Raw genomic sequence first — 57,671 nt, 5'->3', positions numbered from 1 at the left:
CGGACACCAGCACCGAACCCGGCCTCGCGGCCCCCGTCACCCGGGCGGCCAGGTTCACCGGGCTGCCGAACCAGTCCCCCGCCCGGCTCACTGCCATTCCGGTAGCCATTCCAACCCGCAGCTGGGGAAAACCCTGGTCGCCGTCCGTCGCGTCGACAAGCTTCAGAGCCGCCTCGAGTATCGGCACCGGTTCTGGGCTGACCAGCATCACCTCGTCGCCGATAGTCTTGATGAATCGAACAGGAGCGGCCGTGACGTCGCGGGTCAGATCAGCCAACCGCTGGGACAACTGCTCGAGATCCTCGGGAGGCACCGCCTCGCCCAGGCGGGTGAACCCGACGAGATCGGCGAACGTGATCGTCACCAGTCGCGCGCCGGGCAGGTGCTGACCTTCTGCCCGTTCGCGGGCGTTGACGGCCTCACTCTCGATCCAGTGCCGCAGCTGCAGCAGAAGCACGTCTTGGATCATCGGCCCGAGCTGCGGAGCGATCTTCGCGACCAGACCCTCAGATGCCTCGGCAATCTCCAGTTCTGTTGCGCCCGGACGCAACACAGCGGCCAACGCGGCATGACGCATCGACTCTGCTGCCCGCGAAAGACCGTCGCCGAGGAGTCGGGTGATCTGTACCAACTCATCGGGATGGATTCCCGCGTCGAGGAATTCACGAGTGAACTTGGCCGCCTCGGCATCGGCACGCAACAACACCGCGGCCTCGGGGTCCTCTACCCGCGGGAGCCCCATGGCCCGCTGAATCCGTTCGAACAGATCAAGATCGACCCCGGCTTTCCCGGCGGCTTCTCGCGCGCAGACATACTCGCCGTCATCGCCGATGATCTGCCGAGAGGCCAGCAGCATCGGTGCGGAAGTGCCTCGGATCTGGTCGATGCTGACGCCTCGCTCGATCAGCCAGGGAATCAACTCGGCTCGCTCGGCCCGCGCCCTGCCGGTGAGCCCGTCAAGCAACCCGGACGCGTCGAGATCGACATCTTCGGCCACGCTGACCAACGTATACCGAACCGCTGGCCGCCAAGCCTTTGCGGTAAACACGACCCGTGACTTCTCCGACCCTGCGGGGGTTCCCGCCGATAGTCGCCCGGGGCGCACGCATCCTGATCCTCGGCAATATGCCCAGCGTCGCGTCGCTGCATGCGCGGCAGTACTACGCGCACCCGCGAAACGCCTTCTGGCGCCTCGCCGGTGAGCTATTCGAGTTCGATCCCGCGGCCCCCTACGACAATCGCGTTGCGGCGCTCAACTCCGCCGGAGTCGCCGTGTGGGATGTTCTGCAGTCATGCCGCAGGGTGGGCAGCCTGGATTCGGACGTCGAGCGGGAAAGCATGGTGGCCAACGACTTCGGCGCGTTGTTCGCTGCCCACCCGACGATCAGGCACGTGTGCTTCAACGGTGCGGCTGCGGAGAAGAACTACCGAAGACTGGTCCAGGTAGGTCACGACCTGAGGCACTCCAGGCTCCCGTCGACCAGCCCCGCACACACCGTCGGATTCGAGGACAAGCTGGCCGCGTGGCGTCGCGCCGTGAACAGCCCGGACCCATCACCGACTAAGACACAGCGGGCCGACGCTGCCCCCACGGCCTGACCTGCTCGATCTGCGCAGCCAACGACACCAACGTCTCTTCGTCACACGGCCTGGCCACCATTTGAATCGACGTCGGAATGCCGTTGGCTCCCAGCCCCCACGGCACCACGGCGGCGGGTTGGCCAGTCAGATTGAACATCGCCTGGAACGGAACCCGGGCCGAAACCAGCGCGAGGGTGGCGATCGCGCCGCGCCGTTGATAGGCGCCGATTCGCGACGGCCCGGTCGCGGTTCCCGGCGTGATCACCACGTCGACATCGTCGAAGATCGACAAGATTCGTGCGGTGAGCTCGCCCTCGGCCGCCCGTATCGCCCGCATCCTGCGGTCGGGCACCAGTGCGCCGAGGCGCGCGAAAGAGCGAGTCCGGCGGTCCAGACGCTCAGGGCGCGGGAGCGTCGCGACGTCGTCGTGGACGCCGCGGAAGTAGCGGGGCAGGGCCTGGGCGTACACCGCCGTGGGCGGATAGTCCGGGTCGCGCTCCAACACGTGGTGGCCAAGCTCGCGCAGCAGCGCACCGGCTTCGGAAACCGCACGGCGCTGCGCTCGGCCGACCCAGCCCCGCAAAGGCGGAGGGGCATTGCAACTCAACGCTATTCGGAGGCGCCCAGGTGGTCGTCGCGCTGCACCGACGTACCCGTCCTCCGGTCCCGGCAGCGTCGTCGTCGCGTCCAGGAACATTGCCGCGTCTTCGACGGTGCGCGCCATCGGGCCGTTCACGCTGAGCCCACTCCAGGCGTCCTCGTGCGGCGCCAGTGGAACCCGATCACGTTGGGGTTTGATGCCGAACAGTCCGCACCACGTCGAGGGAATCCGGATTGATCCCATTCCGTCGGAGCCCATCGCCATCGCGGCCAGGCCCGCCGCCACCGCGGCACCGCTGCCACCGCTGCTGCCCCCAGGGGTGAAATCGGTGTTGTAGGGATTTCGGGTCGCTCCGAACGTGACGGTTTCAGTGAAGGGCCAGATCATCATTTCCGGCACGGCCGTCTTTCCGAGAATGACCGCACCCGCCGCGCGCAGACGTTGAACAACTTCAGCATCACGGGTTCGAACCGGCCCGTGTGCCGCGCTTCCATACGTGGTCACCTCGCCGGCGACATCGACATCGTCCTTGATCGCGATCGGTACACCCAGTAGCGGCAACCGCTCCCCGGCATCGAGTCGGTTCTGCGCCTCGGCCGCCTCGCGTCGCGCACTGTCGGCCATCACCACGCGATAGCAACGAAGCAGCGGATCGAGCGAAGCTATGCGGTTGAGGTAGAGGTCGACCAGGGCCGGCGCGGTAATCGCACCCTCCGCCAATTGACGTGCCTGCCGCCCTGCACCGGCAAAAGCGAGTTCTTCGGGGTTCACGTTTCTCATTCTGCGCCGGGCCGCTGCCGAACGTGGTCATTCCACTAGCGTGACGACATGCCCTGTGTGTTCTGCGCCATCGTCGCCGACAAGGCGCCTGCCATCCGGATCTACGAGGACGACGACTACCTCGCCTTTCTCGACATCCGCCCGTTTACCCGAGGCCACACCCTGGTCATCCCCAAGCGTCACACCGTCGACCTGACCGACACACCGCCGGACATCGCCGCAGGTATGACGGTCATCGGCCAGCGGATCGCCCGGGCGGCTCGCGCCTCGGGTCTGCACGCCGACGGCAACAACATCGCCATCAACGACGGCAAGGCGGCGTTTCAGTCCGTCTTCCACATTCATCTGCACGTGGTGCCACGCCGCGCCGGCGACAAATTGTCGTTCGCCAAGGGCGTTTTCCTGCGGCGAGACCCCGACCGGGAGGAATCCGGCCGGATCCTGCGCGAAGCGCTGGCGCGAACGGACAGCCCTGAACGAGACTGAGGACATGACTATCGCAGACTGGGTGGAAGAGAAGGCCGGCTTCCGGCTATTGATGCTGCACGACAAGATTTACAAAGGGACCGGTGGGCGCATCGGCCACCGCATACCACTGCCCGGGATGCCACCGAGCCTGCTCTTGCACACTGTCGGCGCCAAGACCGGCATTCAGCGGACCAACACCCTGTCCTATTTTCCCGATGGCGGCCACTACTACGTGGTCGCCTCCAAAGGAGGCGACCCTAGCGCACCCGGTTGGTATCACAACCTCAAGGCAAACCCGAATATCGAGATCAACATCGGACCAAAGAGATTGGCGGCGACGGCGACGCCGGTGCTGGCCGACGATCCCGCCTACCCACCGCTGTGGCAGATGGTGAACAGGGACAACGGCGACCGATACAACGCCTATCAGAGCAAGACCTCACGAAAGATCCCACTGGTCCGGATCACGCCGAAACCGTAGAAGGCGAATTTGGCGACGTTGGTCACCGTCAGCGTGACCAACTACGCCGAAATCGCAACGGCGGCGGCGAAGACATCGTCCATCATGGCCGGGGTGAGCCGGCCGGTGAACGTGTTCTGTTGGCTGGGGTGATAACACCCGAGCAACTGCACCGGGCCGCCCGGCGTGGTCAGCGCCGCACGGGCGCCGTGGCCGAACTTCGGCGCGGGCGTAGCCACTGACCCGCCCGTCCTCCGGATCATCGCCAGCACTACCTGCCAGGCGAACCCGCCCAGCGCGACGACCGCCTTGACATCGGCTCCGGTCAGCCGCCACTCCGCATCCAGCCACGGTGCGCAGTTGCCACGTTCCTCCGGCGTCGGCGCATTCCCCGGGGGCGCACATCGCACGGCGGCGACTACGCGAACATCGTTGAGCGCCAACCCATCCGCACTGTCGGTGCACATTGCCTGGTTCGCCAGACCGCTGCGATGCAGCGACCCGAACAGAAAATCACCCGAGCGATCGCCGGTGAACACCCGGCCGGTACGGTTGGCGCCGTGCGCGGCCGGGGCCAGCCCGACGACCAGTATCGAGGGACGGGTCGATCCGAACCCCGGTGCCGGCCTACCCCAGTACGGCTCGTCGGAATAGGACCTGCGCTTGATCGCAGCCGTCTCCTCGCGCCACTGCACCAGCCGAGGGCAGGCGCAACACACCGACACCTCGGCATCGACCTGATCGACAGTTCTGGCCAGCGCCGCCAACGTCGACACCTCCGCGGGCGTCGCCGCGACCGTGGTGCCCGACGTCGCCGGATCACCGGGCCAACCGGAGCCCGCACGAACCGGAGAATCGAACCGGCCGCCGATGCGCGGGTGGGGCCGCGGCGAGGGTGGCGGGAGGGACGGCTCATGGCGTGGCGAGCGAGGCGGCGGCACACCTCCACTCTGACCCACGGCAGCCCGCGAAGAAAACCAGTCGTGCGCCCACCAGCGACTTGCTAATGTCGCCGCGATATCCCATGACGCAAGACGGTGCGCCGACGGGCAGGCGCGGCCCGATGCTGTTGGTCCTCTTCGCGGCGCTGATGGCCGGAGCCGGCAATGGAATCTCCATCGTCGCCTTCCCCTGGCTGGTACTTCAGAAGACCGGCTCCGCGCTGGACGCGTCGATCGTGGCGATTGCCGGAACCCTGCCGCTGCTGGCCGCGACATTGATCGCCGGCGCTGCGGTCGACTTTCTCGGGCGTCGGCGGGTATCGATGATTTCCGACGGGCTTTCGGCGCTCTCGGTGGCTGCGGTGCCGGTGCTGGCACTGGTGTTCGGGGCGCACATGATCAACGTGACGGTGCTGGCCGTGTTGGCGGCGCTGGGCGCGCTGTTCGACCCGGCCGGTCTGACGGCCCGCGAGACGATGCTGCCGGAAGCGGCCACCAGGGCCGGCTGGACCCTCGACCATGCCAACAGCGTGTACGAGGCGATCTTCAACCTCGCCTACATCGTCGGGCCCGGCATCGGCGGCCTGCTGATCGCGACGCTGGGCGGGGTCAACACGATGTGGGTCACCGCCGGGGCGTTCGTGTTGTCGATCTGCGCGATCGCCGTGCTGCGCCTCGAAGGCGCCGGTACCCCCGATCCGTCGGTGCGGGCCGGCGGGGTGCGGGCCGGGATCGTCGAGGGCCTGCGGTTCGTGTGGCAGAACCGGGTGCTCCGCACGCTTGCGTTCGTCGACCTGGCGGCAACCGGGCTGTACATGCCGATGGAGAGTGTGCTGTTCCCGAAATACTTCACCGACCGGGACCAGCCGGCGCAACTGGGCTGGGTTCTGATGGCGCTCAGCATCGGCGGGCTGATCGGCGCCCTGAGCTACGCCGTGATGTCGAAGTACATGCGCAGGCGAACGGTCATGCTGATCGCGCTGCTGACGCTCGGCGTGGCCATGACCGTGATCGCGTTTCTACCGCCCCTGCCGATCATCCTCGTGTTGTGTGCGCTCGTGGGCTTCGTCTACGGGCCGATTCAACCGATCTACAACTACGTCATGCAAACCCGCGCGCCGGCGCATCTGCGTGGCCGGGTCGTCGGGGTGATGGGATCACTGGCCTACGCCGCGGGACCGCTTGGGTTGATTCTGGCCGGCCCACTTGCGGATGCAACCGGTCTGCACACCACGTTCCTGGCACTGTCGCTGCCGATGCTTCTACTGGGAGTCGTCGCACTGTTCCTTCCTGCACTGCGTGATCTCGACGAGCCCGCGGAGGTACCGGCCTAGGATTGGGGAGTGCAGTACGCCGCAGACACGCTTGAGAGCCTGATCTCCGCGTTGCCCGACGGGACAGTTGTTACCGACCCCGACATCCTCGAGTCCTACCGCCACGACCGGGCGGCGGATCCCGCTGCGGGCACGCCCTCGGCGGTGGTACGGCCGCGGTCTACCGAACAGGTCCAGGCCGTGCTGAAGTGGGCCAGCGCCCATCGGGTTCCGGTCGTCCCCCGTGGCATGGGTACCGGTTTGTCCGGCGGTGCGACGGCGCTGGACGGCGGCATCGTGCTGAGTACGGAGAAGATGCGCGATATCTCCGTCGACCCGGTGACCCGCACCGCTGTCGCGCAACCGGGCCTGCTCAACGCCGAAGTCAAGAAAGCTGTTGCCGAGTACGGAATGTGGTATCCGCCAGACCCCTCGTCGTTCGAGATCTGCAGCATCGGCGGCAACATCGCCACCAATGCGGGCGGCCTGTGTTGTGTGAAGTACGGCGTCACCACCGACTACGTGCTCGGCCTTCAAGTGGTGCTGGCCGACGGCACCGCGGTGCGCCTGGGCGGACCCCGCCTGAAAGACGTTGCAGGACTGAGCCTGACCAAGCTGTTCGTTGGCAGCGAGGGCACGCTGGGCATTGTCACCGAGGTGACGTTGAAGTTGCTGCCCACCCAGCACCGGGGATGCACGGTCGTCGCGACATTCGACTCAGTGGCAGCCGCCTGTGGCGCTGTGGCCACCGTGACCTCCAAGATCCGACCTTCGATGCTGGAATTCATGGATACCGTGGCAATCAATGCGGTCGAGGACAAGCTCAAGATGGGGCTGGACCGCGATGCCGCGGCGATGATGGTCGCCGCCTCTGACGACCGAGGACCGGCTGGCGCCGAAGACGCCGAGTACATGGCCAGGGTGTTCGCCGAGCATGGTGCAACAGAAGTGTTCTCGACGAATGACGCCGACGAGGGGGAAGCGTTCGTCGCGGCCCGCCGATTCGCGATCCCCGCCGTGGAAGCCAAGGGTTCACTGCTCCTCGAGGATGTCGGTGTTCCGCTGCCCGCGCTTGCCGACCTGGTATCGGGGGTGGAGAAGATCGCCGAGTTGCACAACCTGATGATCTCGGTGATCGCGCACGCCGGCGACGGCAACACTCATCCGCTGATCGTGTACGACCCAGGAGATGCCGCGATGACCGAGCGGGCCAATGCGGCGTTCGGCGAGATCATGGATCTGGCGGTGGGCCTGGGCGGCACGATCACCGGGGAGCACGGCGTCGGCAGGCTGAAGCGACCTTGGCTGGCCGGCTACCTGGGCCCTGAGGCGATGGAACTCAACCGTCGTATCAAGGCCGCACTAGACCCGGACAACATCCTCAACCCGGGTGCGGCGATCTGACGTGGGTTCTTGACACAGAGGCCAACGATGTCGTACTCATGAGACATGACTGCGACTCTGTCTCAGGACACACCGGTACGGTTCGAGTTGGCCAACGCTGACACCTGGGCCGACCCGTGGCCGATGTATCGGGCGCTGCGCGATCACGACCCGGTCCACCATGTGGTTCCCAACGGGAAAGCGGGCCCTACCGAACCCGGGGACGCCGAAGCTGAGGACCCCGAACCTGAGGACCCCGAGCCCGGGGACTACTACGTGCTGTCCCGGCATGCCGACATCTGGGCCGCCGCCCGCGACCATAAGACCTTCTCGTCGGCGCAGGGCCTGACCGTGAACTACGGCGAGTTGGACCTTATCGGGCTGGCCGACAATCCGCCGATGGTCATGCAGGACCCGCCCGTTCACACCGAGTTCCGCAAGCTGGTGTCCCGCGGCTTCACGCCCCGTCAGGTCGAGGCCATCGAGCCCAAGGTCCGCGAGTACGTCATCGAGCGCATCGAGCGCATCAAGGCCAACGGCGGGGGTGACATCGTCGCCGAACTGTTCAAGCCACTGCCCTCGATGGTGGTCGCGCACTACCTCGGCGTTCCCGAAGAGGATCGCGGCCAGTTCGACGGCTGGACCGACGCGATTGTGGCGGCCAGCACTGCCGAGGGCGGGATAGGCGGTGCGCTGGAGACGTTGGGCGATGCGCTCGGCGGCATGATGGCCTACTTCACCGCGCTGATCGAGCGGCGCCGTATTGAACCCGGAGACGACACGGTCTCCCACCTGGTGTCCGCCGGCGTCGGCGCCGACGGCGACATCGCCGGGGTGCTCTCGATTCTGGCGTTCACCTTCACGATGGTCACCGGCGGTAACGACACCACCACCGGCATGTTGGGAGGTACGGTGCAGCTGCTGCACCAACGGCCAGATCAACGGCGGCTGTTGGCAACTCAGCCCGACCTGATCCCCGATGCAGTCGACGAACTGCTGCGGCTGACCTCCCCGGTCCAGATGCTGGGCCGCACCGTGACCCGGGACGTCAGGATCGGCGACGTGACCATCCCCGAAGGCCGCCGGGCGATGCTCCTCTACGGCTCGGGTAACCGAGACGAACGCCAGTACGGTCCCGATGCGGCGCAGCTCGACGTCACCCGCAGGCCCCGCAACATCCTCACGTTCAGCCACGGCGCACACCATTGCCTGGGCGCCGCGGCCGCCCGAATGCAGTCGCGGGTGGCGCTCACCGAGTTGCTCGCCCGGATACCGGAGTTCGAGGTCGACGAGTCCGGAATCGTTTGGGCTGGTGGCAGTTACGTTAGACGACCGTTGTCAGTTCCCTTCGCAGTGACGACGTGATGGCAGGCGACTGGTTGGCGGCAGGCCGTAACGAACTGGCTGCCGACCGCATCCTGGACGCGGCAGGCGAGCTGTTCGGCAAGAAGGATGCAGCGACCGCCGGCATGCACGAGATCGCCTCGGCCGCAGGCTGTTCACGCGCCACCCTATATCGCTACTTCGAGAACCGCGATGCCCTGTACACCGCCTACGTGCATCGCGAGAGCCATCGGCTCTTCCGAGAGATGACCGATCAGCTCGTCTCGGTGGTGGATCCGCGGGAGAGACTGATCCAGGGCATGCTCACCTCGCTCCGAAAGGTTCGTGAAAGCCCGGCCCTGGCCTCCTGGTTTGCCACCACGCAACGTCCGATCGGTGGCGAGATCGCCGAACAATCCCAGGTGATCAGGGCGCTCACCGAGGCGTTCGTGATCTCTCTCGGCGCCGATGAGCCGGCCCTGGTCGAGCGTCGGGCGCGCTGGCTGGTCCGGGTGATGACCTCGCTGCTGGTGTTTCCAGGCAACGACGAAGCCGATGAACGCAGCATGCTCGAAGACTTCGTCGCCCCGACCACGTTGTCGCGAAGTCCAGCCAACCGATAGGTGCGCCCTGGACCTGGTCGCCGAACGTGAAGACATCTGCACGATCGGCGCTGAGCGTGATGATGGCTTCACGTTCGGCGGCTGGAGGCTAGGTCCGAACCCGGGTGAATCGGTGTAGCAACCAGGCCAGCGGGATGGTGACCACCAGTGTCCCCGAGAACAGTAGCCAGGCCGAGCCCGTGTAGATGGGATAGCGCAGAATCTCCACCATCACCAACTCCATGATGATCAGGTGAATCAGGAAGATCTCATAGGAGATCTCACCCAGGAAGACCATGGGGCGACTACCCATCATGCGTATATAAAGACCCTGCCGGTTCCCGCCCGCCGGCCCGGGCCGCTTCCCGCCCACCACCGCGGGCCCGCACAGCGCCAACGGCGCAACGAGCAACGTGGCGATGACGGTGTAGAACGCGACCTTGAACAGGGCCTCGCGTAGCTCGGCGGGCGAGGTCGTGGGCTCTCCGGCGATCGGCGTGGCCACGATCAAGTAGCTCACCATGGCCAACGGGATACAGGCCAGCGCGTAGGCGCGCAGCCCCAACGGCTGCAGCGCCGCCAGCACCATCCCGCCGACGAACCATGCCAGATATCCAGGCAACCACAACCGGCTACCGTCGGGCAGGAAGTCGGTCGTGTGCACCAGGATGAGCCAGGCCGGCGACACCATCGTGAGACCAGCCAGACCGGCGAGCAACAGCCGCGGCCGCCACTGCCGTCGGCACAGCAACACCAGCAGCAGGTATGCCAGCAGCGGCAGCACCGCATAGAACGCCACCTCGACCGCAAGGCTCCACATCTGGGTAAGCCCTTGGTGCAGATAGGAAAACAAGTAGTCGTCGGTGTAGATCTGAGTCAGAGTGAGATTGCGGAACAACCCCTCCCAAGTGTGTCCTGGGTTGGGTCCGGCGGTGCGGAAGTGGTACAGCAGGTAGGCCGCAATCACGGTGACGGCGTAGGCGGGCATGATGCGCCGCACCCGGTGCCACGCGTAGCGGCGCACCGACGGCGGAGGCCTCTCCGAGGCAACGGCTTTCACCCAGGGTGCGAACAACAGGAAGCCGGACAGCACGAAGAAGATCGGCACGCCGATCTCCATCCGCGAGTACACCAACCCGACATAGCCTTGCGGATACTTACCTGTGGTGTACGCGGCGTGGGTCAGCACCACCAACAGTGCCGCGACAGCCCGAATCCCAGTGAGCGAGTCGACCCGTCCACTCGCAGTGACCGACTCAAGGCCACCTTGGGCATCGAGTTCTCTGGGCGCTGTCATCAGGGCCGGGCGCCTCAGTATGACTTTCGGCGCGCCTTAGGCCCGCGGTCGGGTTCGAGATGAATCAGCTGACCCTGGATCCTGGTGTGCTCCAGCGCCTTCAGTGTCTTTTTTGATAGCTTGGCCGGCAATTCCACCAGTGAGTGATCCACCTTGATCGTAATGTGGCCGAAATCGCTGCGATGCAGTCCGCCCTCGTTGGCGATGGCACCCACGATCGCACCCGGAGCAACCTTGTGCCGCTTGCCGACCGCAATGCGGTACGTCGCGAGGTCGCTGCGGACATCGCGGCGCTTGCGCGGCGGCCTATCGTCGCGGCCCGGGCGGTCCGGCCGTGCGCGCCGCTTCTCCGGCGGCGGCTCCGTCATCAGGAACTCCCCCCCGTCGCGACTCTGCAGAGCCAGGGCGGCAGCGATATCGGCCGTCGGCACGTCATGGTCGCGCTCGTAACCCTCGATCAGCTTGCGGAACAACTCGATTTTCGGCGACGCCAAAGCCTCGGTGATGGAGTCGCGGAATTTCTCGACGCGTTGCGCATTGACGTCGTCAACGGACGGCAACTGCCCTTCGATGAGCTTCTGGCGGGTAACCCGCTCGATCGAGTTGAGCAGATGCCGCTCCCGCGGCGTGACGAACAGCAGCGCGGTCCCCGACCGGCCGGCGCGCCCGGTACGTCCGATCCGATGTACGTAGGACTCAGGGTCATGGGGAATGTCGTAGTTCAGCACGTGCGAGATGCGCTCGACGTCGAGCCCGCGCGCTGCCACGTCCGTGGCGATGAGGATGTCGAGCTTGCCCTCTTTGAGTGCGGTGATGGTTCGCTCGCGCACGGCCTGAGGGATGTCGCCATTGATGGCGGCCGCGGAAAAACCTCGGGCGCGCAGCTTCTCGGCGACCTCCTCGGTGGCCTGCTTGGTACGAACGAAGACGATCATCGCTTCGAACGGCTCTACCTCGAGCAGCCGGGTGAGCGCGTCCATCTTTCGTGGCCCCGACACCTGTATGTAGCGCTGCGAAATATTGTCAGCCGTCGCGGTCCTGGATTCGACCTTCACCTGTACCGGGTCGTGCAAGTACTTGGAGGTGATCTTGCGGATCGCCGGCGGCATGGTCGCCGAGAACAGCGCGACCTGCTTGTACTCCGGGGTGCCTTCGAGAATGCGTTCAACGTCCTCGGCGAACCCCATTTGCAGCATCTCGTCAGCCTCGTCGAGAACCAGGTAGTCGAGGTGCGTGAGGTCGAGGCTGCCCTTGTCGAGGTGGTCGATGACCCGGCCCGGAGTACCGACGACCACCTGGGCGCCACGCTTGAGCCCGGCCAACTGGGGACCGTAGGGGGAGCCTCCGTAGATCGGCAGCACGTTCACCCGCAGATGCGCACCGTAGCGGCTGAAAGCCTCGGCGACCTGCAATGCCAGCTCGCGCGTCGGCGCCAGCACCAGCGCTTGGGTGATCCGGCTGGAGGTATCGATCTTCGAGAGGATCGGGATCGCGAAAGCCGCGGTCTTTCCGGTTCCGGTCTGGGCGAGTCCGACAACGTCGGAACCGGCCAGCATCGCCGGAATGGTCGCCTCTTGGATCGGTGAGGGCGTCTCGTATCCGACATCGGCGACGGCCTGCAGCACCGAGTGGTGAATCTGCAGGTCAGCGAAGCTCAGGTCGCCAGCCCGCTCAACAGTGCCGGGCTCCACGTTCGAAGACGTCATCGAGGTCGCAGTCTAGTGCCAGCCGACTGGCTTTCCGCCGCGCGCCTTCCGGCAGGCCGGCAGCGGGGCCGGTACGGTGCGCACTTGTGAGCTGGACGGTGGCGATCGGGACCCGGGTGGGTGTAGTCGCGGGAGTCGCGCTACTGACCATCGCGGTACCGACCACTGTGGGCTGCAGCTCGGGCGACTCGACGGCTTCCAAGACGCCGGAGCCGACCGCAGGTTCGACACAACCGCAGTCCGCGGCGACTCCGACACCATCGACTGGCGGTGCGCCCGGCACGTCAGCGGCCAACGATCCATGCCCGACGAACCTGGCCGCACCCGAGATCGCCGATGCCGTAGCCGCGCTGCCCCGCGACCCGCGCAGCAACCAGGGCTGGAACCCCGAGCCCATCGCCGGTAACTACAACGAGTGTGCGCAGCTGTCGGTGGTGATCATCAAGGCCAATACGAACTCAGAGAACCCCAACACCCGCGCGCTGCTGTTCCACCGGGGCAAGTTCATCCCGACCGGCGTGCCCGACACCTACGGCTTCAACGGCTTGGACAGCGCGGCGACAACCGGCGACACGGTCGCGCTCCAATACTCCAGCGGCGTGGCCGGGCTGGAAAGCGTGGTGAAGTTCCGCTGGAACGGCACCGGTGTGGAACTGATCGGCAACATGGACGGCTGAGTTCGCACGGTTCCTTTTTCGCGACGTTGCATTGCCGTGCGCGGATCGCGACGCCTAGTTACCAGACGTGGAATTACCAGATGTCGGGTTACCCGGTTACGCCCGTTCGCGGCAAACAGAGATGTCGGTGAGCTGACCTACAGTGGCAGCGTGTTCGTAGCAACCGACGCGGGCGAAGAGCGCGTGATCTACAGCGCCTCCGACCTTGCCGCCGCCGCGCGCTGCGAGTATGCGCTGCTGCGCTCATTCGATGCCCGGCTCGGCTGGGGTCCTGGTGTATCAGCCGACGACGAACTTCTTTCCCGCACCGCCGAACTCGGCGATGAGCACGAACAGCGCCATCTCGCCGAGCTACGGCGGCGGCCGCAGTCCGGCGACATCATCGTCATCGGCCGCCCGGACTACACCGTGGCGGGCCTGGCCGCGGCCGCCGATCAGACCTTGCGCGCGGTCGGGCGCAACGCAGCGGTGATCTACCAGGCCGCCATGTTCGACGGCCGATTCGTCGGCTTCGCCGACTTCTTGATCCTGGAGGACTCTCCGAGCGGACCTCGCTACCGGCTGCGTGACACCAAGCTGGCCCGCTCGGTGAAGGTGGAGGCACTACTGCAGTTGGCGGCCTACGCCCAGAGCCTCACCGACGCGGGCGTTCCCGTGGCACCCGAAGTGGACCTCGTTCTGGGCGACGGCACCGCCGTGAGCTACCCCATCGACGAACTGCTTCCGGTGTACCGGCCCCGCCGTGTTGCGTTGGAACGGCTGCTCGACGGGCACCTGACCGGCGGTGCGCCCGCGGACTGGGCGGACGAGAACATCCGCGCCTGCTTTCGCTGCGCTGAATGTGAACAGCAGGTCCGCTCGAGCGATGATCTGTTGCTGGTCGCGGGCATGCGGGTCAGCCAGCGCGCCCGGCTGATCGACTCGGGAATCTCCACCGTGCACGAGTTGGCCGGTCACAGCGGCCCGGTTGCTGACCTGTCGGCCCGCTCGGTCACCGCGCTCACCGCGCAAGCTCGACTGCAGGTCGCCGACCGGGTGGACGGCAAGCCGCCGTTTGACATCGTCGATCCGCAGCCGTTGATGGTGCTGCCCGATGCCGATAAAGGCGATCTGTTCTTCGACTTCGAGGGCGATCCGCTGTGGACGTCCGACGGCCGCGAGTGGGGGCTGGAGTACCTATGGGGGGTGCTGAGCGCCAACGGCGATTTTCACCGGTTCTGGGCTCACGACCGCGCCGAGGAGAGGCAGGCGCTGATCGACTTCCTCACCATGGTGCGCAAGCGGCGCCGGCGGTTTCCCGGCATGCACATCTACCACTACGCCGCCTACGAGAAGAGCACTCTGCTGCGCCTTGCAGCTCGCTACGGCGTCGGTGAGAACGAGGTCGACACTCTGCTGCGTGAGGGCGTGCTTGTGGACCTCTATCCTCTGGTGCGCAAGAGTATTCGAGTCGGCGCCGAGAGCTACAGCATCAAGTCGCTGGAGCCCCTTTACATGGGTCAGGAGCTGCGCAGCGGCGATGTCACCACCGCGACGGCATCGATCACCGAGTACGCCCGATACTGCGGGCTGCGAGCGGCCGGGCATGTCGAGGACGCCGCACGGGTGCTGAAGGAGATCGAGGAATACAACCGCTACGACTGCCGGTCGACGCGTCGGCTGCGCGATTGGATGGTCGCACGCGCCATCGAATCCGGTGTGCCCCCAATGGGCCCCGTTCCGGTGACCGACGACGCTCAGCCAATTGCGGTCGAGGTCGACGCAGTCGAGCGCAAGCTGTGGAAGTTCGCCGGTAACGGAATCGAAGCACGCACCCCGACCCAGACTGCCGTGGCAATGTTCGCGGCGGCCAAGGGTTTTCACAAGCGGGAGGACAAGCCGTTCTGGTGGGGACATTTCGACCGCGTGAACAATCCCGTCGACGAGTGGGCCGACAGTAGCGGCGTCTTCATCTCGGAGGACCACGAGGTCGTCGCGGACTGGCATCAGCCGCCGCGGGCGCGAAAACCGCAGCGGCACGTCCGGTTGTTCGGCGAACTGGCCACTGGGGAACTGACCCGGGAGATGTACGCGCTCTATGCCCCGCCCTCGCCCGAGGGGCTGAGCGACGACCCCAACCGACGAGCATTCGCTTCGGTGACGGTAACCGAATGCGACGACCTCGATGCACCGACGCAAGCGCTGATCATCGAAAAGCAGCCCAAGGGCGGCGACACCTATGCACAGGTGCCGTTCGCCCTCACCCCCTGTCAGCCGTTCAGCACCAAGACCTTGCAGGAGTCCGTCGCCCGGGCCGCCGCCCACGTCGCCGCCGAACTGCCGAGGCTGCCCGCCGATGCTGTGACCGGAATCCTGATGCGCGAAGCGCCGCGCACGAAGAGCGGCCGCCCATTGCCCCGCAGCGAGGCCGCCGACCACGCCGCTGATGACATCACCGCAGCGCTAATGGATCTCGACTCGTCTTACCTAGCGGTGCACGGACCGCCCGGCACCGGCAAGACCTTTACCTCCGCGCAGGTTATCGCCACCCTCGTCAACGCCCACGGCTGGCGTATCGGCGTGGTCGCACAGTCCCACGCCGTCGTGGAAAACCTGTTCGGCGACATCCTCGGCGCCGGTGTCGACAGCGCCCGGGTGGCAAAGAAACTCAATACCGTCACCGCCGGCTGGACCGAGATCGCCAACTCGGACTTCGCCGACTTCATTGCCCGCAATGACGGCTGCGTGATCGGAGGCACAGCATGGGATTTCGCCAATGACAACAAGATTCCCACTGAGAGCCTCGATCTGCTGGTGATCGAGGAGGCCGGCCAATTCAGCCTGGCCAACACCATCGCAGTGTCCCGCGCGGCAAGGAATCTGCTGCTGTTGGGCGATCCACAGCAGTTGCCACAGGTCACCCAGGGCACCCACCCGGAGCCCGTCGACGTTTCCGCTCTAGGTTGGCTGGTCGAAGGGCACAAAACGTTGCCGTCCGAACGCGGGTATTTCCTGGACCGCTCCTACCGCATGCATCCCGACGTGTGCCGGGCGGTGTCGCGGTTGTCCTACGACGGCCGGCTGCGCTCCCATGAATCACTCACCGCCGCACGCCGACTCGACGGTGTCGCGGCAGGCGTCCGAATGCTGGCCGTCGAACATGATGGAAATGCGACAGCGAGCCCCGAAGAGGCCGAGGCGATCGTCGCGGAGATCGCCGCCCTGATGGGCACGATGTGGATCGACGAGCAGGGCCACCGGGCCCTCCAGCAGCACGACGTACTCGTCGTCACCCCATACAACGCTCAGGTTGTTCTCATCCGCCGAAAACTCGACGCGGCGGGGCTCACCGGCGTGCGCGCAGGCACCGTCGACAAGTTCCAGGGTCAGCAGGCGCCGGTGGTGTTCGTGTCGATGACGGCGTCGTCGATCGATGATGTCCCTCACGGAATCGCTTTCCTGCTCAACAGAAACCGGCTCAACGTCGCGGTGAGCCGGGCCCAATACCTGGCGGTGATCGTGCGTTCCAGCCAGCTGACCGACTATCTGCCCGGCACTCCGGATCGACTGGTGGAGTTGGGGGCTTTTCTGGCGCTTGGCGAGCCTGCCGCAACCCATCGAACCCGAGTTCAATCGACTCCGGTTACGACGACTCCGGATCGGCGGACATCCGGTTGAGGTTACTTCGCCACTCCTCTCGCGCTGTCTGGGATTCCACGGCCGCCTCCCGGACGAATCCCGGCATGAACAGTGCGGCGATGACACCGAACAATGCGACGAACGCCGGCAACAGCATGGCTTGCGACATGGCTGCGGCGAACGGGGTGTGCAGGAAGGCGGGCAACTCTGCGACCACTCCCTCGCCACTCGGGGCCGCGGCTACCGCAGCTGGCATCTCTGCGGACAGTCGGGTCACCATGAATGCGGCAATTCCTGCGCTGCCGAGCACCGACCCAACCTGCCGGGTGGTGTTGTAAACCCCGGAGCCCGCGCCTGCCAGCTGCGGGCGAAGGTTTCTGGTTGCGGTGGCTGCCAACGGCGACCAGATGAACGCCATGCCCACCCCGGTAGCCGTCAGCGGCAGCACCAGGCGCCAGATCGGCGTCATCGGCGTCATCTCGATCGACAACCAGGTGAGCCCTATCGCCATCACCGAAAAGCCGAATCCGACGACGGGAGTCGGCTGCGATCGGTCGACAATCCTGCCGACCCATGGCGCCAGCACGCCCGTTGCCACGGCCATCGGCGCAGTCAGCAGGGCCGCCCCGGTCGGCGAGAGGCCGCAGACCGCCTGGGCATAGAACATCAGCGGCAGAAACATCGCGGTGGCGACGAACCCGATGGTCGCGACTCCCAGGTTGGACATGGAGAAGTCACGGTCACCGAAGATGGTCAGCGGTATCAGCGGCTCGCCGGCGGTGACCGATTGCCAGTACAGAAATGCGGCCATGAGCACGGCGCCGATGAGAATGGCCGCCCAAACCCACGGTGCCCAGTCGTTGGCCTGGCCCTCCTGCAGCGCGAAGACGATCAAGAACATGCCGACGCCCGACAGCAACACACCGGGCATGTCGAACCCTTGTTTGTGCGTGGGCAGCGCCGGCACCAGCCAGACCGCAACCGCCAGACCGACGACGCCGACCGGAACATTGACGATGAAGATCCATTGCCAGCCAAGATGCGACACCAGCACCCCGCCTAGAAGCGGGCCCACCAGGGTGGCCACCCCGGCCGTGGCACCCCACGCGCTCATCGCCACACCGCGGCCATGCGCGGGGAAGGTTCTGGTGATCACCGACAGCGTCTGCGGCGTGAGAAGTGCCGCACCAACCCCCTGGACCACCCTGGCTGCGATCAGCATGCCGATGGTTTCAGACAGTCCGCACCACAGAGAGGCCGCCGTGAACACCGCGAGGCCGAGCAGATAGATGTTCTTCGGGCCGTATCTGTCCCCCAGTCGACCGGAGACGAGCAGAGGCACTGCATAGGCCAGGAGGTAGGCGCTGGTCACCCAGATCACCGCGGCGTAGTCGGCGCCCAGGCTGGCCATGATCGCCGGGTTGGCGACCGCGACGATCGTCGCGTCGACGAGGATCATGAAGAAGCCGATGAGCATCGCCCACAACGCATGCCACGGGTTGGCACCGGGAGCACGCCGTGTCACGGTCTCGATCATCGCCACGCTCTCGAACATCGCAGTGACTGCAATCCCAGTCTCGGCAATCCCAGTGTCGGCAATCTCATGTGCGAAGCAACCCGGGGCGATCCGGCCGGGTATAGCTATCGGGACGGCGGTACACCCCGCTCAGCAGCAGGGCCAGCAGCGCGATGATCACACCGGCCGCCATCACCACCGCCATCGCGAATTCGTCGTTCCCGAGCACACCGACGACAGGAGCGACAGCCGCGCCCAGCCCGAACTGGGCGGCGCCCAACAGCGCCGCCGCCGTACCCGCGGCATCGGGATGACGGGTCAGGGCCACCGCCGGAGCGTTCGGAATCACCAGACCCATCGCACCGAGCATCGCCCAGACCGGCAGGATGAAGCCGACCACACCGCCGACGTGTCCGGCCGCCAACCCCACGAACACCACGCCCGACACCGACGCGGCGGCCAGCGCCCACACCATGATCTGCTGGGGAGAGTGCCGCCGCAGCAGCAGCACGTTGGACTGGGTGGAGGCGATCAACGCGACCGCTCCCGCGCCGAACACCAGCGCGAACGCGGTCTGGTCAAGCCCGTAGCGCCCCTGCAGCACAAACGAGGCACCCGCGATGTAGGCGAACAAACCTGACATGGCCAGCGCGGCCGTGAGCACCAGGACGACGAACCGCAGGTCCCGCAACAGTTCCAGGTAGGTCGCGGTGATACCCCGCATCCTCAGCGGACGGCGGTGACTTTCGGGCAATGTCTCGGGAAGCGCGAAGACGGCCATCACCAGCAGCGCCCCAGCCAGCACGACCAGTGCCGCGAAGATCCAACGCCACGACGCCTCGAGCAGTATCGCCGCCCCGAGGGAGGGGGCGAGCACCGGTGCTACGCCGAGTACCAGCATCAGTCTCGACATCACCGTGGCGGCCACCGACTCCGCGAACAGGTCACCGACGACCGCGATGGCCACCACCATCGCCGCCGCTGCGCCGAAGCCCTGCAGGCCGCGAGCAACGCCCAGCACCGCAATGCTCGGAGCGAATGCGCACAGCAGAGAGGCAAGCATGTGCAGCACGATCCCGGCCATCAACGGCGCGCGCCGACCCAGGGAATCCGACAGCGGACCGACGACGAGCTGCCCCAGGGCCAGCCCGGCGAGGGTGCCCGTCAGAGTCAACTGGACCAGCGACGACGACACCGACAGATCCTCGGCGATCTTCGGCAGCGCGGGCAGGTACATGTCGATGGTCAGCGGGCCCAGCGCCACGAGCAGTCCGAGCACCACGATCATCCGGGTTCGACTCGGCTGCCTGACATCCACGACCACGGATACTGCCACGCAGATGGTTAGCGTCGCTTCCCAATTATTTCTTCCCCAGATCGCCGCCAGTGTCCGCGATCACGTTCGGGCACCCGATGTAGGCCTCCGTTCGTTTGACACGCGTTAACCTGAGGACGGCAGTCGCCGGCGGCGCAAGCACAGGCGGCTCAAACTGAAGGAGGGGCCACCCCATGAGTGCCCGGTCGCGTACCAAGAGCCAGTTGCCGGCGGTTAACGACGGCGACGCAAGCATCGCGGCGAAGGTGCTTTCCCAGATCATCGAACGCGGCGCACGCGTCCAAGGTCCGGCGGTCCGTGCCTACGTCGACCGCTTGCGCGAGCACTATCCGGACGCGACGCCTGCCGACATCATCGCCAAATTGGACAAGCACTACATGGCCGCCGTGATGGCCAGCGGCGCGGCTGTCGGTTCGGCGGCGGCGTTCCCCGGCGTCGGCACCCTGGTCGCGATGTCCGCGGTTGCCGGCGAGACCGTGGTGTTCCTCGAGGCGACGGCGGTGTACGTGCTTGCGGTGGCCGAGGTGCACGGCATCCCCGCCGACCATCGCGAGCGGCGTCGCGCGCTGGTGTTGGCGGTGCTCGTCGGCGACGACGGCAAGCACGCCGTGGCCGACCTCCTGGGCCCCGGCCGTACCAGCGGAGCGTGGCTGTCCGAGGGCGCCGCAACCCTGCCACTGCCCGCGGTGTCCCAATTGAACACACGCCTGGTGCGCTACTTCGCCAAGCGCTACACGCTCAAACGCGGCGCCATCGCGTTCGGAAAGCTCCTGCCGGCCGGCATCGGGGCGGTCGTCGGAGGCGTGGGCAACCGGATGATGGGCAAGAAGATCGTCGGCCATGCTCACACCGCCTTCGGCAACCCGCCAACACGGTGGCCGTCGCCGCTGGTGCTGCTGCCCGCGCCGCGACCCCAATTGCCATAAACACGTTGCATGGTCCGGCAAGCCGCAGAAGCGCTAGCCTCTAGAAGGCGGAAATGCGGAACACACCGCACGCCGCGGTTGGATTGGGTGGCCGGCTGCTAAGCGGCAGCACTGGCTCGAAGCGAAGAATTGAGGCGAATAGCAGCCGTGAATTCACCTTCACCATTCGGTCAGAACGAGTGGTTGGTCGAAGAGATGTATCGCAAGTTCCGCGACGATCCCTCCTCGGTCGACTCGAGTTGGCACGAGTTCCTGGTCGACTACTCGCCCGAACCCACCAACGACGCCGCTCCCAGTGATAACGGGAAGCCCGCCGCGAGCCAGACCACAGCCCCCGAACCGGCGGCCGCGCCGCCACCGAAATCGGCCGGCGGCAAAGGCGCCGCCAAGGCGAAGGACGCCGACTCCGGCACCGGAACGGCCAAGGCCGGCAAGCCCACTGCGACGCCCGGCAAGACCCCGCAGAAGTCCGCCCCCGAGAAGGGAGCGACCAAGACGCCTGAGGCACCCGCGAAGGGCAAACCGGCCACCCCGGTCGCTCAGGACGACGAGACCCAGGTGCTGCGCGGCGCCGCGGCGGCGGTGGTGAAGAACATGTCCGCGTCGCTGGACGTACCGACGGCGACCAGCGTGCGCGCCATTCCGGCCAAAGCGATGATCGACAACCGGATCGTCATCAACAACCACCTCAAACGCACCCGGGGCGGCAAGGTTTCGTTCACCCATCTGCTCGGCTACGCGATCGTGCAGGCGGTCAAGAAGTTCCCGAACATGAACCGCCACTTCGCCGAGGTGGAGGGCAAGCCCAACACCGTCACCCCCCCGAGCACCAACCTGGGTTTGGCGATCGACTTGCAGGGCAAGGGGGGTAAGCGGCAGCTCGTCGTCGCGGCGATCAAACACTGCGAGGCCATGCGATTCGACCAGTTCATCGCGGCATACGAGGACATCGTGCGCCGGGCTCGGGAAGGTAAACTGACCGCCGAAGACTTTGCCGGCGTGACGATCTCGTTGACCAACCCCGGCACCATCGGCACCGTGCACTCGGTACCGCGGCTGATGCAGGGACAGGGCGCGATCATCGGCGCCGGCGCCATGGAGTATCCGGCGGAATTCCAGGGCGCGAGCGACGAACGCATCGCCGAACTCGGTGTCGGCAAGCTCATCACACTGACCTCGACCTACGACCACCGCATCATCCAGGGCGCGGAGTCGGGCGACTTCCTGCGCACGATCCACCAGTTGCTGCTCGACGACGAGTTCTGGGACGAGATCTTCCGCGAACTGGGAATCCCCTACGAGCCGGTGCGCTGGCGCATCGACAACCCCGATTCCATCGAGGACAAGAACGCCCGCGTCATCGAGCTCATCGCGGCCTACCGCAGCCGCGGTCACCTGATGGCCGACATCGACCCGCTGCGACTGGACAAGACCCGGTTCCGCAGCCATCCCGATCTCGACGTGAACACCCACGGGCTGACGCTGTGGGACCTGGACCGTGAGTTCAAGGTGAACGGCTTCGGCGGCGCGACCACCAAGAAACTGCGCGACGTGCTCGGCCTGCTGCGGGACGCATACTGCCGCCACGTCGGGGTGGAGTACGCACACATCCTCGAGCCCGAGCAGCAGAAGTGGCTGCAGGATCGCGTAGAGATCAAGCACGAGAAGCCGACTGTTGCCGAGCAGAAGTACATTCTGAGCAAGCTCAACGCGGCCGAGGCCTTCGAGACCTTCCTGGCAACCAAGTACGTTGGACAGAAGCGGTTCTCGCTCGAGGGAGCCGAGACCGTCATTCCGATGATGGACGCCGGGATAGACCAGGCCGCCGAACACGGCCTCGACGAGGTCGTCGTCGGTATGCCGCACCGGGGTCGACTCAACGTGCTGGCCAACATCGTGGGCAAGCCGTATTCGCAGATCTTCACCGAGTTCGAAGGCAACCTGAACCCGTCGGAGGCGCACGGCTCGGGTGACGTCAAGTACCACCTCGGCGCCACCGGCAATTACATCCAGATGTTCGGTGAGAACGACATCACCGTGTCGCTGGTCGCCAATCCGAGCCACCTCGAGGCGGTGGACCCGGTACTCGAGGGTCTGGTTCGCGCCAAGCAGGACATGCTGGCCGGCGAAAAGGACGCCGACGGATCCGCGGTTTTTTCCGTCATGCCGATGATGCTGCACGGCGATGCAGCTTTCGCCGGGCAGGGTGTGGTCGCCGAGACACTGAACCTGGCGCTACTGCGCGGGTACCGCACCGGCGGAACCATCCACATCGTCGTCAACAACCAGATCGGTTTCACCACCTCGCCCAATGACTCCCGATCCTCGGAGTACTGCACCGACGTCGCCAAGATGATCGGAGCGCCGATCTTCCATGTCAACGGTGACGACCCCGAGGCCGCGGTATGGGTGACCCAGCTGGCCGTCGACTTCCGGCAGCAGTTCAAGAAAGACGTCGTCATCGACATGCTGTGCTACCGGCGGCGCGGCCACAACGAGGGCGACGACCCGTCGATGACACAGCCCATCATGTACGACGCCATCGACGTCAAACGTGGCGTACGAAAGACCTACACCGAGTCACTGATCGGCCGCGGCGACATCTCGATGAAAGAAGCCGAGGACGCGCTGCGCGACTATCAGGGCCAGCTTGAGCAGGTCTTCAACGAGGTTCGCGAACTCGAGAAACACGCTGCCGCGCCGAGCGAGTCGGTGGAGGCCGACCAGATGGTTCCGGCCGGAATGAGCACTGCGGTGGAAAAAACACTGCTGGGCCGTATCGGTGACGCTCACCTGGCCTATGACGAGGAATTCAACGTCCATACCCGGGTGAAACCGGTGCTGGAGCGGCGCCGGGAAATGGCCTATGAAGGCAAGGTTGACTGGGCCTTCGCCGAGTTGCTGGCGCTGGGGTCCTTCCTGGCCGAAGGCAAGACCATCCGGTTCACCGGGCAGGACGTCCGGCGCGGCACGTTCACCCAACGCCACGCGGTGATCATCGACCGCAAGACCGGTAGGGAGTTCACCCCGCTGGAACTGTTGACGGTCGACACCGATGGCAACCCGACCGGCGGGAAGTTCATGGTCTACGACTCCGCACTGTCGGAGTTCGCCGCGGTGGGATTCGAATACGGCTACTCGGTAGGGAATTCCGGCGCTCTGGTGTTGTGGGAGGCTCAGTTCGGCGATTTCGTCAACGGAGCGCAGTCCATCATCGACGAGTTCATCAGCTCGGGGGAGGCCAAGTGGGGCCAGCTCTCCGATGTGGTGCTGCTGCTGCCGCACGGCCACGAGGGGCAGGGACCCGACCACACCTCCGGTCGAATCGAGCGGTTCCTGCTGTTGTGGGCCGAGGGCTCGATGACCATCGCGGTGCCATCGACACCGGCGAACTACTTCCATCTGCTGCGCCGGCACGGACTCGACGGAATCCGGCGACCGTTGATCGTCTTCACTCCGAAGTCGATGCTGCGCAACAAGGCGGCCGTCAGCGATCTCAAGGAGTTCACCGAAGCGAAGTTCCGGTCGGTGCTCGAGGAGCCCACCTACACCGAAGGCACCGGTGACCGCGGCAAGGCCAAGCGTGTCCTGCTGACCTGCGGCAAGCTGTACTACGAGCTGGCGGGCCGGAAGAAGAAGGACGAGCGCGAGGACGTGGCAATCGTCCGCATCGAGCAGCTGGCTCCGCTGCCGCGGCGCCGGCTGGCCGAGACGCTGGCACAGTACCCCAACGCCGACGAGTACTTCTGGGTCCAGGAAGAGCCGGCGAACCAGGGGGCGTGGCCGACGCTGGGATTGACGCTGCCCGCGGTGTTGCCCGAGAAGCTCGCCCGCATCAAGCGCATCTCCCGGCGGGCGATGTCGGCGCCCTCCTCGGGGTCATCGAAGGTGCACGCCGTCGAGCAGCAGGAGATCATCGATACCGCGTTCGGGTGAGCCCCTTTTCCCCGCGAGCGCGCGTGTCGGGTGAGCCCCTTTTCCCCGCGAGCGCGCGTGTCGGTACGCCGACGCGCCGCTGAGCGCGGCATTTTGCGCGCGCTCACGGGGATCGAGGGAGCTCACGGGGATCGAGGGAGCTCCTACAGCCAATCGAAGAACGAGAACGGCCGACCGTCGGTCAGTGCGTTGACCGCCGGCGGGCATAAGATCTGAATCGCCAGATCCGTGAACATCGTCGCAGCTCCGATAGGTCGCCCGAGCTCTTCGGCGACCCGGGCGGCGACGTCGGCGGTGTTCTGCCCGGGCTCGGCCAGCATCGGGCAGACGGACTCTCCGATGCGAATAGCGGTTGCCGGATCGATGTCGCCGAGACGGTAGTGGTTCAACGCCCCCAAGAAGATGTCGGTGGTGCTGTCTGCCTGGGCCGGAGCCGCGGATATCGTCGCCGCCACCACAGCGGCCGATGCGACGAGCGCGGTGACGGCCGGGTACTTGAAACTCATGACTTGATTATCGTCGAGGATGCCCCGGCTATTACTTCCTCGGGCAACGGTTAGCCTCAACTCCAGTACACCGAGAAGAGGGAGTGGATATGCAAGGCTTCGCCGGAAAGGTGGCCGTAGTAACCGGCGCCGGCTCAGGCATCGGTCAGGCGCTGGCGATCGAGCTGGGACGCTCCGGCGCCCATCTGGCGATCAGCGACATCGACACCGAGGGCTTGGCTACCACCGAAGACCGCCTCAAGGCCATCGGAGTGCAGGTGAAGGCCGACCGCCTCGATGTCACCGAGCGCGAAACTGTCCAGCTCTATGCCGACGGTGTTGCCGAACATTTCGGCAAGATCAACCAGATCTACAACAACGCCGGCATCGCGTTCACCGGCGATATCGAGGTCGCCCAGTACAAGGACATCGAACGGGTGATGGACGTCGATTTCTGGGGCGTCGTGAACGGCACCAAATCTTTCCTCCCACACCTGATCGACTCCGGAGATGGACACGTCGTCAATGTCTCCAGTGTGTTCGGCTTGTTCGCGGTACCCGGGCAGGGCGCTTACAACGCAGCGAAATTCGCGGTCCGCGGCTTCACCGAGGCACTGCGCCAGGAGATGGCGCTGGCGGAACACCCGGTGAAGGTCACCTGTGTGCACCCCGGCGGCATAAAGACCGCGATTGCCCGCAATGCCACCGCCGCCGAGGGCGTGGACGTCGAGGATTTGGCACAGACCTTCGACAGGAAGCTGGCGCGCACCACGCCTGAGCAGGCCGCCAGGGTCATCCTCGATGGAGTGCGCAAGAACAAGGCCAGAGTGTTGGTAGGCACTGACGCAAAGATTTTCGAGATCGTCGTACGCGCCGTCGGAGCGGGCTACCAGTCTTTTCTTCCCGGATTGATGTCAAGGCTGGCTCCCCGGGCGCACTGAGGACCTTCGTCGGGGCGCGAGGGCACGCGAACACCGGCGCTAGCTACCGACGCCGATCGGGTTCGCATCCAGCCACTGCCCAGCCACCACACCGGGATCGGCACCCTCGGCGACCTGGCGGAGCATATCGGCCAGCGCTGCGGTGTCGAGCACGCCGGCAATTTCGTTGAGAGCGAGCACCTGAGACTCGGTCAGCTCGTTTCGCCGGTACAGCGCCACCGGGTTCTCAGCACGGATCAGCGCCGTCTTGTCCGACAACACAACCAACTCCGACGGGACGTCCGGCGCTGCGGTCGTCGTCCACGCCGCGTCGATCTGCGCTGACCGCAGGGAGGCGAACAACGCTGCACTGTCGGCGAATTCGCGCACCGCAGGCAGCGTGCAGGTACCGACCGACGCGGGGTGCGCGGCGCCTTTCACCGCGCCGACCGAGATTTCCTCACACCGCCGGATCATCGCCGTCACGTCGCGAGCACCCCAGTCCTGCACGGTCTCATCGGTGACTGCGATCGCGGGTTTGTCCTCCGCCGAGGTCGTGTAATCGCCTGCGGCGATGCCCTCGGGTAAAGCCGCAGCCAACGTGCGGTACACCTGCGCCGCCGACCGCGCCGGCGAATCTGGCTCGAACCGCTGCAGCAGCCGTCCAGTGAAACCGGGCGCGACGCGAACCTCCCCCGAGTCCAGTTGACCCAACGGATCCCGTTCCGTCCGAACGTGGGCCGGGTTTCCGTAGAACCGCAGGGCGGCCGCGTAAAGGTTGGCCACCAGTTCGGACTCCGGGTCAGACGTCGAACCGACCGGAATCGACGGTGCCGGCTCTTGCCCGCCACAACCCGCGGCGAGCAGCAAGGCGACCAGCAGGAACGCCCAACGCCTCCAGATCCGCGCGGGGCTCAGTCGCATTCATCCTGGGCCACCGCGGCCACCGCGGCCGCCACGGCTGGACTCACCCGCTGGTCCAGCGCGCTCGGCACGATGTGGTCGACCGCCAGGTCCTCACCCACGACAGAGAAAATAGCCTCGGCCGCGGCTACCTTCATCTTCTCGGTGATGCGCCGCGCACCGGCATCCAGCGCTCCCCGGAAAACACCGGGGAACGCCAGCACGTTGTTGATCTGGTTCGGAAAATCGCTGCGTCCGGTGGCCACCACGGCCGCGTATTTGCGCGCCACGTCGGGGTGGATTTCGGGGTCAGGGTTCGACATCGCGAACACGATGCACGCCGGCGCCATCGTCGCGATCAACTCCTCTGGCACCAGCCCAGCAGAAACCCCCATGAACACGTCGGCGCCGGCGAGCGCCTCGGCAATGCCACCGCGAAGTCCGCGCGGGTTGGTCCTGGTGGCCAGTTCGGCCTTGAACGGGTTCAGATCGTCGCGATCCGAGTGAACGATGCCCTTGCTGTCGAGCACCGTGATGTCGCCGATCCCCTTGGCCAACAGAATGTTTGCGCACGCGATCCCAGCGGCACCGGCGCCGGCGATGACGATCTTCAACACGCCCATGTCACGACCGAGCACCTCGCTGGCGCCCAGCAACGCAGCGAGCACAACGATGGCGGTGCCGTGCTGATCGTCGTGCATGACCGGGCAGTCCAGGGCCTCCACGACGCGGCGCTCGATCTCGAAGCAGCGCGGCGCCGAGATGTCTTCGAGGTTGACCGCGCCGAAAGTCGGACGCAACCGGACGATCGTCTCGACGATCTCGTCGGGGTCCTTGGTATCGAGCACGATCGGGATGGAGTCCAGTCCGCCGAACGTCTTGAAGAGCGCGCTCTTGCCCTCCATGACCGGCAGCGATGCCGCAGGCCCGATGTCACCGAGTCCCAGCACGGCGCTGCCGTCGCTGATCACTGCCACCATGCGGTTGGCCCAGGTATACCGTTTCGCCAGCGTGGCGTCGGCCGCGATCGCGCGGCTGACCTGCGCCACCCCGGGGGTGTAGGCGATCGACAGAGCTCGCTGAGTATCCAGAGGCGATTTCAGTTCCACCGAGAGCTTGCCGCCCTCATGGGCCTCGAAGATATCGCTGTCCTCAATGACAACCTGGGGCGTGCGCGCCACTGACGAGGGCTCGCGCGAGGAACCGACAACACTTTCCGACACGGCCGTCAGGGTATCGGACCGGTGCCGCCCATCGGAATGGGCTGTCCCTTGGCCAACAGATCTGGTCGACACACTCGCTCCACGTACTATCCGCATAGACCTGATCGGGTCGCCCCGTCCCAGAGGGAGGTGCGCGCGTGCCGTCATTTCGCGCGTTGCCACCGTCGCGGCTGCGCCCCGGGGTCCGCGCCCACACCGACGGCCCGGACGCCATGAACATCCACATTCCCGTGGCCCGCGCGATGGTCGACTGCGGCGTCTATTGCGATGGAACCCGACTGCCCGGCAAGTACACCCATGCCGCGGCGTTGGACAAGGTGCGCGAGATCGAGTCCCAAGGCAGCGAAGCGTTCGTCTGGGTCGGGTTGCACGAGCCCGACGAGCACCAGATGAAAGCCGTTGCCGACGTGTTCGGCCTGCACGAGCTCGCCGTCGAAGACGCCGTGCACGCTCACCAGCGCCCCAAACTCGAGCGGTATGACCAGACGCTGTTCTTGGTACTCAAGACCGTGATGTACGTCGAGCACGAATCGATGGCCAAGGCACGCCAGATCGTGGACACCGGCGAGATCATGATCTTCGTCGGACCCGACTTCGTCGTCACCGTGCGCCACGGCGAACACGGCGGATTGGCCGGCGTCCGCAAACGGCTGGAGGCCGCCCCCGCGACCCTCAAACTCGGCCCCTACTCAGTCATGCACGCGATCGCCGACAGCGTGGCGGACACCTACCTCGATGTCACCGATCTCATCGAGACCGACATCGACTCCATGGAAGAAGACATCTTCTCGCCGCTGTCGCAGACCAACATGGAGTGCATCTACCTGCTCAAACGCGAGGTCGTTGAGTTGCGCCGCGCAGTCAGCCCGCTGGCGACCGACCTCGAGCGCATCGGCACCGACCATGACGACCTCGTCAACGTCGAGATCCGCCGATACCTGGGCGATGTTCTCGACCACACGATCAAGGCCTCTGAACGGATCGCCAGCTATGACGAACTGCTCAGCTCTTTGGTGCAGGCCGCACTCGGCAAGGTCGCGATGCAGCAGAACGTCGACATGCGCAAGATCTCGGCGTGGGTGGCCATCGCGGCGGTGCCCACCGCGCTGGCCGGTATCTATGGCATGAACTTTCAGGAAATGCCCGAGTTGGATTGGGCCTGGGGCTATCACGCGGTACTGGCGCTGATGGCGCTCGTCTGCACGCTGCTGTACCGAACGTTCCGGCGCAACAACTGGCTCTGAGGTCGGCTCCGCGGCCCGCCGCTCACGCCGGACTAGCGGCCCGCCGCCGTGGATCCGTGGGATCGACCCCATCCTGCGCCCATGCCTCCCGCATGGCGCCCGCGCCCTTCAGCCGCACCCAGGCCGCCTCCGTCGCAGTGATCGGAACCGCTGACAACACCGTGACCGGCGATAAGGGCGCCGGTAACACGACGTCATCGACATCACTGCGCCCCAACAGGTATGCGGAAAAGGGTGCTCCCTGCCACAGCGGAGTTTCCAGATCGACGAGGGCGTCGGGTTCCAGGATCAATCCCTCGACGGCAGGCGCGGCGGCGACAACCGCCACCGAGCGGGCCAAACCTTTCGGCGAAGGCCCACGCAGGGCAACCGCCACTTCGGCACGGGGCCCGCGCACAGGATCGGCAAGAAGCTCGGCTGGGTCGACCATCGGGTGACGGGAACACCCAAGCGAAATATATTGTGCTGCAGGAATATCAGGGTCGTCGGGCACGCCGAACCGGATGACGTCAATAGGGTCGGCGCCCAGGAACGTCACGCTGGCCTCAACGGGTTCCGCAGCGACCCCCATCCGCGTGAAATGGTCGCGCAGGTGCGCACGGACCCGACCAAGAACGTCGCTCACCGGTCAGATCGTCAAGCGTGCCAGCAGATCCCGACCGCGCTCGGCGCTCTGCGGATCGCAGAGCACGTCATAGCGCCCGGCGACCAGTTGCATGGTCGAGCTGAAATCTCTTGTGCCCCGAGCCATCGCGTACGGGATCGCCGTCGTGATCAGCCCGAAGAAGACGCCCGCAATCAAGCCGGTGACCAGCGCACTCCAGGGGTTGGGACTGAAAAAGCCGAGGATCAGGCCGATGAAAAGGCCGAGCCAGGCGCCGGTGAGAACACCGCCGCCGAGCACCTTGGGCCAGGACAATCTCCCGGTGACCCGCTCGACCTGCATCAGATCAACGCCGACGATGGTCACCTGCTCGACGGGGAATTGCTGGTCGGACAGGTAATCCACGGCGCGCTGAGCCTCCGCGTAGGTCGGATACGAACCGATCGGCCACCCCTTGGGAGGAGTGGGCAGTCCGGCCGGACGCCGACGTCCCGGTGCGGGGACGCCGGATGCCACACCGGGGTTCTGTCCGGGCTGGAACGGACTGGTCATGGTCTGAGAACTCCTTCGGTTGCGCGACGGGCACCCCTAGTCTGCCCGTCAACGCTGCGAAACCGCCAAACGTGCCCAAGGCTCTCCCGCTCAATCTTGCGGGGGGTTGCCGCTCCTTGCACTAGTGTTGATCAGCATGACAAATCCGGACGACGAAGCAGGCCGAATCGAATCTTCTGATTCCGCCGCGGCCGGGTCTGAGCCCCCGCAGGCGGGGTACGAAGCGCCCCCGATCGAGCGGTCCTCGAGTTGGCCGGCACCGCCCGAATCCGGGGATGACACGCCGCCCACCGGCTACACGCCGCCCACCGGCTACGCGCCGCCCGCTGGCTACACCCCACCGGCCACCCCACCGGCGTCCGGTTACGACGCCCCGGCCTATACCCCGAATGCCGGCTACCCACCGCCCGGCGATTTTGCGCCGCCCGGCTATCCGCCGCCGCCGCCAGCCGGCTACCCGCCCCCATATCCTGATCCCGGTTCGCCGCCGTACCCCGACCCGGGGTACGGCGCACAGTCCTACCCGCCCCCCTATGGCGCCTATCCGGCCCCCTCCAGCGGTTACCCGGGCGCCGAGTACGGGTACGGCGCGCCTGTCCCACAGGGCACCAACACCATGGCGATCGCTTCTCTGGTCGCATCGATCGTCGGTGTGTGCTGCGGTATCGGCTCGATCATCGGCATCGTGCTCGGCATCTTGGCGCTCAACCAGATCAAGCAGACGCGTCAGGCCGGCCACGGCCTGGCTGTGGCCGGCATCGTCGTGGGCGTCGTGACGATGTTGATCAGTCTCGCGTGGACCATTTCCGCATTCGCCTCCTGACTCCGGCAGCACCAGCATGACCGCGAGCGGGCCGGAACCACACGACGGCGTCGAACCACAGCCGCTGGACTACCCGGCTGATGCCGGACTGCCGCCGCCGGTGTATCCGCCTCCGTACCCCGGTTACTACCCGCACCATCACCAGCCTCGTCAGCCATACCCGCCGGTCAAGTCCGCAGGCACCAACGGCAAGGCCATTGCCGCTCTGGTGACGTCGCTGGCCGGTCTGGCCTGCTGCGGCCTACCGTCGATCGTTGGGCTGGTCTTGGGACTCATCGCGATGGGCGAAACCAAACGCACAGGCCAGGACGGCTACGGGCTTGCCGTCGCCGCCGTCGTCATCAGCAGCCTCATCATGATCGGCTACGCCCTCTATCTGCTCCTGACAACCGTGTTCTGAACCGCCAACCGGCGGGGCCCCTCCAGAGGCCGACCGGACGGCCCATTCATGCCACCCGGGCAGGAACAGGGAAGTCCCGCGGCGTCGGTACCGGTTTTCGGCAACAAGACTCTCTACCCTTGACGACCATGGCGTCGGTCAACAGGGTCTACGCGGCCCGGCTCGCGGGGATGGTGGCGCTTGGCCCCGATGGCGAATCCATCGGGCGGGTCCGCGATGTGGTCGTCAGCATCAGCATCGTGCGGCAACAACCCCGCGTTCTTGGACTCGTCATCGAATTGCTCAGTCGCAGAAGAATCTTCGTCCCCATTCTGCGCGTCACGGCGATCGAGCCCGGCGCGGTCACCTTGTCTACCGGCAACGTATCCCTGCGACGCTTCTCCCAACGGCCCGGCGAGGTCCTCGTCCTGGGGCAGGTTCTCGAGACCCGCGTGCGTGTCGATGACCCTGACCTGTCGCAACTCGCGGGCATCGACGTGGTCGTCGTGGATCTTGCTATCGAGCAGACCCGCACCCGCGACTGGATGGTCACCAAAGTCGCGGTGCGTCCGCAGCGCCGACTGGGCCGACGCAGCAACGTGTTCGCCGTCGACTGGCAGCACGTCCACGGTCTCACCCCCTCTGGTCTGGCCATGCCCGATCAGGGTGTCGCCCAACTCCTCGAGCAGTTCCAGGGGCAGCGTCCGGTCGAGGTTGCCGACGCCATCCGCGAGTTGCCGGCCAAGCGCCGCAACGAGGTCGTCAACGCACTCGACGACGAACGACTCGCCGATGTGCTGCAGGAGTTGCCGGAAGAAGAGCAGGTGGAGCTAGTGCGGCAGTTGAAGACCGATCGCGCTGCCGATGTGCTGGAGGAGATGGACCCCGACGACGCCGCCGACCTGCTCGGGACGATGCCGCCGGCCGATGCCGAACAGTTCCTGCGACGAATGGACCCGGAGGACTCCGAGGACGTGCGGCGCCTGCTCAGCCACTCCCCCAACACCGCAGGCGGCCTGATGACCTCGGAACCGGTGGTGCTGGCTCCGGATACCACCGTTGCCGAAGCACTCGCCCAGGTGCGCGACCCGGACCTGACACCAGCGCTGGCGTCGGTGGTCTTCGTGGTGCGCCCGCCCACCGCCACCCCCACCGGCCACTATCTGGGGTGCGTTCATCTACAACGGCTGCTGCGCGAGCCGCCCGCGACGCTGGTCAGCGGCATCGTCGACACCCACCTGCCCTACCTGCGGCCCGAGGACTCGCTCGGCAAACTCACCCGCTACTTCGCCGCATACAACCTGATGTGCGGGCCGGTGGTCGACGACGAGAGCCACCTGCTGGGTGCCGTCTCGGTAGACGACGTCCTGGACCACCTGCTGCCCGAGGGCTGGCGGGAACATGAAGCCGAACCCGTGATCGTGACCGCCGAGGGGATGACGTGAGCGAATCGTCGGCCCGCCAGCGCCTCGACACTCCCCGCGTCTCCCGTTCGCTGGCCCCCCGCCTCGATGTGGAGGCGGTCGGCCGGGTCAGCGAACGAATCGCACGGTTCCTCGGTACCGGCCGCTACCTGGCGATTCAGACGGTCGCGGTGGTGGTGTGGGTCCTGCTCAACATCGGCGCCTTCGCATGGCAGTGGGATCCCTACCCATTCATCCTGCTGAACCTCGCGTTCTCCACTCAGGCCGCATATGCGGCCCCACTGATCCTCCTCGCCCAGAACAGGCAGGAGAACCGGGATCGGGTCTCGCTGGAAGAAGACCGCAGGCGTGCCGAGCAGACCAAGGCCGATACCGAATACCTGGCCCGCGAGCTGGCCGCGCTGCGTCTTGCCGTCGGCGAAGTCGCCACCCGTGATTACCTGCGCCGCGAGCTGGAGGAGATCGGCGAAATGATCGCCGACCTGCGCAGACCGGTCGGCGCGGGGTCTGGTGAGACCAGCAGCAGCGACACCGACCGGCGATCCAAGAAAAACGAGTGACATAGCTGTGGCGATTGCTGTTACGACTTCGTTGCCGAGTAGGTATGGTGGCGTGGTTCACAGGCGATCAAATAGCTAGGACGGTTTGCGTGCACATACGCGGAGGATCGACTCTCCGGGCAGCTGGCCGCCGAGCGGGCCGAGTCGCCCGTATGCCGGTTTTTGGTGTGGCCGCTGTTCTGACACCCCTGGTACTGGCAGGCGCCGTCGGAGCGGCTGCTCCGTCCACCCACGCGCCCACCCGCGATTCCGCGGTCATGCCGCTGGCCGCCGTTGAGCCCTCTCCCGGTGACGGTTCGGGTGCGTCCGTCGTGGCCATCAACAAGGCGCCCACGCCCCTTCGCATGGTCGGTGGAAGCGCGTCATCACCGCCCCCAGCGGCAGTGGTGAATTCTCCCGGGACACTGCGCATTCCGTCGATGGCATTGGCAGCCTACCGAAATGCCGAAGCCATGATGGCCACCGCGTTCCCCGGATGCGGGGTCAGCTGGAACCTGCTGGCCGGGATCGGCCGCATCGAGTCGATGCACGCCTACGGCGGCGCGACGGATGCACGCGGCACCGCCGTGCGGCCGATCTACGGACCCGCCCTGGACGGCACACTGCCCGGTAACGAGGTCATCGTGCAGAGCCGCAGCGCCGACCGGGTGACCTATGCCCGGGCATTGGGTCCGATGCAGTTCCTGCCCGGCACCTGGTCTCGCTACGCGTCTGACGGCGACAATGACGGCAAGGCCGACGTCCAGAACGTCTTCGACGCGTCACTGGCTGCGGCCCGCTACCTGTGCAGCGGCGGAATGAACTTGCGCAATCAGGCAGATGTGATGGCCGCTATCCTGCGCTACAACAACTCGATGGCCTACGCACGCAACGTGCTGAGCTGGGCCGCGTCCTATGCGACGGGGGTCGTGCCAGTCGACCTACCGCCTATCAACGGTTCCGTTCCTGCGCTCGGCAGCGCCGGCGGCAGCGGCAATGGCAATGGCAGCAGCAGCGTCAACAGTCACCTTGACCGCACCCAGGGCATCGGACCCGGGTTGCCACTGAACGCCACCGGCCTGCCCCCCAACGATCCGCTGTCGCTGATACCGCTCATGGAGCGCACCGACGCGGCCAGGCAGATCTCGACCAACGTTCCGGGATTCGTTCCTGGCCAGTCGCTGGGCCCACTCCCCGGACCCGCGCAGGCGTTGCGGGCGCCCGCGCAGCCGGCGCCTCAGCCGCCGCCGGAATGGCTGCCTCCCTGGATGCAACCGGCTGCACAACCTCAGTGCGCGGTGTTCTGTATTGAAAGCGCCGTCCCGCCTCCAGCGCCGCTGGGACTGCCCGGATTCCCGCCACCTGCAGCGCCACTGGGACCGCCCGGGTTCCCACCCCCTGCAGCGCCGCCGGGACCGCCCGGGTTCCCACCGCCTGCAGCGCCGCCGGGACTGCCGGGGTTCCCGCCACCTGCAGCGCCACTGGCCCAGCCAGTTCTCCCGCCCGGGCCGCCAATGGCCGTGCCGCCACCGCCGCCACCGCCGGGAGCGCCGCTGCCCAGCCCACTGCCGCCCGCGCTGGGTCCCGCGCCGGGCCCGGCAGCCTGAGCACAGCCGTCGCCCTCGTTCGGGCCGCCGTGAGTCCGCGGCCTAGACTTTCAAGCGATGTCCCCAACTCCGACTGACCTCGAATCCTCGGTCCGTACCGCGCTGGCCAAGGTGATCGACCCCGAGCTAAGGCGTCCGATCACCGAAGTGGGCATGGTCAAGAACGTCACCGTTGGCCCGGAAAGCCATGACGGCCAGGAAGGCTCGGTGCACGTCGAGCTCTACCTCACCATTGCCGGGTGCCCGAAGAAGACCGAGATCACCGACAGCGTCACCCAGGCGGTCAGCGACGTACCCGGCACCGGTGCGGTGAAGGTAACTCTCGACGTCATGAATGACGAGCAGCGTGCCGAACTGCGCAAGCAGCTGCGCGGCGATTCACGTGAACCGGTGATCCCATTCGCCCAGCCCGGCTCGCTGACCCGTGTCTACGCCGTCGCATCCGGGAAGGGTGGCGTCGGCAAGTCCAGCGTGACGGTGAATCTGGCCGCGGCAATGGCCGCGCGGGGACTGTCGGTCGGCCTCCTCGACGCCGACATCTACGGCCACTCCGTGCCCAGGATGATGGGCACGACCGACCGCCCCACCCAAGTCGACTCGATGATCCTCCCGCCGGTCGCCCACGACGTCCGGGTGATCTCCATCGCGATGTTCACCCAAGGCAACACGCCGGTCGTGTGGCGCGGGCCGATGCTCCACCGGGCGCTTCAGCAGTTCCTCGCCGATGTGTACTGGGGTGATCTGGACGTGCTGCTGCTGGACTTGCCGCCGGGCACCGGCGATATCGCGATCTCGGTATCTCAGCTGATCCCGGGCGCGGAAATTCTGGTCGTCACGACGCCGCAATTGGCCGCTGCCGAGGTCGCCGAGCGCGCAGGCGCCATCGCGCTGCAGACCCGGCAGCGCATCGTCGGCGTGGTGGAGAACATGTCCGGGCTGGTGCTGCCCGACGGCACGACCATGCAGATCTTCGGGGAAGGCGGTGGCCACCAGGTCGCCGAGAGCCTGTCTCGGGCCGTGGGCGCCGAGGTTCCGCTCCTGGGCCAGGTGCCGCTCGATCCCGCGCTGGTATCGGCAGGCGATTCCGGCATTCCGCTGGTGTTGTCGGCACCCGAGACCGCGGCAGGCGTGGCGCTGCGTAGCATCGCCGACGCGCTGTCGAGCCGCAGCCGTGGTCTGGCCGGCATGTCCCTGGGACTGGACCCAGCCGGTCGCTGACGCCGAAATCACCTTTCGGCAGCACCTACTGGCACCTAGCCTGGATCGGATCTCGGCTTGCTGGGTCAGGTGGCGTCGGTGTCGAAGGGGGTGGATGCTGCGGGCTGCTTGGTGTCGGGCGCGCCGGAGGCGACATCGGCGGGACCACCTGCCGACTGTGCCTTCTCCGATGGGGGTTGCGCCCCCTCCGCTGTATCGAACTTCCCGGTGAAGATCGAGTCGTCGCCGTCGAGAAGGTGCTTGGTCAGCGCCGCGCGCGGCGTCATCCCTTTGAGCCTTTGCAGCTCAGACAACGGTTCTCGCAGATCGTCGAACTCGGGGCCGAGGTCCTCTCGCAGCTGACTGGTGGCGCCGCTGACATAGTCTCGGGCCTGGCGCAGCGCTCCGGATGTCCACCTGATCGCGCCGGGCAGCCTTTCTGGCCCCAGGATCACCAATCCGGCGATCACCAGGACCATCATCTCGCCCCAACCGACGTTGGCGAACATCGGCTACGTGCTGTTGTCCGGGCGTGGAGTTACCGTGAGCGTGACGGGACGGCCGTCGCGGACGACCTCGATCGATGCCGGCTCGTCGACCTTGAGTTGCCGAACGGCGACGACGAACTCATCAGCATCGGCGACTTCGCGATCGCCCACTTTGACGACAACGTCGTTCTCCAGGATTCCGCCCCGCTCAGCGGGTCCGCCCTGTGTCACGTTGGCGATCTGTGCGCCCTTGGCGATGTCGTTGCTCACCGAACGCGCCGTCAGGCCCAGGGTCGGGTGGGCAATCTTGCCGCTCTCGATCAGCTTCTCGACGACTAGCTTGACCTCGTTGACCGGAATCGCGAACCCCAGGCCGCTGGCGCTTTCCGAAAGAGACTTGCCAGCGGTGTTGATGCCGATCACCTCGGCGTTCATGTTGATCAACGGCCCGCCCGAGTTGCCGTGGTTGATCGACGCGTCGGTCTGCACACCGTCGATGACTGTGTCGGTGTCGGAGCCATCACCTGACAGCGGTATTGGACGGTTCAACGCGCTGATTATGCCGGTGGTGACCGTGCTGCGCAGTCCCAGCGGTGCGCCCGCGGCGATCACTTCTTCGCCGACCTGGAGTTTCTCGGAATCCCCCAACCGCGCGACAATCAGGTTGTCGACGTTATCGACCTTGAGCACCGCCAAGTCGGTTTTGGGATCGCGGCCGACCAGATTGGCCGGAACCTCTGTGCCGTCGTTGAAGACCACCGCCAACTTAAATTTGGCGGGGTTGGTGGCGGCCTCGGAGATCACGTGGTTGTTGGTGACGATGTAGCCGCGTCCGTCGATGACGACTCCGGATCCCTGAGCGCCTTCGTTGTCGCTGGACGCCTCGATGGTGACCACCGAATCCGCGACCGCAGCAGCTACCTCGGTGAACCGACCCGGAGGAAGGTCCGGTCTGTCGCTGGTCTCTAGAGTCACCTTCGAGGTCGTGAATGCGTCGACGACCTCAGCGGTCTTGCGCCCCACCAAGCCACCGGTGACGCCAAGGACCAGCGCGACGATGCCGAGCACCGCCAGCGCGACGAACGACACCCTGCCGCCGAACAGCACATCGCGAACGCCCAGCTTGCCGGGATGGACTGTGGTCGGCGCCGGCGCGGTCGGCACGAACGCCGGGGTACCCAGTGTCACGGGCGAACCCGGGCTGCGCCAAGGATCGTCGACTTGGTCGGCATCCTCACCGCGGTCCGCGGCGAGCGCACCGGCGTCGGCCGGATGACGCTGCAGCGATTCGCCACCGGGATGGGTACGCCCGAACGCCTCGGCCAGCACGGGATCGGGAGGCTGATTCTTCGGGGTGAACTCCCCCTGATCGCGGCCATGATCGGTACCGGTGAAAGACCCGTCCACACCGGCGGGCCTGCCGAACGCACGCTTGGCTGCCGGATCGACAGGCGGACGCGAAAGGGGACGCGGCTCAAGACGCTCCCGGCCGGACTGGTCCAGATTGGTCACCCGTTCAACGCCCTTCTCGATATCCTCTGCCATGCCCTCAGCCGAGGCGCAGGCAATAGACAACAGAACCGCGCTGATCGGCGCCGGTTCGCTTCAGCTTCCACCCTACCGACGTTTGCGACGGGCGCGTGGCGCCCCGTCGGCCAACCGTGGCGCCTCGGCCGGCTCCGGGGCTTCGTCCGGGGCGCGGTCCGGGATCTGGGACAACAGGCCCAGCAGGGAAGTCGGCATCGCCACGGGGCAGGAATCGCGCAGCGCGGACCGCGCCTGACGCTGCGCGTCGACCTCCAGGGCACACTCGGGACACAGCGAGAGGTGGTGAGCAGCGCGCAGGTGCGCGGTCATGCGCAGCTCACCGTCGGCGAACGCAGCAACCGCCTCCGTCGACAAGTGTTCGGTGGAACCGAATTGACGTGGGCCGACCGGTGCATCGCTTTGCGAGGCAAACTGCGAGGGAAGCCAGGAGAATGCACGACGAAAAGCATGTCCGGGATCAGCCATCACCCAGTTCCTCTCGACTCGAGTCATGTCGGACTACCTCGAATGTAGCGCGACATGTCGCGGGGCAACGCGGCAACGTCAGGCAGACTTGGCCCCGTCACGAATAACTTCCGCCGTGCCTGCATCCGAATGACGCGCCAGGTGATCTCGCAGCGCTTGGCGGCCGCGGTGGATGCGGCTGCGCACAGTGCCCAACTTGACGCCGAGAGTCGCCCCGATCTCCTCGTAGGACAGACCTTCGATGTCGCACAGCACCACGGCGGCGCGGAACTCCGGCGCGAGTGAATCGAGCGCGGCCTGAAGGTCGGGGCCCAGTCGCGAGTCGTGGTAGATCTGCTCGGGGTTCGGTTCGTCCGCGGGCACCCGGTCGTAGTCCTCGGGCAGGGCTTCCATCCGGATCCGGCCGCGACGGCGAACCATATCGAGGAACAGGTTGGTCGTGATGCGGTGCAACCAGCCTTCGAAGGTGCCGGGCTGATAATTCTTCACCGATCGGAATACGCGGATGAACGTTTCCTGCGTCAGATCCTCGGCGTCATGCTGGCTACCGGACAGTCGGTAGGCCAGGCGGTACACCCGGTCGGCGTGCTGGCGGACAAGATCATCCCAACTGGGCATCGCCGCTTTGTCGCCCGTGGCGTCGAACACCGCGGTGCCGGTCATCTCGTCGGTCGGCTCAACCCACTCAGCATCGGTGTACTGCTCAAGGTGTGCCATAGAAACCGGTGACACCGGCGTGTTAGCCGGGTTGGCAGGGCCAGGCGCATGAGTGGTGTTCGTCGGATCCTCCAGGTCGTGGCGGCTACCGCCATCGGCTGACGGCGGCTCGTTATCCACAACACAGCGCAGCGTGGCTTTCTTCCCAGGGCGGTCCCCAGGGTGCCAGGCATCGCTGCGCACGCTGATCGCGCCGTCTGTCATGGGATCACCGTCCCCTGTGCTGGTGTGCCTGACATATGAGCAAACTGAGCATTTCCTGAGAAAGATCGCCAACCATTTTTCAACCAGCGAAAACAGTGGTCCCGACGCCCTGATTCACGGAACGCGGAGCGGGCGTGTCGCAGCACCCCAACCCGTGCTTCGCTCTACGCTTCGGGGCATGGCCAGCACCGACGAGCCCGAAGGTGGCTCTGGCGATTCCAGTACCAGGGTGAGTCAGGCCGAGGCGATCGTCACTCATGCCGAACACTCGATCTCCGAGGACTCCATCGTCGCCGCGGCCCGCGAGCGCGCGGTGGACATCGGCGCGGGCGCGGTCACCCCGGCAGTCGGAGCGTTGCTCTGCGTCCTGGCCAAATTGACTGGCGCGAAAGCCGTGGTCGAGGTCGGCACCGGCGCCGGCGTCAGCGGACTGTGGTTGTTGTCGGGAATGCGCGACGACGGAGTCTTGACGACGATCGACGTCGAACCGGAACATCAGCAGATCGCCAAGCAGGCGTATTCGGAGGCGGGCGCCGGACCGGGGCGCACCAGGCTGATCAGCGGTCGCGCCCAGGAAGTGCTCACCCGACTTGCCGATGAGTCCTACGACCTCGTGTTCATCGACGCCGACCCAGCCGACCAACCGCAGTTCGTCAACGAAGGCATACGGTTGCTCCGCCAGGGTGGCGCGATCATTGTGCATCGGGCTGCGCTCGGCGGGCGGGCCGGAGATGCGTCCGCCAAGGACAACGAGGTGAGCGCGGTGCGCGAGGCTGCGCGGATCATCGCCGAGGACGAGCGGCTGACACCGGTGCTCATTCCGCTCGGCGACGGCCTGCTGGCCGCCGCGCGCGACTGAACTGTTTTCCCCGCGAGGATCACCGCGGGCTCAGACCCAGACGCCCTTGCCGACAGCGACCACACCGCCGGCGCTGATAGAGAACCGTTCGCGGTCCCGGTCCAGATCGACCCCTACCGTCTCGCCGGGGGCCACCACCACGTTCTTGTCCAGGATTGCGTGGCGAACCACGGCACCGCGCCCGATGCGGACCCCGGGCATGATCACGCTGCCCTCGACGATCGCGTCGTCCTCGACGGCGACGTTGGACGACAGCACGGAATTGCGCACCGACGCAGCCGAAATGATGCTGCCGGCACCGACCACTGACTCCTGGGCTGATCCGCCGTTGACGAACTTCGCCGGTGCCAGGTTTTCCGAGCTGCCACGGATGGGCCAACGCTTGTTGTAGAGGTTGAACACCGGGTGCACCGACACCAGGTCCATGTGCGCGTCGTAGAAGGCGTCCAGCGTTCCTACGTCACGCCAGTAGCCGTGGTCGCGTTCGGTGGCACCGGGCACCTCGTTGGCCTTGAAGTCGTAGACCGATGCGATCCCCTCGGACACCAGTCGCGGAATGATGTCACCGCCCATGTCATGGTCGGAATCGTCGTCGTCGGCATCGGCGCGGATGGCGTCGATCAGCACCTTGGTGGTGAAAATGTAGTTACCCATCGAGACGAATGTCTGCTCGGGATCGTCCGGGGTGCCCGGGGGGTCGGCAGGCTTTTCGATGAACGACCGGATACAGCCGGACTCGTCGGCATCGATGCAGCCGAATGCGCTCGCCTCCGCGCGCGGCGCCCGGATCCCGGCGACTGTCGCGCCGGCACCACTGTCGATGTGGTGCGCAAGCATCTGCTCGGGATCCATCCGGTAGACGTGGTCCGCACCGAAGATCACGATGAAGTCGGGATCCTCGTCGTGGATCAAGTTCATCGACTGGTAGATCGCGTCGGCCGAACCGGTGTACCACCGCGGGCCCAGCCGCTGTTGAGCCGGAACCGGGGTGATGTACTCCCCGGCAAGCCCCGACAGCCGCCAGTTCTGCGAAATGTGACGGTCCAGCGAGTGCGACTTATATTGGGTAAGAACACAAATTCGCAGAAACCGGGCGTTGACAAGGTTTGAGAGCACGAAATCGATGAGCCGGTAAGCGCCCCCGAAGGGAACCGCGGGTTTGGCCCGGTCAGCCGTCAACGGATACAGCCGCTTGCCCTCTCCCCCGGCCAGGACGATGCCCAACACGTGCGGCGCTTCCCACATACTGCAAACCTATCGGCACGTCAGGACCGCGGCTAGCCATTCGCGCTATTGGCGGCCGTTCTCGGACTGTCCGTCAAGACAATTGGTGATGCAGCGCAACGAGTCGCGAATTTGGATACGGTCACTCCATGCGGGTGGCGATGATGACTCGGGAATACCCACCCGAGATCTACGGCGGGGCAGGCGTTCACGTCACCGAGCTCGTCGCGCAACTGCGGCATCTCTGCGACGTCGACGTGCATTGCATGGGTTCGCCGCGGCCAGGTGTCACAGTCGCCCAACCCGACCCAGCCCTGCAGGGCGCCAACCCGGCGCTGTCGACGCTGTCCGCCGACCTCAACATGGTCAATGCGGCCGCCAAAGCCACGGTCGTGCACTCGCATACCTGGTACACCGGAATGGCCGGGCACCTGGCTGCCCTGCTGTACGACGTGCCACACGTACTCACCGCACATTCACTGGAACCCCTGCGGCCATGGAAGGCCGAGCAACTCGGCGGCGGCTACCGCATTTCTTCGTGGGTGGAGCGGAGTGCGATCGAGGCCGCCGATGCCGTAATCGCCGTCAGCGCCGGAATGCGGAGCGACGTGCTGGGCGCCTACCCGAGATTGGATCCCGACCGTGTGCACGTCGTCAAGAACGGCATCGACACCGATGTGTGGCATCCGGTCCAACCGGTGGCAGGTGATTCCATCCTCGAGGAACTCGGTGTGGACCCCACACGCCCGATTGTCGCCTTCGTCGGCAGGATCACCCGACAGAAGGGCGTCTCCCATCTGGTCGCGGCGGCCCACCATTTCGCTCCCGGCGTCCAACTGGTGCTGTGTGCGGGGGCTCCGGATACCCCTGAGATCGCGGCGGAGGTCACCTCAGCAGTCCAGGAACTGTCCCGGGCGCGCACCGGGGTGTTCTGGGTACGCGAGATGCTTCCAACCCAGAAGATCAGCGAAATTCTCTCTTCGGCAACCACTTTCATCTGCCCATCGGTGTACGAGCCGCTGGGGATCGTGAACCTTGAGGCAATGGCATGCGGGACGGCGGTGGTGGCCTCCGACGTCGGCGGAATCCCCGAAGTGGTCACCGACCAGCAGACAGGCCTACTCGTTCACTACAACCCGAACGACACGGCGTCCTTCGAGCGGGAACTCGCTTACGGGGTCAACGCTCTTGTCGCCGACCCGGGAAGGGCTCGACAGTTCGGAGTGGCGGGACGACAGCGGTGTGTCGAGGAGTTCTCCTGGTCCTCCATCGCTGAACAAACGGCGGAGATCTACCGCAGCGTCTCGGCCTGAGGAGAGTGCAGCCAGCGGTCGCGGTGGCTGCAACCGTGTGTGTCGAAATCGCTAGCTTGTGACGGCCTTGAGTTCGTCGCCCAACGCGGCGGCTTCGTCGGGGGTGAGTTCGACAACGAGTCGGCCACCACCTTCCAGTGGTACCCGCATTACGATGCCTCGCCCCTCCTTCGTTGCTTCCAGTGGACCGTCTCCGGTCCGGGGCTTCATCGCCGCCATCGAGTGCTCCCTCCGCATGGGCGTGCCCGTCTGGGCCCGGTCTGTCGGTACCAGCCGGGTCTGCCCAACTCTGCGAGGAACACAGACAGCACCCGGCCTTGAACTGCTACAGGACTCCATTGTTCCCTATGCGGACCACCGCGTGTGCAAAGACCCGGCTAAGGCTCGGCTAAGGCCCACTCAGGGGGCCGCTCAGGGGCCAGTCAGCAGGCCCCTCGGGGGCCAGTCAGAAGGCCCCTCAGATAGGCCGTGCGGATCGCCGGTCTCGGCGCCACCGCCGGGGCCCGCCGACCCGCGCGGACAGAGTCTCTCTTCCACCGGCCATCTGCTCCTCGCACCTGCTCTGCTCCCCACACCGCTACTCGCAGATGCGCGGAACCCAGCAGTCGGCGACGTGGTCGTCGACCATGCCCGTGGCCTGCATCAACGCATAGGCCGTGGTAGGTCCGACGAATCGAAATCCGCGCGCCTTGAGCTCCTTGGCCATCGCCTTGGATTCCGGACTCATCGCCGCGACCTGAGAGAGGCTGGCAGGCCTGGCCCGGGTGACCCGATCCTGCGGCGCGAACGACCACAGCAGTTCCCCCAGGTCGACGCCACCGTCGGCCAAGTCGGCGACAGTTCGGGCGTTGGCGATCGTGGCGTCGATCTTGGCACGATTGCGCACGATTCCGGCGTCGGCCATCAGTCGCTCGACATCCCCCTCGGAATAGCGTGCGACGCGCTCGACATCGAACCCGTCGAAAGCGCTGCGGAAGTTGTCCCGCTTGCGCAGGACGATCAGCCACGACAGGCCGCTCTGGAAGGCTTCCAGGCTGACCCGCTCGAACAGCGCGGTCGAACCCCGCACCGGGCGACCCCACTCATTGTCGTGGTAGCCGCAGTACAGCTCGAAATCGTCCGGCGACAAACGCGATTGGTCGATCCACCCACATCGAGTCCGCCGATCAGCCGAAGCAGCCGTCACAAGTCGTCCCGCGGGCTGTCGGGCGGCAGCGCATGCTCGCCCTCCGATCCCTCGTGGACGGCGGGTTCCAGCAGTCCGTAGGCGCCGCGTAACACCGCAAGCTCACCACGGAGCAGGTCGAGTTCCTGGCCCAGCCGGTCGAGGACCCAGTCGACCTCACTGGTCTTGTAGCCGCGCAAGGTCTGGGTGAACTTCACCGAATCGACGTCGGCACCGGTCACCCCCGATGCCGGTAACGCGGTCGCCGTGGTGGCCCGCGGCAGCGCGGGCAGCACCTCGCCGCGGCCGAACAGGGCGCTGCCGACGCCGAACAACACCACACCGACCAACACGAGAACCACGAGGTACAGCAGGACTAGAGACACCCTTCGATATTGCCCGACGCGAGCGACAAACCGAAGCCGCGGCACCAGGCGACCCGTGTGGTCAGGTGTCAGCCATCAGGGGCCAGACCTCAGGACGGGCGCAGGGTGATCATCGGCGGGCGGTCCTGGAGCGAAACCGTCGAGATGCGCGGGGTGTAGTCCTCGCCGTCGGCGAAGAACTGCGTGAGTCCGACACCGGAGTCCGCGACACCGCAACGGGACAGCAGGGTGGCGATGACCTGCCTGCTCATCGAGGCGAGCTCGGTCAATGGCCGGTTGCGGTGGGTGCGCACCCCGAGGTTCACCTGGGCAAGGGCGTCGAGACCCAATCGGTCATAGGCGTCGATCAGCAGACCGATCTCGACGCCGTAGCCCGGGGCGAAGGGGACCGCAGTCAGTAGCTCCCGCGTTCCCGCGTACTCTCCGCCGAGAGGCTGGTAGATGCACATCAACTCAGGCCGCAGGGCCCCCAGCAACGGGCGGGCCACCAACTCGGTGACACGGCCGCCTCCGCTGGCGTCCTCGCTGCCGCTGATCTTGAGCGGCCGGCGGTAGAAACCCTTGACCAGGTGAACACCCGCGGTGGTCAGCAGCGGGCCCAACAGCTTCGGCACGAACATCGGATCGGGATCGATCAGGTCAGAGTCGACGAAGACGACGAAGTCGCCCGTTGTGGCGGCCAGCGACCTCCACAACACCTCGCCCTTACCGTTCTGCGGTGCGACTTCGGGCAGCGCGACTTCGCGGCTGACTACGCGGGCCCCGGCAGCGAGCGCGCGGATCTCGGTGTCGTCGGTGGAACCCGAATCGAGCACCACCAGTTCGTCGACCAGACCGCCGAGAAGTGGGGTGATCGTCTCGACGACGCCGGCGACCGTCTCCTCCTCGTTCAGCGCGGGCAGCACCACCGACACCGTGCGACCTGCCTTGGCGGCCTCGAGCTCGGCGACCGTCCAATGCGGACGGCTCCAGCTGTGGTCGGTGAGCCAGCGATGTTCGGCCACACCTTCGGGGGCCAGATCTGTCACCCGATCAGACAACACAGTCATGCCAGTCCCCTTACCGTGCGCGTTGGCGGCCGCGCGCCCTGGATCGACGCGACCATTTCGAGCACGCGTCGGGTGGATCCCACCTCATGCACCCGGAACATCGCAGCTCCGTTCGCGGCGGCCAGCGCGGTAGCCGCCAGGGTGCCTTCCAAACGTTCTTTCAGATCCACACCCAGAGTCTCCCCGACGAAATCCTTGTTGCTGAGTGCCATCAGGACCGGCCATCCAGTTTTTACAAGGTCTTCTACGTGGCGCAATAAACTAAGGCCGTGGTAAGTGTTCTTGCCGAAATCATGCGTTGGATCGACCAAGATGCCGTCCCGTCGCACGCCTAGAGCTACTGCGCGCTCCGCGGCAGCGGTCACCTCGGCGATGACGTCGTCGACCACTCCCCGCTCGGAGACCCCGTAGTTGACCCGAAACGGTCGCGTCCGCGGCACCGCGCCGCCGGTGTGCGAACACACCAACCCGGCACCGAACTCGGCAGCGACGCCCGCAAGGTCTGGATCCGCTCCGCTCCAGGTGTCATTGATCAGGTCCGCCCCGGCGGTGCAGGCCTGTTTCGCCACCTCGGCGCGCCAGGTGTCGACGCTGATCAGCTGGTCGGGAAAGGTGTCCCGGAGCCATTCGACGAAGGGCACGACGCGGGTGACCTCCTCGGCCACATCCACGGTGCTGCCAGGTCCGGCCTTCACGCCGCCCACGTCGATGATGTCTGCGCCCTCGCCGATGACCCGGTGCGCCGCCTTCTTGGCCGAATCGTCGGTGAACGTCGCGCCGCGGTCATAAAAGGAGTCCGGCGTTCGGTTCACGATCGCCATGATCAGCGCACGGTCCCCCGCCACCGGGCGCCCCAGAAACGTCGACTGCACGCCCTCAAGGCTACGGGCCTGCGATTTCGGTGTCATTTGTCACGCTGAGCGTGACCGACGACACCGAAATCCGCGGGCTACTTGGGTTTCTTGCCGGCCGCGACGTCGGCCGGGTACTCGTCGTAGAACGGCACGTAGCCTTCGCTCCTACCCGACAGCACGTAGATCGGGTCCTCGATCTTGGCGTCGTCGTCGTCGCCGCCGCTGCTGGCGCCATAACCCTGTTTGCGCAGGTCGCCCTTCTGGCTCTTGAAGGTCGAGGTGTGTGCCAGCTCTTTGACCAACCGGATGAACAGGGGTATCGCGTAACCCGGCAGCTTGTCGTATACCGACTTGGCCAGCGCCTTACCGTCGAACTCCGCGCCGTCTTTGAGCTGGATGGCCACCATGCCCGCCTTGCCGCCGGTGTGGGGCACCTCAACGCCGAACACAGTGCACTCCTCGACCTGTGGGTCTGTGGAGACGGCTGCCTCGACCTCGGTGGTCGCCACGTTCTCGCCCTTCCAGCGGAAGGTGTCGCCGAGCCGGTCGGTGAAGGCCGCATGCCCATAGCCCTGCGAGCGCATAAGGTCGCCGGTGTTGAACCAGGCGTCGCCCTCCTTGAAGGCGTCACGAACCAACTTCTTCTCCGACTCCTTCTTGTCGGTATAACCGTCGAACGGCTGGAAGTTGCTGATCTTGGACAACAGCAGACCCGGCTCGCCGTTCTTGACCTTGCGGACCCGACCGTCCTTGTCCCGCACCGGCTCGCCGGACTCGTTGTATTCGACGAACGCGACCGGGGTCGGGCAGATGCCGGTGGTCTTGTCTACGTTCAGCACGTTGACGAATGCGGTGTTGCCCTCGCTGGCAGCATAAAATTCGCAGACCCTGTCGATGCCAAATCGATTCGTGAAGTCATCCCAGATGGCTGGGCGCAGACCGTTGCCCACGATGACACGCACGCGGTGCTTGCGGTCGGTGTCCTTGGCCGGCTGGCCGAGCAGGTAGGTACAGACCTCGCCAATGTAGACGAAGGCGGTGGCGTCGTAGCGGATGATGTCGTCCCAGAATCTCGACGCCGAGAACGACTTACCCAGCGCCAGCGTGGCGCCAGAACTCAACACCGACGAGAGCGCCACCGTCAACGCGTTGTTGTGGTAGAGCGGCAGGCAGCAATACAGCGTGTCACGGCTGTTCAGTCGTAGGCCCAGACCGCCGAAGCCGGCGAGCGCCCGCAACCACCGGTAGTGGGTCATGACGCTGGCCTTGGGCATCCCGGTGGTGCCTGAGGTGAAGATGTAGAACGCCTTGTCCTTGGCCAGCACTGCCGAGGTGGTCGACGGGTTCTTCGCGGGCGCGGTCGCCGCCAGCCGGGTGAGCTCGTCGAGGGTCATCAGGCCCTCGGTGTCGGCACCGGACTCGCTGATGGCCTCCACGAACTCGGTGTCGGTGACGACCACCGTGGCCGACAACAGTCCGAGGCTGTGCTTGAGCACTGCGTCACGCTGGTTGTAGTTGAGCATTCCCGAGATCGCGCCGCACTTGACTGCTGCCAGCATGACCAGGATGGCTTCGGGTGAGTTGCGCAGCATGATGCCGACGACATCACCGTGGCCGACGCCGCGGGTGGCCAGCACTGCGGCGTAGCGGTTGACGGTTTCGTTGGCTTCGCCGTAGGTGATCTCGCGGTCCTCGAACTTCAGGAACACCTTGTCGGCATAGCGGGCGGCGCGGTCCTGGAAGACCTTGCCGATGGACGTCTTGGCCGACGGACGGGCGAGGAACCCGGTGGCCACCCCGCGCAGGATCGTCGGCGCATCCATCAGCAAACCCGGCACCTGACCCGCGATGTCGAACCACCCGACGCTGCTGCGAGTTCCGGATTTCTCCGTCATTTCGGCTCTCCCCCCACCTTTCGGGTGTGTGCAATCCCCACCCGCAAGCGATCGTCGGTCATATGACGTCGTTCCTCCGCTGTATCGGCTTGTCGGTCACCCTAGTTGCTGGTGACATCGGTCAATGCGGCGGTGCGCAAGCGGACAGAGCGGCCTCGACGTCGCCGACGACGACGAGCCTCCCCAACGCGTCTTCGGCGACGTAGCCACTGTCGACCAGTTCGCCCAGCCAATCCAGCAAGCCCCGGTAGTGCCCGAACGGGTCGAGCATCACGACCGGCTTGGAGTGCATACCCAGATAACCGGCGGTCCAGGCTTCGAAGAACTCCTCGAGCGTGCCGATCCCACCGGGCAGCGCAATGAATGCGTCGGCGCGGTCTTCCATCACCTGCTTGCGTTCCCGCATCGTGTCGGTGACGACGAGCTCGTCAGCCTCAGTGTCGGCGACCTCTCGATGGACAAGCGCCTTGGGAATAACACCAACGGTGTATCCACCGCCGGCGCGGGCCGCACCGGCCAGGGCACCCATCGCCGAGACATTGCCGCCACCGGAGACCAGCGTCCAGCCCCTGAGGGCAATCGCCTGCCCAATCTGGCGTGCGAGGTCCAATAATTCCGGGTGCCTGGGCCCAGCGGCGCAGTAGACGCAGACAGCCCATTGACGTTCGGGTTCTTGGGACACGCGCTCAAAGGTAGCCATAGTCCCTATTAGGCTTGGCCCGTGCCTGTGCCCCCGCCCGTGCCAGCGCCTGTGCCGGCGCCTGTCAACTGGGTGACCGCAGCCCACGACCCCGCGTTCAACCAGCTCGAACTGGGTGTACGCACACTTTCGGGCGCGGTGCTGATCGGTCCGGCGGGAGTGGGCAAGACAACGCTGGCGCGGGAAGCGGCCGAGCGGCTGGGCCCGGCCTTCCCGAGCGTCGACTGGGTGCGCGCAACGGCGTCAGGAGCGGCGATCCCGTTCGCGGCCTTCGAGCCGCTGCTGGAAGTGCCCGACACCGGCAAGACCGCCGCAGTGCTCCGGTTCGCACGCGAAGCGCTCGGCGACGGTCGGCTGCTGGTCGTCGACGACGCTCACCTACTGGATTCGCTGTCGGCCGCGCTGGTCTATCAACTGGCGGTCAGCGGCAGGGTCCGAATGCTGGTCACCGCCACGGTCGGCAGAGCGGGGGTACCCCCCGAAATTTCAGCGTTGTGGCAGGACGCCCTGGTGACTCGGATCGACCTCGAACCACCGGGCCACGACGACAGCCGGCTGATGACGCAGGTCGACGAGTTCGTCGAGGCACTGCCCGCGGCAGCGCACCGGGTGCTGGAGTTCCTGGCTGTCACCGACCCGTTGCCCAGTGTCGACGCATCGGCGCTGGCCGGCCCCGACGCCGTCGACGAGGCCGCGCGCTGCGGGGCGGTCGTCGCGACCGAGGACGGACTGCGCCCGGCGCATCCGCTGTTCGTCGACGCGGTTCGCTGCGCTCTCGGTGGACCGGACCTGCGGCGGCTCCGTACGGCGCTGGTCGGACGCCTCCAAGCATCCGGCGATGATGGTGTGGTGGGGCGGCTGCGCCTGGCTGTCTTGGCAAGTGGCAGTGACGTTCCCCAGCCGGTGCCCGATGTCTGCGCTGCCGCCCAAGAAGCGCTGCGGCTGGGTGATTTGGAGCTCAGCGAACGGCTCGGGCAGGCCGCGCTCGCGCGGGAACCGGATCTGGACGCCCGCCTCATCGTCGGCTACGCATTGGCCTGGCAAGGTCGCGGACGGGAGGCCGACGCGGTACTGGCGGAGATCGATCCGACAACGCTGACCGAAGACCAACTGATGGCCTGGGCACTGCTCACGGCAGCCAATCAGTTCTGGATGTTGTCACAGCCGGAGCGGGCCACGGCGTTCCTGCGGTCCACGCGCGGCAAGGTGTCCTCCCCCGCGGCGCTGACCACGCTGGACGCGCTGTCAGCAACCTTCGCGATGAACGCCGGGAACCTCAGCCGGGCGAAGGAGATCGCAGACGAGGTCCTGGGATCGTCGAGCGCCGACGACACCGCAATCGGCTGGGCCGCATCGGCTGCCGCGCTGAGTTCGGCGCGGATGGGTCACTTCAATGACGTGGACGCCCTGGCCGAACACGCACTGTCCGCCGGACACCCGGGTTTGCTGCGTTTCACCAGTGGGTTCGGTCAGACGACAGCCTTGGTGATGACGGGCCAACCTGAGCAGGCACTCGCGCTGGCACGGCGGCTCACCGATTTCGCGCAGCGACAGCAACCAGGTCGCTCGATCGGCGAGGTGCTGGTGGCGGACGTGTTGATCTCCCAGGGTGATTTGCACGGTGCCGTCACACTGCTGCGACGCGTTGCGACGACGCTGTCGCCCACCGGCTATTCGTGGGGTCCGTTGGCGTGGATGCTGCTTGCGCAGGCACTGGGCCGACTCGGCGAGCCGGTCGAGGCGGGAAGAGCGCTGGGCCGCGCGGAATCCCGGCACGGGTTGAAATCGATGCTGTTCGCCCCGGAATTGGCGCTTGCCCGAGCGTGGACGATGGCGTCGCGATCCGACACGCACGGCGCCATCGCCGCGGCCCGAGACGCGATCAGGGCCGCCGAACGTGGCGCCCAGAGCGCCATCGCGCTGCGGGCCGCGGCCGACGCAGTTCAACTGGGAGATCCGCGGGGAACCGAGACCTTGGCCCGGCTATCGGGTGAAGTCGACTGTGCATTCGGCCGGTCGGCACTGTCGGCTGCGCGTGGCGGAGCCTGAACTGGCCAGCGAAGCCTGAACTGGCCGACAGAGCGGCGAATACGGTACGAGATGTTGCCGCGCAAGCCCACTGAACTGCGGCGTTAAAATCGATCGAAACACATTGTGGAGGCACTGGATGGCCGAACCGCTCGCAGTCAACACCGATGGCGTGCGCACCCTCGGCGACATCCACACACGGGTGGCCGCCGGGCTGGGACACCTCACTTCCGGCGCACCCGCGTCCGCCGAGGTCGCCATGTCGCACGGGACCATCGCCTCGGGTGTCAATGCCGCGTTGACCGCCGCGCTCGGCTCCCGCTCCGGGTCCATCAATGTCACCCAGCGCAGGGCTGAGACCCTCGCAGAACTCCTCCACCAGGCGGCCCTGGCCTACGAACGCGGTGACCGGCGCGGCACGGAATCCATCGAGACCGCCGCCGAAGCATTAGGGGACAGACTCCGTCGCTCGGCGGGCCCGCTCGGAGGCGAATAACCCCGACGCGTGTGCGCCGGCCCAGTAGCGGGATTTTTCCCGAACAGACGGGTTTTTACCGCTGAGGCGGGATAGTGAGCTGTTGCGGTGTGAGGTGAACACCGACTGCAGCGGATGTGCGCTGCTGCTGCCGAGATGAGGGAGCGCAAACTGACATCTCCATCGCTGGCCATTCGTAGCGTGAATGTGTTCGACAGCGTGGCAGCCCTGATCGCCGGACCGATGGACGTCGCCGTCCGGGACGGGTTGATCACGTCGCTGACCCCAGCGGGCTCAACCGAACTCGCAGCCGAGATCGAGATCAACGGGACCGGCAAGACACTGATGCCGGGGCTGATCGACGCACACTGGCATACGGCGTTCACCGCCATCCCAGCCGACATTGCGCAGCTCAGAGAGCTCGGCTACCTATTTGCCGGTGCCGTAGCCGGCGCCCGGAAAACGCTACTACGCGGATTCACCACGGTCCGCGATCTCGGCGGTCCGGTCTTGGGTATCAAACAGGCCATCGACGAAGGCGCGATTTTGGGACCGCGCATCTACCCCTGCGGCGGCTTCATCTCCCAGACCGGCGGCCACGGCGACTTCCGGCTACTCAACGAGACACCTCGCGGGGTGGCCGGGCAGCTGAGCTACACAGAAACCATCGGTGCCGCAGTCATCGCCGACGGCGAAGCCGAGGTGCTCCGAGGCGCCCGCGAGATGTTGCGCCGTGGTGCATCTCAGATCAAGCTCATGGCTGGTGGCGGCTGTGGCTCAGCTTTTGATCCGATCGACGTCACCCAGTACACCGAAGCAGAAATGCGGGCCGCGGTGCAGGCCGCCGAGAACTGGGGCACCTACGTCACGGTGCACGCCTACACCCCCCGCGCGATCCGGACCGCAGTCGCTGCCGGAGTCCGCTGCATCGAACACGGCCACCTTATCGACGAGGACACGGTGGCACTGCTCGCCGAGAAAGACATCTGGTGGTGCCTACAGCCGTTTCTTGACGACCAGGACACCGCACCGCTGCCCCCGGCGAACCGATCTAAGTTCCTACAGGTGGCTGCCGGCACAGACCTCGCCTACCGCCTCGCAAGAAAACACCAAGTCAAGGTCGCCTTCGGAACCGACAACCTGTTCGACACTGAGCTTGGCAGCCGACACGGTGCCCAACTGGCGAAGCTCACCCGCTGGTACACACCCGCAGAAGCGCTGCAACAGGCCACGGTCCGCAACGCGGAACTTTTGGCGATGTCCGGACCACGCAACCCCTACCCCGGCCGCCTCGGTGTCGTCGCCGAGGGTGCCATCGCCGACCTGATCCTCGTCGACGGCGACCCGCTCGCCGACATTTCGTTGATCACCCGCCCCGGGGAAACCTTCACCGCCATCATCAAAGACGGCCGCCTGGTCAAGACGCAGGAAGCGCGCGAGGGAAGCTGAGCGGGGAGAGACCAGCAGGGCCCTGACACCCACGGCCGACACCCACGACCGAAAAGAGCGTCTCGGAAGCGCCCGTGCTGCTTTGATTGGAACCCGTGCTGCTTTGATTGGAAGTTGATGACGTGCGCGCGAAGCATCGCCGGACGTTGGGGGGATCGATGGAAGGGCTTCGCGTGCACACCACGACGGCGGAACACGCGCCCGCGCGACTGGATACGGCGCTGGTGTGGTGGGGGCGTATCGCGGTAGTCGTGGTGCTCTGCGCAGCAGCGCTGAACTTGGCGGGGTGGGCGGCGGGTGTCGAGCCGTTGACCCGGGGCTTTGCCTCTTGGCCACAGACGACTCCGTGGACTTCGGTGCTGATGGCCGGGTTGGGGATAGCAATCCTGGTGCAGTCAGGGCAGCCCTCACACGCCCGGGTCCGGTTCGGGCGCGCCGTGGCGGTTGTGGCCGGTGTCCTGGCTGTCGTGTTCCTCGCGGAGTACGCCACCGGTAGTTCGTTCGGCCTGGACCAGCTGTGGTTTTCCGATGCGGTGCGCACGTCGCAGGCAACCTGGCCCGGCCGGCCCAGCCCACAGACAGCGTCGTCCGTTCTGCTGCTGGCGGTGCCCGTCGGGTTGATGCGCCTGGAGCGTCGCTGGAGCCGTACGGCCTGGGCGATGGGCCTGGTGGCTGCGGTGGCCCTGCCGTTCGTCGTCACTGCGGGCTACCTGTTCGAGATTCTGTCGCTGGTCGGCGTGACGGGGTCCACCGGGATGGGAATCTCGACGGCCGCAGCCGTGGCGCTACTGATCTTTGCCGCTCTGGCGACCCGACCCGACCGCAATCCGGCCGCCTGGCTGCTGGCCCGACCCGACCGCATGACCCTGGTTCGGCTTGGCGTCATCCTCGCCGGTCTGCCACTCCTGGTGAGCCTGTCCCGACTGGCACTGTTGGCCCTCGGCGTCCACGACGATGCGGCGTGGGTCCTGTCGATATCGGTGAGCACCGTCGTTCTGGGCGTAGCCACGTTCTACTTCAGTCAGCGCGAACAGCGACTGCTGATCGAGAAGGAACAGCTGCGTGCTGAGGCTGAGAAGCGCTATCGCATCCTCGCTGACAACGCCGTCGATATCGTCGTTCACCTGAACCGCGACGCCATCGTTCAGTTGCAGGGCACCGAGGTCATCTGGATCTCGCCGTCAGTGCAGACCGCGTTCGGCGACCCGCCCCAACAGTGGATCGGCTCGGACTTCGGCCGCCGCGTTCACCCCGAGGATCTCGGCACCCTGACAACCACGTTGAACCAGATCGCCCCCGACAAACCCGCGCTGGCACGGTTCCGGGTGCGCAACGCCGGCGGCAATTACCACTGGGTGGACTGCCACGCAAAGGACTACCTGGACGCCGAGGGCAACACCGACGGGGCGATCGCCGCGCTACGCATCGTCGACGATCAGGTCGCGGCACAGCGCCAACTCGAACGGCTGGCCCGCTACGACACCCTCACCGGACTGGTCAACCGCGCCGAGACGATCACCCGACTGCAGGCGGCGCTGACGAACCCCCGGTCCCCCGGACCGCACCTGGGTGTCTTGTTTTGCGACATCGACCATTTCAAGACCGTCAACGACACGTGGGGGCACACCGTCGGCGATGTCGTGCTCGCCACCGTGGCCAGGCGCACCCGCGAGTGTCTACGGGAAGGCGACACCGTGGGGCGGGTAGGCGGTGATGAGATGGTGGTCCTGCTGCCCGGACTGCACAACCTCGACGAAGCCGCCCAGATCGCGGAGAAGATCCGCGCCCACGCGGCCGAACCCATTTACGACGAGGGGAACACCGTCCACGCCACCCTGAGCGTCGGCGCCACCCTCGCCTGCACCGGCGAGTCGGTCACGGCGATCACCGCGCGAGCAGACGAAGCGATGTACCAAGCCAAGCAGGCCGGCCGCAACACTGTGACCCAGATCTGAACAAGTGACAATCGGCCGCGCTGCCCCGCAGTGGAATCGCACTTCGACCCCGACGGGACCGGTGGCTTCGGTCAGCGGCCGGCCTCGAACATCTTCAGAATCTGGCCGCCGCTCGGTGTTTCGTCGGCGAAGGTGAACGTGCCGATCTGATGCAGGGCGAAGAATGCCCGGGCCTTCTCTGGCTGCGATTTCACGTCGGCTCCTTCGACGGCTTGCTCAACCGCTGAGATACCGTCTCAGCACGTCGGAGACGGCGGTGATCTGCTCGACCACGACGTGTTCGTCAGCGCGGTGCGCCAGGTTGGGGTCACCGGGTCCGTAGTTGACGGCAGGAACGCCCAACGCTGCGAACCGAGAGACGTCGGTCCAGCCGTACTTCGCGCGCACCTGCCCGTCTGCAGCGTCGACGAGAGCCAACGCGGCGGGTCGGGTGAGGCCCGGCAACGCACCGGCCGCCGCATCTGTGAGTTCGAAGCCGACATCAAGACCGTCGAAGACCTCGCGCGCGTGCAGGTACGCCTGCTCGATGCTGCGGTCCGGCGCGAATCGAAAATTCACCGTCACCGTCGCCGCATCGGGGATGACGTTGCCGGCAATTCCGCCATCGATGCGTACTGCCGAGAGTCCTTCCCGGTAGACGCAACCGTCGATGTTCACACTGCGGGGACGATACTGCGTGAGCCTGGTCAGCACTTGGCTCAGCTTGTGTATCGCGTTGTCCCCCAACCATGACCGCGCAGAGTGCGCACGGGTTCCGGGCGCGCTGATCACCACGCGCAGGGTGCCCTGACAACCCGCCTCGATGTATCCGCCGGACGGTTCGCCGAGGATCGCCACATCGGCGTCGAGCCACTCCGGCAGTTCACGCTCGATGCGGCTCAGCCCGTTGGCTGAGGCCTCGATCTCCTCGCAGTCGTACATGACCAGGGTGATGTCGTGGGCGGGGTCGGCGATGGTGGCGGCCAGGTGCAGGAACACAGCGTCCCCTGACTTCATGTCCGAGGTTCCGCACCCGTGTAGCACCCCGCCGGTGAGCCGACTGGGCATGTTGTCGGCCGCGGGGACGGTGTCGGTGTGTCCAGCGAGCAGCACCCGCGACGACTTGCCGAGGTTCGTGCGAGCGAGCACAGCGTCACCGTTTCGGACGACCTCGAAGCCAGGGGCTTGCTCTCGCAGTGCCCTCTCGATCTGGTCGGCAATACGCCTCTCGTGCCGCGATTCACTGGGGATGTCCACCAGCGCCGCGGTCAGCGCGACGGGGTCACCATGCAGATCGAGGCCCACGCCAATGACGTTAGTCTTAGCGGCGTGACTTCTGCATCAGGCCTGGGCCTAGCGACGATTGCGGCCGACGGAACGGTACTCGACACCTGGTTCCCGGCTCCGGAACTGGGCGGTGACGGGCCTCCCGGCGGGCAGGAGCGAAGCGACCGGGGACTGGTCTCCGGCGGGCAGGAGCGAAGCGACCGGGGACTGGTACCGAGCACCGTCCGGATGTCGGAGGCTGAGATCCCCGACCACCTCGCAGTGTTGGCCGACCTCATCGGCCGCGACGAGGACCGCGATGTGGAGACCGTCGTGGTGCGCACCGTCATCACCTCCCTTCAGGACAAGGCGGCCGATGCCTATGACGCCTACCTGCGGCTGCACTTGCTGTCCCACCGCCTGGTCGCGCCGCACGGACTCAACACCGAGGGCCTGTTCGGTGTGCTCACCAACGTCGTCTGGACAAACTACGGGCCGTGCGCGATAGACGGCTTCGAGACTGTCCGGGCGCGGCTGCGCCGGCGGGGCCAGGTCACGGTCTACGGAGTGGACAAGTTCCCGCGAATGGTTGACTACGTGGTCCCCTCCGGCGTGCGCATCGCCGACGCGGACCGGGTCCGGTTGGGCGCGCACCTCGCATCGGGCACCACGGTGATGCACGAGGGGTTCGTCAACTTCAATGCCGGCACCCTGGGCGGCTCGATGGTCGAGGGACGAATCTCGGCCGGAGTCGTTGTCGATGACGGCTCCGACATCGGCGGCGGCGCGTCGATCATGGGCACCTTGTCCGGTGGCGGCACCCAGGTCATCTCGATAGGCAAGCGGTGCCTGCTCGGCGCCAACGCCGGACTGGGCATTTCACTTGGCGACGACTGCGTCATCGAGGCGGGGCTCTATGTGACGGCGGGGACAAAGGTGCAGACTGGCGACGGGCAGACCGTCAAGGCCCGGGACCTATCGGGATCCGACAACTTGCTGTTCCGTCGCAACTCGGTGACCGGAGCCGTCGAGGTGGTCAAGCGTGACGGCACCGGCATCACGTTGAACGAGGCGCTGCACGCCAACTGACTCCACCTCGCCCAGCTCACCCCGCCCGCTCTCGCCCCGCCCGCTTTCGCCCCGCGAGCGCGCGTGTCTGCACGGAGACGCGCCGCTGCAGCCGGCATTTCGTGCGCGCTCGTCGAGATCGAACGTCACCCCGCCGCATTGGGCCGCAAGGGTGGGCAGTTCCCCTGTGCGTCGGCCACCAGCTCGAAATGCCAAATCT

The 57,671-nt window shown here is 66.1% G+C and carries 52 protein-coding genes (1 of these 52 running past the window's edge); 26 read left to right on the top strand and 26 right to left on the bottom strand.

Annotated features, from left to right (window positions below):
* Positions 1-997: the 5' portion of an adenylate/guanylate cyclase domain-containing protein gene (locus tag ACPGXI_RS05230; protein ID WP_526650511.1), read on the bottom strand. 131 nt of this gene lie to the left of the window's left edge; the window shows 997 of its 1,128 coding nt (coding positions 1-997); it begins with the start codon at positions 995-997; its stop codon lies beyond the left edge, outside the window.
* Between the two features lie 56 nt (positions 998-1,053).
* Between ACPGXI_RS05230 and ACPGXI_RS05225 the strand changes: the two genes are divergently transcribed.
* Positions 1,054-1,599, top strand: coding sequence for a DNA-deoxyinosine glycosylase (locus tag ACPGXI_RS05225; RefSeq protein WP_526650509.1), 546 nt, complete (start codon positions 1,054-1,056; stop codon positions 1,597-1,599).
* Here ACPGXI_RS05225 and ACPGXI_RS05220 read toward each other — a convergent pair.
* Positions 1,562-2,962 (bottom strand): amidase, encoded by a 1,401-nt coding sequence (locus tag ACPGXI_RS05220; protein ID WP_526650507.1) that lies wholly within the window; start codon positions 2,960-2,962, stop codon positions 1,562-1,564. The two genes, ACPGXI_RS05225 and ACPGXI_RS05220, sit on opposite strands and share 38 nt — an antisense overlap.
* A gap of 48 nt (positions 2,963-3,010) precedes the next feature.
* Between ACPGXI_RS05220 and ACPGXI_RS05215 the strand changes: the two genes are divergently transcribed.
* Positions 3,011-3,448, top strand: coding sequence for an HIT family protein (locus ACPGXI_RS05215; protein ID WP_526650505.1), 438 nt, complete (start codon positions 3,011-3,013; stop codon positions 3,446-3,448).
* A gap of 4 nt (positions 3,449-3,452) precedes the next feature.
* Positions 3,453-3,911: a nitroreductase family deazaflavin-dependent oxidoreductase gene (locus ACPGXI_RS05210; protein WP_526650503.1), complete on the top strand. Its 459-nt coding sequence runs from the start codon at positions 3,453-3,455 to the stop codon at positions 3,909-3,911.
* A gap of 41 nt (positions 3,912-3,952) precedes the next feature.
* Here ACPGXI_RS05210 and ACPGXI_RS05205 read toward each other — a convergent pair whose 3' ends face one another.
* Complete coding sequence (locus ACPGXI_RS05205; protein ID WP_526650501.1) at positions 3,953-4,831, bottom strand: uracil-DNA glycosylase; 879 nt, start codon at positions 4,829-4,831, stop codon at positions 3,953-3,955.
* An 83-nt stretch (positions 4,832-4,914) separates the two neighbouring features.
* Here ACPGXI_RS05205 and tap point away from each other — a divergent pair, with 83 nt between their 5' ends.
* The 4 genes from tap to ACPGXI_RS05185 are packed head-to-tail and all read left to right on the top strand — an operon-like array spanning position 4,915 to position 9,473.
* Positions 4,915-6,165: a multidrug efflux MFS transporter Tap gene (gene tap / locus ACPGXI_RS05200; RefSeq protein WP_526650499.1), complete on the top strand. Its 1,251-nt coding sequence runs from the start codon at positions 4,915-4,917 to the stop codon at positions 6,163-6,165.
* A 39-nt stretch (positions 6,166-6,204) separates the two neighbouring features.
* A complete protein-coding gene (locus tag ACPGXI_RS05195; RefSeq protein ID WP_526650579.1) occupies positions 6,205-7,548 on the top strand; it encodes an FAD-binding oxidoreductase in 1,344 nt (447 codons plus the stop codon).
* 45 nt (positions 7,549-7,593) lie between these two features.
* Entirely contained in the window at positions 7,594-8,892 is a 1,299-nt protein-coding gene (locus ACPGXI_RS05190; RefSeq protein WP_526650497.1) for a cytochrome P450, read from the top strand.
* The gene (locus ACPGXI_RS05185) at positions 8,892-9,473 is read left to right on the top strand and encodes a TetR/AcrR family transcriptional regulator (protein ID WP_526650495.1); all 582 of its coding nucleotides are present in this window, start codon (positions 8,892-8,894) and stop codon (positions 9,471-9,473) included. Before ACPGXI_RS05190 ends, ACPGXI_RS05185 begins: the two co-directional genes overlap by 1 nt.
* Positions 9,474-9,561: 88 nt before the next feature.
* On the opposite strand, the gene ACPGXI_RS05180 is transcribed toward ACPGXI_RS05185, so the two are convergent.
* Both ACPGXI_RS05180 and ACPGXI_RS05175 read right to left on the bottom strand, forming a co-directional pair.
* The gene (locus tag ACPGXI_RS05180) at positions 9,562-10,749 is read right to left on the bottom strand and encodes an acyltransferase family protein (protein WP_526650493.1); all 1,188 of its coding nucleotides are present in this window, start codon (positions 10,747-10,749) and stop codon (positions 9,562-9,564) included.
* A gap of 14 nt (positions 10,750-10,763) precedes the next feature.
* Positions 10,764-12,455: a DEAD/DEAH box helicase gene (locus tag ACPGXI_RS05175; protein WP_526650491.1), complete on the bottom strand. Its 1,692-nt coding sequence runs from the start codon at positions 12,453-12,455 to the stop codon at positions 10,764-10,766.
* Positions 12,456-12,541: 86 nt separating this feature from the next.
* Between ACPGXI_RS05175 and ACPGXI_RS05170 the strand changes: the two genes are divergently transcribed.
* Both ACPGXI_RS05170 and ACPGXI_RS05165 read left to right on the top strand, forming a co-directional pair.
* On the top strand, positions 12,542-13,132 hold the full coding sequence (locus ACPGXI_RS05170) for an LppP/LprE family lipoprotein (protein ID WP_526650489.1): 591 nt from the start codon (positions 12,542-12,544) through the stop codon (positions 13,130-13,132).
* A 150-nt stretch (positions 13,133-13,282) separates the two neighbouring features.
* On the top strand, positions 13,283-16,789 hold the full coding sequence (locus ACPGXI_RS05165; RefSeq protein WP_526650487.1) for a TM0106 family RecB-like putative nuclease: 3,507 nt from the start codon (positions 13,283-13,285) through the stop codon (positions 16,787-16,789).
* Here ACPGXI_RS05165 and ACPGXI_RS05160 read toward each other — a convergent pair.
* Together ACPGXI_RS05160 and ACPGXI_RS05155 are read right to left on the bottom strand one after the other, a co-directional pair.
* Positions 16,755-18,287, bottom strand: coding sequence for an MFS transporter (locus tag ACPGXI_RS05160; RefSeq protein WP_526650577.1), 1,533 nt, complete (start codon positions 18,285-18,287; stop codon positions 16,755-16,757). The genes ACPGXI_RS05165 and ACPGXI_RS05160 overlap by 35 nt on opposite strands.
* 64 nt (positions 18,288-18,351) lie before the next feature.
* Positions 18,352-19,554, bottom strand: coding sequence for a multidrug effflux MFS transporter (locus tag ACPGXI_RS05155; RefSeq protein ID WP_526650575.1), 1,203 nt, complete (start codon positions 19,552-19,554; stop codon positions 18,352-18,354).
* Between the two features lie 221 nt (positions 19,555-19,775).
* Here ACPGXI_RS05155 and ACPGXI_RS05150 point away from each other — a divergent pair, with 221 nt between their 5' ends.
* A complete protein-coding gene (locus ACPGXI_RS05150; protein WP_526650485.1) occupies positions 19,776-20,528 on the top strand; it encodes a hypothetical protein in 753 nt (250 codons plus the stop codon).
* Positions 20,529-20,723: 195 nt separating this feature from the next.
* On the top strand, positions 20,724-24,464 hold the full coding sequence (locus ACPGXI_RS05145; RefSeq protein WP_526650573.1) for a multifunctional oxoglutarate decarboxylase/oxoglutarate dehydrogenase thiamine pyrophosphate-binding subunit/dihydrolipoyllysine-residue succinyltransferase subunit: 3,741 nt from the start codon (positions 20,724-20,726) through the stop codon (positions 24,462-24,464).
* A gap of 143 nt (positions 24,465-24,607) precedes the next feature.
* Here the strand turns inward: ACPGXI_RS05145 and ACPGXI_RS05140 are convergent, their stop codons facing one another.
* Positions 24,608-24,970 (bottom strand): DUF732 domain-containing protein, encoded by a 363-nt coding sequence (locus tag ACPGXI_RS05140; RefSeq protein ID WP_526650483.1) that lies wholly within the window; start codon positions 24,968-24,970, stop codon positions 24,608-24,610.
* Between the two features lie 89 nt (positions 24,971-25,059).
* Between ACPGXI_RS05140 and ACPGXI_RS05135 the strand changes: the two genes are divergently transcribed.
* Positions 25,060-25,890, top strand: coding sequence for an SDR family NAD(P)-dependent oxidoreductase (locus ACPGXI_RS05135; RefSeq protein ID WP_526650481.1), 831 nt, complete (start codon positions 25,060-25,062; stop codon positions 25,888-25,890).
* A gap of 39 nt (positions 25,891-25,929) precedes the next feature.
* Here ACPGXI_RS05135 and ACPGXI_RS05130 read toward each other — a convergent pair whose 3' ends face one another.
* Positions 25,930-26,793 (bottom strand): glycine betaine ABC transporter substrate-binding protein, encoded by an 864-nt coding sequence (locus tag ACPGXI_RS05130; RefSeq protein ID WP_526650479.1) that lies wholly within the window; start codon positions 26,791-26,793, stop codon positions 25,930-25,932.
* Entirely contained in the window at positions 26,784-27,995 is a 1,212-nt protein-coding gene (locus ACPGXI_RS05125) for an NAD(P)-dependent malic enzyme (protein WP_526650477.1), read from the bottom strand. The genes ACPGXI_RS05130 and ACPGXI_RS05125 overlap by 10 nt, the downstream gene beginning before the upstream one ends.
* 137 nt (positions 27,996-28,132) lie before the next feature.
* On the opposite strand from ACPGXI_RS05125, the gene corA reads away from it, so the two are divergent.
* Positions 28,133-29,239 (top strand): magnesium/cobalt transporter CorA, encoded by a 1,107-nt coding sequence (gene corA, locus ACPGXI_RS05120; RefSeq protein WP_526650475.1) that lies wholly within the window; start codon positions 28,133-28,135, stop codon positions 29,237-29,239.
* A 22-nt stretch (positions 29,240-29,261) separates the two neighbouring features.
* On the opposite strand, the gene ACPGXI_RS05115 is transcribed toward corA, so the two are convergent.
* Complete coding sequence (locus ACPGXI_RS05115) at positions 29,262-29,864, bottom strand: suppressor of fused domain protein (RefSeq protein ID WP_526650473.1); 603 nt, start codon at positions 29,862-29,864, stop codon at positions 29,262-29,264.
* A gap of 3 nt (positions 29,865-29,867) precedes the next feature.
* Complete coding sequence (locus tag ACPGXI_RS05110; RefSeq protein ID WP_526650471.1) at positions 29,868-30,395, bottom strand: general stress protein; 528 nt, start codon at positions 30,393-30,395, stop codon at positions 29,868-29,870.
* A gap of 136 nt (positions 30,396-30,531) precedes the next feature.
* Between ACPGXI_RS05110 and ACPGXI_RS05105 the strand changes: the two genes are divergently transcribed.
* The 6 genes from ACPGXI_RS05105 (at position 30,532) to ACPGXI_RS05080 (ending at position 36,385) form a co-directional block, all read left to right on the top strand.
* Complete coding sequence (locus tag ACPGXI_RS05105) at positions 30,532-31,218, top strand: DUF4190 domain-containing protein (protein WP_526650469.1); 687 nt, start codon at positions 30,532-30,534, stop codon at positions 31,216-31,218.
* Between the two features lie 16 nt (positions 31,219-31,234).
* Positions 31,235-31,618 (top strand): DUF4190 domain-containing protein, encoded by a 384-nt coding sequence (locus tag ACPGXI_RS05100; RefSeq protein ID WP_526650467.1) that lies wholly within the window; start codon positions 31,235-31,237, stop codon positions 31,616-31,618.
* 128 nt (positions 31,619-31,746) lie between these two features.
* Positions 31,747-33,042, top strand: coding sequence for a magnesium transporter MgtE N-terminal domain-containing protein (locus ACPGXI_RS05095; RefSeq protein WP_526650465.1), 1,296 nt, complete (start codon positions 31,747-31,749; stop codon positions 33,040-33,042).
* On the top strand, positions 33,039-33,581 hold the full coding sequence (locus ACPGXI_RS05090; RefSeq protein WP_526650463.1) for a DUF1003 domain-containing protein: 543 nt from the start codon (positions 33,039-33,041) through the stop codon (positions 33,579-33,581). The genes ACPGXI_RS05095 and ACPGXI_RS05090 overlap by 4 nt, the downstream gene beginning before the upstream one ends.
* A 152-nt stretch (positions 33,582-33,733) precedes the next feature.
* On the top strand, positions 33,734-35,167 hold the full coding sequence (locus ACPGXI_RS05085; RefSeq protein ID WP_526650461.1) for a lytic transglycosylase domain-containing protein: 1,434 nt from the start codon (positions 33,734-33,736) through the stop codon (positions 35,165-35,167).
* Between the two features lie 57 nt (positions 35,168-35,224).
* Positions 35,225-36,385 carry a P-loop NTPase gene (locus tag ACPGXI_RS05080; protein WP_526650459.1) on the top strand — a complete coding sequence of 387 codons (1,161 nt, stop codon included), beginning with the start codon at positions 35,225-35,227 and terminating at the stop codon, positions 36,383-36,385.
* Positions 36,386-36,450: 65 nt separating this feature from the next.
* Here the strand turns inward: ACPGXI_RS05080 and tatB are convergent, their stop codons facing one another.
* The 4 genes from tatB to sigE all read right to left on the bottom strand — a co-directional run bounded on the left by tatB (position 36,451) and on the right by sigE (position 39,786).
* The gene (tatB, locus tag ACPGXI_RS05075; RefSeq protein ID WP_526650457.1) at positions 36,451-36,873 is read right to left on the bottom strand and encodes a Sec-independent protein translocase protein TatB; all 423 of its coding nucleotides are present in this window, start codon (positions 36,871-36,873) and stop codon (positions 36,451-36,453) included.
* Positions 36,874-36,876: 3 nt separating this feature from the next.
* Positions 36,877-38,364, bottom strand: a complete 1,488-nt coding sequence (htrA, locus tag ACPGXI_RS05070) for a serine protease HtrA (RefSeq protein ID WP_526650571.1) — start codon at positions 38,362-38,364, stop codon at positions 36,877-36,879.
* Positions 38,365-38,469: 105 nt separating this feature from the next.
* Positions 38,470-38,865, bottom strand: a complete 396-nt coding sequence (rseA, locus tag ACPGXI_RS05065) for an anti-sigma E factor RseA (protein WP_526650569.1) — start codon at positions 38,863-38,865, stop codon at positions 38,470-38,472.
* A 78-nt stretch (positions 38,866-38,943) separates the two neighbouring features.
* Positions 38,944-39,786 carry an RNA polymerase sigma factor SigE gene (sigE, locus tag ACPGXI_RS05060; protein ID WP_526650455.1) on the bottom strand — a complete coding sequence of 281 codons (843 nt, stop codon included), beginning with the start codon at positions 39,784-39,786 and terminating at the stop codon, positions 38,944-38,946.
* A gap of 178 nt (positions 39,787-39,964) precedes the next feature.
* Here sigE and ACPGXI_RS05055 point away from each other — a divergent pair, with 178 nt between their 5' ends.
* Entirely contained in the window at positions 39,965-40,645 is a 681-nt protein-coding gene (locus tag ACPGXI_RS05055) for an O-methyltransferase (protein WP_526650453.1), read from the top strand.
* Between the two features lie 30 nt (positions 40,646-40,675).
* On the opposite strand, the gene glgC is transcribed toward ACPGXI_RS05055, so the two are convergent.
* Entirely contained in the window at positions 40,676-41,890 is a 1,215-nt protein-coding gene (glgC, locus tag ACPGXI_RS05050) for a glucose-1-phosphate adenylyltransferase (protein ID WP_526650451.1), read from the bottom strand.
* A gap of 128 nt (positions 41,891-42,018) precedes the next feature.
* Between glgC and glgA the strand changes: the two genes are divergently transcribed.
* Positions 42,019-43,182 (top strand): glycogen synthase, encoded by a 1,164-nt coding sequence (gene glgA / locus ACPGXI_RS05045; protein ID WP_526650449.1) that lies wholly within the window; start codon positions 42,019-42,021, stop codon positions 43,180-43,182.
* Positions 43,183-43,233: 51 nt separating this feature from the next.
* Here glgA and ACPGXI_RS05040 read toward each other — a convergent pair whose 3' ends face one another.
* The 7 genes from ACPGXI_RS05040 to log form a co-directional block, all read right to left on the bottom strand.
* Positions 43,234-43,401, bottom strand: a complete 168-nt coding sequence (locus ACPGXI_RS05040; RefSeq protein WP_003885506.1) for a DUF3117 domain-containing protein — start codon at positions 43,399-43,401, stop codon at positions 43,234-43,236.
* Between the two features lie 358 nt (positions 43,402-43,759).
* Positions 43,760-44,368 carry a DNA-3-methyladenine glycosylase I gene (locus ACPGXI_RS05035; protein WP_526650447.1) on the bottom strand — a complete coding sequence of 203 codons (609 nt, stop codon included), beginning with the start codon at positions 44,366-44,368 and terminating at the stop codon, positions 43,760-43,762.
* Positions 44,365-44,733, bottom strand: a complete 369-nt coding sequence (locus ACPGXI_RS05030) for a DivIVA domain-containing protein (protein WP_526650445.1) — start codon at positions 44,731-44,733, stop codon at positions 44,365-44,367. The genes ACPGXI_RS05035 and ACPGXI_RS05030 overlap by 4 nt, the downstream gene beginning before the upstream one ends.
* 89 nt (positions 44,734-44,822) lie before the next feature.
* A complete protein-coding gene (locus tag ACPGXI_RS05025; protein WP_526650443.1) occupies positions 44,823-45,782 on the bottom strand; it encodes a glucosyl-3-phosphoglycerate synthase in 960 nt (319 codons plus the stop codon).
* Positions 45,779-46,690 carry a dihydropteroate synthase gene (folP, locus tag ACPGXI_RS05020; RefSeq protein ID WP_526650441.1) on the bottom strand — a complete coding sequence of 304 codons (912 nt, stop codon included), beginning with the start codon at positions 46,688-46,690 and terminating at the stop codon, positions 45,779-45,781. Before folP ends, ACPGXI_RS05025 begins: the two co-directional genes overlap by 4 nt.
* 41 nt (positions 46,691-46,731) lie before the next feature.
* Positions 46,732-48,531 (bottom strand): long-chain-acyl-CoA synthetase FadD6, encoded by a 1,800-nt coding sequence (gene fadD6 / locus ACPGXI_RS05015; RefSeq protein WP_526650439.1) that lies wholly within the window; start codon positions 48,529-48,531, stop codon positions 46,732-46,734.
* A gap of 121 nt (positions 48,532-48,652) precedes the next feature.
* A complete protein-coding gene (gene log / locus ACPGXI_RS05010; protein WP_526650438.1) occupies positions 48,653-49,213 on the bottom strand; it encodes a cytokinin riboside 5'-monophosphate phosphoribohydrolase in 561 nt (186 codons plus the stop codon).
* A 45-nt stretch (positions 49,214-49,258) separates the two neighbouring features.
* Between log and ACPGXI_RS05005 the strand changes: the two genes are divergently transcribed.
* The 4 genes from ACPGXI_RS05005 (at position 49,259) to ACPGXI_RS04990 (ending at position 55,138) form a co-directional block, all read left to right on the top strand.
* Positions 49,259-51,280 carry an AAA family ATPase gene (locus ACPGXI_RS05005; protein WP_526650567.1) on the top strand — a complete coding sequence of 674 codons (2,022 nt, stop codon included), beginning with the start codon at positions 49,259-49,261 and terminating at the stop codon, positions 51,278-51,280.
* A 118-nt stretch (positions 51,281-51,398) separates the two neighbouring features.
* The gene (locus tag ACPGXI_RS05000; RefSeq protein ID WP_526650436.1) at positions 51,399-51,755 is read left to right on the top strand and encodes a type VII secretion target; all 357 of its coding nucleotides are present in this window, start codon (positions 51,399-51,401) and stop codon (positions 51,753-51,755) included.
* A gap of 135 nt (positions 51,756-51,890) precedes the next feature.
* Positions 51,891-53,183, top strand: coding sequence for a metal-dependent hydrolase family protein (locus ACPGXI_RS04995; RefSeq protein WP_526650434.1), 1,293 nt, complete (start codon positions 51,891-51,893; stop codon positions 53,181-53,183).
* A 122-nt stretch (positions 53,184-53,305) separates the two neighbouring features.
* On the top strand, positions 53,306-55,138 hold the full coding sequence (locus ACPGXI_RS04990; protein ID WP_526650432.1) for a diguanylate cyclase domain-containing protein: 1,833 nt from the start codon (positions 53,306-53,308) through the stop codon (positions 55,136-55,138).
* A gap of 71 nt (positions 55,139-55,209) precedes the next feature.
* Here the strand turns inward: ACPGXI_RS04990 and ACPGXI_RS04985 are convergent, their stop codons facing one another.
* Entirely contained in the window at positions 55,210-55,332 is a 123-nt protein-coding gene (locus ACPGXI_RS04985; RefSeq protein ID WP_526650430.1) for a hypothetical protein, read from the bottom strand.
* Positions 55,333-55,354: 22 nt separating this feature from the next.
* Positions 55,355-56,422 carry a succinyl-diaminopimelate desuccinylase gene (gene dapE / locus ACPGXI_RS04980; RefSeq protein WP_526650428.1) on the bottom strand — a complete coding sequence of 356 codons (1,068 nt, stop codon included), beginning with the start codon at positions 56,420-56,422 and terminating at the stop codon, positions 55,355-55,357.
* On the opposite strand from dapE, the gene dapD reads away from it, so the two are divergent.
* Positions 56,405-57,472 (top strand): 2,3,4,5-tetrahydropyridine-2,6-dicarboxylate N-succinyltransferase, encoded by a 1,068-nt coding sequence (gene dapD, locus ACPGXI_RS04975; RefSeq protein ID WP_526650426.1) that lies wholly within the window; start codon positions 56,405-56,407, stop codon positions 57,470-57,472. The two genes, dapE and dapD, sit on opposite strands and share 18 nt — an antisense overlap.
* Positions 57,473-57,671 lie beyond the last annotated feature (199 nt).

The sequence above is a fragment of the Mycobacterium sp. genome (assembly GCF_049608025.1).
Taxonomy (GTDB): domain Bacteria; phylum Actinomycetota; class Actinomycetes; order Mycobacteriales; family Mycobacteriaceae; genus Mycobacterium.
The sequence above is the reverse complement of the archived record's forward strand: the minus strand, read 5'-3'. Positions and strand labels throughout refer to the sequence as shown.

Excerpts from the sequence above, each read along its gene's own strand:
- ACPGXI_RS05160 (WP_526650577.1), bottom strand. The coding sequence starts at position 18,287 with ATGATCGAGACCGTGACACGGCGTGCTCCCGGTGCCAACCCGTGGCAT.
- glgA (WP_526650449.1), top strand. The coding sequence starts at position 42,019 with ATGCGGGTGGCGATGATGACTCGGGAATACCCACCCGAGATCTACGGC.
- ACPGXI_RS05135 (WP_526650481.1), top strand. The coding sequence starts at position 25,060 with ATGCAAGGCTTCGCCGGAAAGGTGGCCGTAGTAACCGGCGCCGGCTCA.
- ACPGXI_RS05180 (WP_526650493.1), bottom strand. The coding sequence starts at position 10,749 with ATGACAGCGCCCAGAGAACTCGATGCCCAAGGTGGCCTTGAGTCGGTC.
- ACPGXI_RS05100 (WP_526650467.1), top strand. The coding sequence starts at position 31,235 with ATGACCGCGAGCGGGCCGGAACCACACGACGGCGTCGAACCACAGCCG.
- ACPGXI_RS05190 (WP_526650497.1), top strand. The coding sequence starts at position 7,594 with ATGACTGCGACTCTGTCTCAGGACACACCGGTACGGTTCGAGTTGGCC.
- ACPGXI_RS05130 (WP_526650479.1), bottom strand. The coding sequence starts at position 26,793 with ATGCGACTGAGCCCCGCGCGGATCTGGAGGCGTTGGGCGTTCCTGCTG.
- ACPGXI_RS05220 (WP_526650507.1), bottom strand. The coding sequence starts at position 2,962 with ATGAGAAACGTGAACCCCGAAGAACTCGCTTTTGCCGGTGCAGGGCGG.
- ACPGXI_RS05055 (WP_526650453.1), top strand. The coding sequence starts at position 39,965 with ATGGCCAGCACCGACGAGCCCGAAGGTGGCTCTGGCGATTCCAGTACC.
- ACPGXI_RS05140 (WP_526650483.1), bottom strand. The coding sequence starts at position 24,970 with ATGAGTTTCAAGTACCCGGCCGTCACCGCGCTCGTCGCATCGGCCGCT.
- folP (WP_526650441.1), bottom strand. The coding sequence starts at position 46,690 with ATGACACCGAAATCGCAGGCCCGTAGCCTTGAGGGCGTGCAGTCGACG.
- ACPGXI_RS05150 (WP_526650485.1), top strand. The coding sequence starts at position 19,776 with ATGAGTGCCCGGTCGCGTACCAAGAGCCAGTTGCCGGCGGTTAACGAC.
- ACPGXI_RS05185 (WP_526650495.1), top strand. The coding sequence starts at position 8,892 with ATGGCAGGCGACTGGTTGGCGGCAGGCCGTAACGAACTGGCTGCCGAC.
- ACPGXI_RS05095 (WP_526650465.1), top strand. The coding sequence starts at position 31,747 with ATGGCGTCGGTCAACAGGGTCTACGCGGCCCGGCTCGCGGGGATGGTG.
- ACPGXI_RS05145 (WP_526650573.1), top strand. The coding sequence starts at position 20,724 with ATGTATCGCAAGTTCCGCGACGATCCCTCCTCGGTCGACTCGAGTTGG.
- ACPGXI_RS04995 (WP_526650434.1), top strand. The coding sequence starts at position 51,891 with ATGAGGGAGCGCAAACTGACATCTCCATCGCTGGCCATTCGTAGCGTG.
- fadD6 (WP_526650439.1), bottom strand. The coding sequence starts at position 48,531 with ATGACGGAGAAATCCGGAACTCGCAGCAGCGTCGGGTGGTTCGACATC.
- ACPGXI_RS05080 (WP_526650459.1), top strand. The coding sequence starts at position 35,225 with ATGTCCCCAACTCCGACTGACCTCGAATCCTCGGTCCGTACCGCGCTG.
- rseA (WP_526650569.1), bottom strand. The coding sequence starts at position 38,865 with ATGGCTGATCCCGGACATGCTTTTCGTCGTGCATTCTCCTGGCTTCCC.
- dapD (WP_526650426.1), top strand. The coding sequence starts at position 56,405 with ATGCAGATCGAGGCCCACGCCAATGACGTTAGTCTTAGCGGCGTGACT.
- ACPGXI_RS05215 (WP_526650505.1), top strand. The coding sequence starts at position 3,011 with ATGCCCTGTGTGTTCTGCGCCATCGTCGCCGACAAGGCGCCTGCCATC.
- ACPGXI_RS05025 (WP_526650443.1), bottom strand. The coding sequence starts at position 45,782 with ATGACTGTGTTGTCTGATCGGGTGACAGATCTGGCCCCCGAAGGTGTG.
- glgC (WP_526650451.1), bottom strand. The coding sequence starts at position 41,890 with ATGTGGGAAGCGCCGCACGTGTTGGGCATCGTCCTGGCCGGGGGAGAG.
- ACPGXI_RS05110 (WP_526650471.1), bottom strand. The coding sequence starts at position 30,395 with ATGACCAGTCCGTTCCAGCCCGGACAGAACCCCGGTGTGGCATCCGGC.
- ACPGXI_RS05155 (WP_526650575.1), bottom strand. The coding sequence starts at position 19,554 with ATGATCGTGGTGCTCGGACTGCTCGTGGCGCTGGGCCCGCTGACCATC.
- sigE (WP_526650455.1), bottom strand. The coding sequence starts at position 39,786 with ATGACAGACGGCGCGATCAGCGTGCGCAGCGATGCCTGGCACCCTGGG.
- ACPGXI_RS05085 (WP_526650461.1), top strand. The coding sequence starts at position 33,734 with ATGCCGGTTTTTGGTGTGGCCGCTGTTCTGACACCCCTGGTACTGGCA.
- ACPGXI_RS05210 (WP_526650503.1), top strand. The coding sequence starts at position 3,453 with ATGACTATCGCAGACTGGGTGGAAGAGAAGGCCGGCTTCCGGCTATTG.
- tatB (WP_526650457.1), bottom strand. The coding sequence starts at position 36,873 with ATGTTCGCCAACGTCGGTTGGGGCGAGATGATGGTCCTGGTGATCGCC.
- ACPGXI_RS05040 (WP_003885506.1), bottom strand. The coding sequence starts at position 43,401 with ATGGCGGCGATGAAGCCCCGGACCGGAGACGGTCCACTGGAAGCAACG.
- tap (WP_526650499.1), top strand. The coding sequence starts at position 4,915 with ATGACGCAAGACGGTGCGCCGACGGGCAGGCGCGGCCCGATGCTGTTG.
- ACPGXI_RS05000 (WP_526650436.1), top strand. The coding sequence starts at position 51,399 with ATGGCCGAACCGCTCGCAGTCAACACCGATGGCGTGCGCACCCTCGGC.
- ACPGXI_RS05105 (WP_526650469.1), top strand. The coding sequence starts at position 30,532 with ATGACAAATCCGGACGACGAAGCAGGCCGAATCGAATCTTCTGATTCC.
- ACPGXI_RS05175 (WP_526650491.1), bottom strand. The coding sequence starts at position 12,455 with ATGACGTCTTCGAACGTGGAGCCCGGCACTGTTGAGCGGGCTGGCGAC.